The sequence below is a fragment of the Massilia sp. Bi118 genome (assembly GCF_918697865.1).
Taxonomy (GTDB): domain Bacteria; phylum Pseudomonadota; class Gammaproteobacteria; order Burkholderiales; family Burkholderiaceae_D; genus Telluria.
In genome coordinates, this window is sequence record NZ_CAKKMV010000001.1 from 169,375 (window position 1) to 227,045 (window position 57,671).

Here is a 57,671-nt window from a genome sequence, read left to right on the forward strand (position 1 = left end):
CGTCTACGAGCACGCTCCTGACGCCGAAACCCTGCTGCTGTCCGACAATGTCGCCACCGTCACCAGCGACGACGAAGCCGAAGCCGCCGCGGAAGCCGCGCTGTCGACCGTCGACTCCGACTTCGGCCGCACCACCGACCCGGTCCGCATGTACATGCGCGAAATGGGCTCGGTCGAGCTGCTGACCCGCGAAGGCGAGATCGAGATCGCGAAACGCATCGAAGACGGCCTGCGCGACATGATCCAGGCGATCTCCGCCTGCCCGGTGACGATCGCCGAGATCATCGACGCCTCGCGCCGCATCGAGAACGACGAGATCAAGATCGACGAGATCGTCGACGGCATGGTCGACCCGGACGAAGACGAGAACAACTCGCCGGCGGCGGTTGCTCCAAGCTCGACCGATGACGAGGACGAGGACGAGGAAGAAGAGGACGAAGAAGAGGAAGAGGAAGAAGAAGCCAACGCCGGCGGCGGCGCGGCTGGCTATTCGGCCGAGCAGCTCGAGCAGCTGAAGAATTCGGCCCTCGAGAAGTTCTCCTTCATCGACCAGCAGTTCGACAAGATGCGCAAGGCCTACGAGAAGCAGGGCTACAACTCGAAGGACTACGTCAAGGCCCAGGAAGCGATCTCCAATGAACTGCTGGGCATCCGCTTTACCGCCAAGGTGGTCGAGAAGCTGTGCGACACCCTGCGCGGCCAGGTCGACGAAGTGCGCCACATCGAGAAGCAGATCCTGGACGTGGCCGTGAACCGCTGCGGCATGCCGCGCGCCCACTTCATCAAGGTCTTCCCGGGCAACGAGACGAACCTGGAATGGGTCGACGGCGAAGTGAACGCCGGCCACGCCTACAGCGCCATCCTGGGCCGTAACATCCCGACGATCAAGGAACTGCAGCAACGCCTGATCGACCTGCAAGCGCGCGTCGTGCTGCCGCTGCCGGACCTGCGCAACATCAACCGCCAGATGGCGGCCGGTGAAATGAAGGCTCGCAAGGCCAAGCGCGAAATGACCGAGGCCAACCTGCGCCTGGTGATCTCGATCGCGAAGAAATACACCAACCGCGGCCTGCAATTCCTCGACCTGATCCAGGAGGGCAACATCGGCCTGATGAAGGCGGTGGACAAGTTCGAATACCGCCGCGGCTACAAGTTCTCGACCTACGCGACGTGGTGGATCCGCCAGGCCATCACCCGTTCGATCGCGGACCAGGCGCGCACGATCCGTATTCCGGTGCACATGATCGAAACGATCAACAAGATGAACCGGATCTCGCGCCAGATCCTGCAGGAGACCGGCGCCGAGCCCGATCCGGCAACCCTCGCGATCAAGATGGAAATGCCGGAAGACAAAATCCGGAAGATCATGAAGATCGCGAAAGAGCCGATTTCGATGGAGACGCCGATCGGCGACGACGACGATTCGCACCTGGGCGACTTCATCGAGGACAACAACACGCTGGCGCCTTCGGATGCGGCCTTGCATGCCTCGATGCGCGGGGTGGTCAAGGATGTGCTGGATTCGCTGACGCCGCGCGAGGCCAAGGTGCTGCGGATGCGCTTTGGTATCGAGATGTCGACCGACCATACCCTGGAAGAGGTGGGCAAGCAGTTCGACGTCACGCGCGAGCGTATCCGCCAGATCGAAGCCAAGGCGCTGCGCAAGCTGCGGCATCCTTCGCGGTCGGATAAGTTGAAGAGCTTCCTTGAGGGTAGTAGCTGATCTTGCTCTTTGAGCCTTGACGGGTTCTCTTTAAAACAATATCCTCTCGCCACTTTGCATGCACGGTAGCTGATGTGCATGTGACAGTGGCGAGTTTCTAGCGCCCTTGCGTAGTACAGGTTTCGGGCCTCTAGCTCATGCTTGGTTAGAGCAGCGGACTCATAATCCGTTGGTGCCCAGTTCGACTCTGGGGAGGCCTACCAAAATTGGATTGCAAAAGGGGTTACGACATCGCCGTAACCCCTTTTCGTTTTCACTGCCGCACCGGCTTCACCACCTCCTTCGCCTGCGCGTCAGCCTCCGCCTTCGCCTCCACCGCCTCCTGCGCCGCCGTCAAGCCCGACCCCACAATCGGCCCCGCCTGCTCATCGATATCATCCGTCGGCGCCGCCTCCAGGCTAGGCCGGATCGGATCCAGCCGCACCGCATACTGCACTCCACCCCGAACCCCATCCGCCGCGATCTGCCCTTTGTCATTGATCGCCCGCCCAAACTGGATGTTCCATCCCAGCCGCGGATCGATCAGCGCATTCAGGCTCTGCATCCGCTTGCCGCGATAGATGAATCCGCCCAGATGATCGCTGCTGCCGACCACGTGGCCGAGGTTGTTGATGCCTTCGCCCGTGCTGAAAGGGCTCACGCTGGCGGGGCGCCCGTCGATGTCGATCACGCGGCCGTGGCTGAAGATGACGGCCTTCTGGGCGTGGAACGCGGTCGGGCCCGGCTCGACCCCGGCGTAGCCGGTCACCTGGCCGCGGTCGTTGATGTCCAGTCCATAGTTCGGCCGGAAACCCAGGTCGCCCAGGTCGCGCATGACGCCCTTGGTCCAGAGGAAGGCGCGCAGCGGCGGTTCCGGCGAGATGAAATCCCCCGACTCGCCCGTGATCTGGTTGCGGTTGTTCAGGGCCTCGGCCTGGGTGACTGGGTTCCCGCCTGGCAGCGTGCCGATGTTCCTGAAGTGTCCGCTCGGGTCGCGCAGGAAGCTGCGTACGCCCGTCAATTCCGGCGGCACCGGTATCGAACCGACCGCGACGGTGTAGCCGGCATTGTTGATGTCGACGTAGTAGGCGCCGCCGGGAGGCGCGTTGAGGTCGCGGCGCGTGCCGTGGTAGTAGATGAAGCCGCGCCGCTGGCCGCTGCTGCTGGTCCGGTTGCCGAGCACCTGGCCCTTGTCGTTGATGGCCACGACCTGGGCGGAGGCAGCGCCGAGCGTACCCAGGTTCACCACGCCGCTGCCGCGGTTGATGAAGCTGCCGAAATTCAGCCCGCCGGTGCCGATCGGATAGGTGCCGATCACGGTGCCGCCGGCATTGATGTCGACAGAACGGCTGTTGGCGGGGCCGACGATCGTGACCCTGTACTCGGCATACGCGCCGGCCGAGGCTACCTGGGCCACGGCCAGGGCGAGCGGCAGCAGGGACAGCGAAATGAAATGACGTCTTTGCATGGGAGTCTCCTCAGTGAAAAAAATGATTACTGCCGCACCGGCTGCACCTTTTCCTGCGCCTGTGCCTCGGCTTCGGCAGCCGCTTCTTCCGCCGATGGCGCTGGGACGGCCAGAGCCGCCTCCTCATCGGCGTCCATTGGCGGCGGCGCCTCGAGGCTGGGCCGGATCAGATCGAGCCGCACCGCGTACTGCACGCCGCCGCGGATCGCGGTTGCCGCGATCTGTCCCGCATCGTTGATGGCTTGCGGATTCACGATATTCCAGCCCGGCCTCGGATCGATCAGCGCGTTCAGGCTTTCCATCCGCCGGCCGCGATAAATGAAGCCGGACAGGTGGTCGCTGGTGCCGACGACATGGCCCAGGTTGTTGATGCCGTTGCCATGGCTGAAGCGTTCCACGGTGGCGGGGCGCCTGTCGATGTCGATCAGGCGGCCACGGCTGTACAGGAAGGCCACGCGGTCGCGGAAGCCCTCCGGCACCGAGGCGTAGCCGGTGATCTGGCCGCGGTCGTTGATCGCCGTGCCGCCGTTGGGCTCGGTGCCCAGGTCGCCCAGGTCGCGGATCGTGCCCTTGGTCCAGATGTAGGCGCGCAGCGGCTGGTCCGGGAAGGTGAGCGGCCCGGACTCGCCGGTGATCTGGTTCTTGTTGTTGAGCGCCAGCGCGGTCGTGATCGTGAGCGGATTGTCGGTCGGCAGGTGGCCGATGTCCCTGTAGCTGCCGTTCGGCGCGCGCAGGAAGCCGTGCGGTCCCTCGAAGGAATCGACGATGGCGCCGTAGGCCGTGATGTAGCCGGCGTTGTTGATGTCTGTGAAGATGCTGAATCGGCCGGGGATGATGCCGATGTCGCGCTGTCTGCCGTGGTAGTAGATGAAGCCGCGCGCTTGTCCCGCCCGGCTGGCCCAGTTGCCGAGCACCTCGCCCTTGTCGTTGATGGCGACCGCCCTGCTGGATGTGCCCCCCAGCGTCCCCAGGTCGACCAGCCCCTTGCCCCGGTTGAGGAAACCGTGGGTGGCGGTGGCGCTGACCGGGTAGGTGCCGACCACCACGCCGGCCTTGTTGATGTCGGCGGCTGTGCTGTTCGGCGGCCCCACGATCGTGACCCTGTATTCGGGATAGGTCGCCGCTGCCTGGGCCGCGGCGAAGGTGAGCGGCAGCAGAGACAGGGAAATGAAATGACGCCTTTGCATGGGAATCTCCTTGATCGGCAAGGGCTCGCCGAACGGCCGGCCCGTCAATCAAGTTACGCTGTCAATGCGAAGCAGCCTTAGCCCTGCACAATGCAAATCGGGTAAAGCCCGCACTGCATATCGAATCGCTCAGCATGTCTTGCGATGCCGGCCCTGCACGCCCTCTCGCCATTTCCCGCCCACCATTGCAATCTCCCTCCCACGAACGATACTGAAAGTCCGATCATCCGACATTCATGGAGGAGATCATGGATGCAAACATCAGCCTGCTAAAACAGGCATATGACGCCTACGACAAGGGCGACATCCAACGCCTGCTCGGCCTGCTTGCGCAGGACATCGAGTGGGATCTACCGGAAGTGGAAGGCATTCCCTTCACCGGCAAGCGCCGTGGCCTGGGCCAGGTATCCGACTTCTTCCGCGTGCTGGCCGAGTGCCAGGAGCCGCGTGAATTCAAGCCGGACCAGTACATCGGCCAGGGCGACCGGGTGGTCGTGCTGGGGCACGCCACCTTCACCGTCAAGGCGACCGGCGCCGAGTTCAGCGGTGACTGGTGCCATGTCTTCCGTATCGCCGGCGGCAAGATTGCCAGCTTCAAGGAATACGACGATACCTACAAGGCCGCACAGGCCTACCAGCTGCCCGGCGCCATCGCTGGCGCTGCTGCGGGCAAGGGCGCAACGCGTCCTGCCGTCCACTAATCTTCATCCATCGACACATGCGGCTGCGCCCTCCGGGGCGTGGCTGCCCATGTCTACGCGCTACGGTCCCGGATGGGTATTGTCCGGCAGCGAAGGGATCGCGCGCAGGTATTCGTACATCGCCGCCAGGTCGACGTCGCTCTTCTTGCCGAAGGTGGGCCAGGGCATGACCTGCAGGATTTCGCCCGGAGGGTCTTTCGGATTGTGTCCTGTGCGCAGGGTCTGGATGAACTGCCGGCGCGTGAGGCCGGCGGGCCTGCCGGCGTAGTCGGGCGTGATGTTGGGCGCGGTGAGCGTGGGGCCGAACTGGCGCCCACCCGACAGGTATTCCGGCGCGTTGATCACTTCGGGTTGTCCCAGGAAAGGATCGCCCCCCGGGGAATACGAGGGATGGCTATGGCAGTCGATGCAGCCGCTGGTATTGACGACGTAGCTGCCCAAGCCGACCAGGGCGCGGTTCTTGCCCTGCAGGTTCAGTTTGACGCCGGGCGGTACCAGTTCGTAGCCCCGCTTGACCAGCTGCTCGCCATAGTTGTCGTGCCTGCCGTAGTCATTGCTGTGCGCCGACACGGAGACAAGCGTAACCGTGGCGCCGGCGAGGCCGAGTACGGTTGCGGTTTTGAGGGTCTTGTTCATCTTTTTGCTCCCTACGCTGGAAACGGTCCTGCATGCGGATGTCGTTCAAGTCTAGGCAGGGAAAAGCGGGATGCATGGCTCTTCGGCGTGCGACATGAGACCTCTCAAGCGCATTCGCGATCATGGGAACTTCGGGGTCACTGCCGCACCGGCAGCACCACCTCATGCGAGACCGCCTCGGCTTCAGCCCTGGCATCCGCCGCCTCCTGTTCCGGCGACAGCGACCGGACAACCGGCCCGGTCTCGTCATCGGTGTCCAGTGCCGGCGCGGTTTCGAGGTGCGGACGGACCAGGTCCAGGCGCACCGCGTACTGCACGCCATTGCGGACAGCATTGGCCGCGATCTGGCCCGCATCGTTGATCGCCTGCGGCGTGGTGATATTCCAGCCCAGCTTCGGATCGATCAGTGCATTCAGGCTCTGCATGCGCTTGCCGCGATAAATGAAGCCGGACAGGTGATTGCTGGTGCCGACGATATGGCCGAGCTTGTTGATCCCGGTGCCGGCACTGAAGCGTTCTTCGGTAGTGGGGCGCCCATCGATGTCGATCAGACGGCCATTGCTGTACAGGAAAGCCGTCTGGTTCCGGAATCCGTTCGGCACGTACGCATAACCGGTAATCTGGCCGCGGTCGTTGATGGCGAGGCCGCCGTTGGGATCGCCGCCGAGGGTGCCCAGGTCCCGGATCACGCCCTTGCTCCAGACAAAGGCGTGCAGCGGTTGGTCGGGGAAGGTGAGCGGTCCGGAGGCGCCGGTGATCTGGTTCCGGTTGTTGAGCCGCTGGGCGTAGGTGAGGGGATTGTCGGCCGGCAGGTTGCCGATGTCCCTGAAGCTGCCGTCCGGCGCGCGCAGAAAGCTGCGCGATCCCAGGGAGGAATTCGGGATCGTGCCGATTGCGGTGATGTAGCCGGCATTGTTGATGTCGGTGAAGCCGGTGCCCCTGCCGGGGATGGGCCTGAGGTCGCGCATCTTGCCGTGGTAGTAAATGAAGCCGCGCGACTGCCCCGCGCCGGTCACCCAGTTGCCGAGCACTTCGCCCTTGTCGTTGATGGCAGCGGCCTTGCTGCTGGCGCCGCCCAGCGTGCCCAGATCCACCATGCCTGTGCCACGGTTGAGGAAGGCATGGTAGACGTTGAAGGCGACCGGGTATGCGCCGACCACCACGCCGGCATTGTTGATGTCGTAGGCATAGCTGTTGGCGGGGCCGACGATCGTCACCCGGTACTCCGGGTAGGCCAGGGCGGCATTGGCGGCGGCCAGCGTGAACGACAGCAGGAAGAGGGAAATACGCTTACGCAAGTGCATGGCAATCTCCTGATTGGGATGGGTTCGCCAGATGGCCGGCCCGTCGATCAAGATACGTCGTCCATGCAAGGAGGGTTTAGCGCCGCGCAATGCGGATGGGGTATGGCTGGCTTAGCGATGCTCTGTCACGCCCACCTGCTGGCACATATCAAGCACCGGGCAGGTCGAACAATGCGGCCGGGTGCCGGTGCAGATGTGTTTGCCGAAGGGCACCAGCAGGCGGTTGATAGCGATCCAGTACTGTTCCGGCAGCTTTTTTTCCAGGGCCACCAAGGTCTTCTCCGGTGTGGACGCGGCAATGTAGCCCCAGCGCCCGGTTACCCGGTGCACGTGGATGTCCACGCTGATGACCGGCGTACCGCAGGCCACGCCCAGCACCAGGTTCGCACACTTGGGGCCGACGCCGGCAAAGGACAGCAGCAGGTCGCGGTCGCCGGGCAAAATGCCGCCAGATTTCTCCTCCACCTCACGCGCGATCGCCAGGATCTGGTTCGCCTTGCGTTCATGAAAAGTGCTGGGGCTGATCAGGGCGTCGAGCTCTTCCCACGACAGCCGCGCCACCTCCGCCGGCGTGCGCGCCCGCGCGAACAGCTTGCGCGAGACCGGCAGCGTCACCTCGTCGTAGGTGCGGATCGAGATCATGCAGGCCAGCAGTTGTTCGAAGACCGAGGTATGGCCTTCCTCGGCCAGCTGGAACAGGGCGGCCTTGGGCCAGGGCTGGACGGCCTGCTCGATGCGTTCGAGCGCGATGTCGATGTCGAATGGGCGCTTTTCCATGGCGGGCTCCAGGTAAGGGACAGGCTGAGCATAAACGACACTGCAAACCAATGTGCACAGGCCAAAACACATGGATATTCCCTGTATTGAAATCAGCAGCTTTTATCAATAATTGGAAATAGTTGCCGTTAATGTTGGCAGGAAATGCGGTATCAATTAGTTCCTGGTTGCTAATCTAAATTGGGTAAAGTTGTTTGTTCTATTTGCAAGCAAAACGGCGTGAACAGCGGCGATATAGTCTGAACGTTATTCAAAAAGGTATCGGTCTGCTAATTTCATTCGCATGAATGTCGCCATTACGCTGAAAAACTTCCCGGCCTATCCCCAAGCTATCCGATTTCATTTATAGTGCTGCCTTAGAGCAACGCCATAACAGTGGTTCTTACTGTTTCGTAATTACTAGTCAAGCATTACCTCACTTAGGCCTTAACACATGGACACCCTCGAACAATTCGTTGAAAAATTCAGCAACGCAGTCGACTTCCAGACCGACGTAGTCCTGACCGGCGACACCAACTTGAAGGCCCTGCCGGAGTGGGATTCGCTGGCGGCGCTCGGCGTGATCATCATGTTCGACATGGAATACAACAAGGCGATCACCGGCAAGGACCTCGTGGTCTGCCAGACCGTCGCCGACGTCTACAAACTCGTCGCTTAAGTATCATGGCCCAGGCAACCATCCGTAACGTGCGCTACGCGGGCATGGCGACTTGCGTGCCCAAGCGCGTGGTGTCGAACATCGACGACTGTCCGCCGCAGATCCGCCCCGCGCGCGAGCGGCTGGTACGCAATATCGGCATCGAGACGCGCCGCGTCTGCTCCGAATGGCAGTACTTCTCGGACCTGGCCTACGATGCCACCGAGCGCCTGCTGGATGAGCTGAAGTGGGAACGCGACGAGATCGATGCGCTGATCGTGGTGACGCAATCGCCCGACTATCCGATCCCGTCCACTGCGATCATCATGCAGGACCGCCTTGGGCTGAAGCAGACCACCATCGCCTTCGACATCAACCTGGGCTGCTCGGCCTATGCCTTCGGCCTGCACGTGCTGGGCTCGATGATCTCTGCGGGCGGCATCAAGAAAGGCCTGCTGCTGGTTGGCGACAAGTCGGGTTCCGTGCTCGATCCGCTGTTCTCGGACGCCGGCACCGCCACTGCGCTGGAATACGATCCGGACGCGCCGCCAATGTACTTCGACCTGAACAGCGACGGCAGCGGCTACCAGGCGATCATGCTGCCGGTCGGCGGCCATCGCGAGCCCTACGGCATCCAGCATCTGGTGCCGGTCAAAGACGAAGACGGCATCTATCGCAGCCCGTCCAACCTGGTCCTGGACGGCCCGGCCGTGTTGAGCTTCTCGACCCAGCGGATTCCGCCGGCCGTGCGCGACCTGCTCGAGTATGCGGGTTGCTCGACCGAGCAGGTCGACTACTTCATCTTCCACCAGGCCAACCGGATGATCAACGAGACCATCCGCAAGAAACTGGGCCTGCCGCCGGAAAAAGTGCCGAGCACGCTGCATGACTTCGGCAACACCAGCGGCGCTTCGCTGCCGGTGACCATGACCGCGCGTATCCGCGACTCCCTGCTGGAAGGGAAGAAGAAGGTGCTGCTGTCGGGCTTCGGCATTGGCCTGTCGTGGGGCAGCTGCATCATCGATATCGAGAGTGCCGTATTCCCGGAGATGATCATCTCGTGACCGAAGCAGCATTCAATCCTTTCAGCCTTGAAGGGCGCCAGATCCTCGTGACCGGCGCCTCGTCCGGCATCGGGGAGGCCACCGCGCGCCTGTGTGCGAACATGGGCGCGCGCGTGTTCGCGTGCGGCCGCAACGAAGAACGCCTGAACAAGGTCGTGTCCGAACTTGCGGGCGCAGGCCACCAGGCCATCGTCGGCGATCTGACCGATCCAGCTGCGCGCCAGCTCGTGGTCGATGCCGTGCCCTCGCTCGACGGCTGCGTGTTCAGCGCCGGCACCGCCGCGCTCGCGCCGATGCGCCTGCTGTCGCAGAAACACCTGGACGCCATGTTCGCCGTGAACTATAACGCGCCCGTCCTGCTGACCCAGGCCCTGCTGGCCAAGCGCAGGATCGCGCATGGCGCATCGATGGTGTATGTGACGTCGATTGCGCAACACGTGACGCCCAACGCGACCGCGGCCTATGCGGGCGCCAAGGCGGCCTTGACGGCGAGCGTACGCATCATGGCGCTCGAAGGGGCAAAGCATGGCATCCGTGCCAATTGCGTTTCGCCCGGTTATGTCGCCACTCCCATGCTGGATGGGCTGGAGGACGTGATGAACCCCGAACAGCTGGCCGCCACGGCGCCCCTCGGCATGATCGAACCCGATGAAATCGCGGCCGGCATCGCCTGGCTGCTGGCGCCGGCAAGCCGCTGGGTGTCGCGTACGACCTTGCTGATCGACTCCGGCCAGACCCTGCACGTACGATAAGCGAAGCACACATGTTCCAACATCCTTTTCAATTGCGAGGCAAGACGATCCTGGTCACGGGTGCATCCAGCGGCATCGGGCGTGCGATTGCTGTCGAGTGCGCGCGCGTGGGGGCGCGCGTTGTAATCAGCGGCCGCAGTCCGGAACGTCTGCAGCAGACGATGGCCCTGATGGATGCCGCCAGCAGCGGCGGCCACGTCGCTTGCGAGGGCGATCTCACCGATATGGCCCAGCTCGACATGCTGGTCGCCGCGGCCGGGGAAGTCGATGGCGTGGTGCACGCCGCCGGCATCAGCAGCCTCTCTCCGATGCGAATGCTGCGCGAATCGTTCATGCAGAACACGCTGAACAACAACTTCATGGCGCCGCTCATGCTGACCCAGAAGTTCCTGTTCAAGAAGTCCCTGCGCAACAACGCCTCGATCGTGTTCCTGTCCTCGATTGCCGCCCACACCGGCACCGTCGGCCTCTCGCCCTACGCCGCATCGAAGGCCGCGCTCGAAGGCATGATGCGCTGCCTGGCGCTGGAAATTGCGCCGCGCGGCATGCGTGCGAACGCGCTGGTTCCCGGCACGGTCGACACGCCGATGGTGCGGGCCGCGCCCGACCTGCTCGAAGCCCAGGCCAGGATGTATCCGCTAGGCGTGGGCAAACCCGAAGACGTGGCCTACGCCGCGATCTATTTGCTGTGCGACGCCAGCCGCAAGGTGACCGGTACCCAGTTGCACCTGGACGGCGGCATTCCATGGACCTGAACCACATATGTTCGACGTACTGATCGTCAGCGCGGGCGGCTTCGGCCGCTCGATGCTCAACACCATCAAGACCGATCCCGCGAATAACGTCGAGTGGCGGGTCACCGGTTTCCTCGACAGCCGCACCGAGCTGGCCGACAAATGCCCGCTGCCCATCCTCGGCGATCCGCTGACCTACCGCTACGATCCGGACCGCACGCCGCGCCAGGAATTCCTGTGCGCGCTGGGCGAGCCTGCGCAGCGCCGTAAATTCGCGGCGCCGCTGCTGGGGCAGGGTGCGCGCTTCATGAACCTGTGCCATGGCCTGCGCGACGCATCCGGCATTATCATGGGCCAGGGCTGCATGTTCGAGTCCGAAGTGCGCATGGGCGTCGACACGCAGATGGGCGACTTCGTCATCATCCAGTCGACCAGCGTGATCGGCTACGAGGTGAAGATCGGTTCCTACACGACCATCGGCAGTTTCGTGTTCATTGGCGGACGCGCCGAGATCGGCAATGACGTTATCATCCATCCGCATGCCACTATCCTGCCCGGCAAGAAGGTCGGCGATGGCGCGGTGATCGGCGCCGGCGCCGTCGTGATGAGCGACGTGCCGCCGGGCGTAACCATGATCGGCAATCCGGCCAAAGTTTTCAGGTTTAAATAATGCAATCAAAAATGCCGCCGCAGGCCTATATCGACCAGGCCTGGTTCGATCGGGAGCGCGACCTGCTGTTCAAGCCGCTCTGGCAGTTCATCGGCTTGAAGGTCATGCTCGACAAGCATAATTCCTTCATTGCGCGCACCCTGTTCGGCATCCCGATCGTGGTGCAGAACTTCCGCGGCGAACTGCGCGCCTTCGAGAACGTCTGCCCGCACCGGCAGAACCCGATCCAGGTCGAGCCGCAAGGCGTGCGTCCGCTGTTCTGCGGCTACCATGGCTGGAGCTTCGACAGCGAAGGCGCCACCAAGATCCCCCACGAAGACACGCTGTACCGCTATCCGCAGGAAGAGCGGGCCTGCATCCACCTGCGCCGCTTTGCGCTGGAAGTGGTGGGCAACCTGGTGTTCGTGAACCTGTCGGACAATCCGCTGCCGATCAAGCAGCAGTTCGGCGCGGCCATGCTGGCGTCGATGAAGGCATCGTCGGAAGCCTACGACACCGAGGTCATCACGACCACCTACGACGCGAAGTTCAACTGGAAGCTGATCTACGAGAATCTCCGCGACAGCCATCATCCGCGCTACCTGCATGCACGCACGCTGTACCAGGACGTGAAGTTCGACGCCAAGATCGATGAATTCGGTCTCGAGGCGACCCAGCGCCTGCGGCAGGAAGATCTGACGGACCGCGGCCGGGCGCTGGCCCTGATGCGTTCGTTCAGCTTTGGCGGCCGCGACGCGCCGATGGAATCCCCGCCCAACGAATTCTGGCATCCCCTGGTCGAGCGTTATCGCGACCAGGATTGGTATTACAACTGGCTCGCTTACCCGAACCTGCACATCGCCTCGTCGAACGGCGGGCATTCCTTCACCATCGAGCACCATATCCCGGTCGGTCCGGGCCGCACCGAGTTCGTGGTCTATTTCGTGACGGCGAAGAAGAAGCGGCCATATGCGACCTCGGCGGCCGTATTGCATGCGCATACCCTGGGCGCGGACAAGATCCTGCGCGAAGACATCGAGGTGATGGAACAGATCCAGCGCACGCTGTACGAAGGCGCACGGCCGGCCCATCTGGGCGACTACGAGTTCATCAACGCCGGGATCGAGCATTGGTACATGAGCCTGATGGAGGGGAAATTTGCGCTCTAAATACGTGATCGGCCGCGGCCGCGAACTGCAGCGGGCTTTGGCCGCCTGGCGCGAACTGGCGCCGGAAACCGAACTGCGTCCCGTCGACATGGCTGCAGAAGGCGCCCAGGCCGCGCTGGATGCCATCGATCCGCTGGAAGCGACGGCCTTCGTCGCCGCGGATGCCTATTTCCTGAATTTTCACCGGCTCGAGCTGATGAGCGCGGTACGCGGGCGCGGCATCGCCATGCCGCCGCTGATCGAACGCGGCGCCATCGTCGGTGCGGATGTAAAGATCCCCGATAATTGCTGGATTGGCGCCGGCGCCGTCATCCAGCCCGGCTGCCGCATCGGATTCAATGTCGTGATCGGGCCCGGCGCCATTGTCGGCGGCGGCGCCGAGATCGGCCAGTCGGCCTTCATCGATGCCGGCGTGACGGTGGGCCATGGCGCCAGGATCGGCACCAAGGCCACTCTAGGATTGGGCGTCGCGATCGGCCATGGCGTGGAGATCGGGACCTTGTGCGTCATCGACAAGCCTGGCAGGTACGAGGCAAACATCGCCGCCAAGACCTTCATCCAGCCTTCGCACGCGCATCCGGTGGTGATCTTCGGCGAATAAGTTTTACCAAACGGCAAAATAAAAAGGGGCGCTCAATGCGCCCCTTTTTATTGCCTGCCCGGCCGGCTTTCAACCCGCTGTCAGTTGCCGAACAGCGCAGGCGTGAGGACTGCCGCGAGCAGGTTCTCCACCGTCGTATCCGGCTGGCGCAGCAGCACGCGGTACTGGCGATCGCCGAAGGCATTCCTGATGGCGATGGTGTCCATGATCGAGCGCGGCATGAAGCAGATTGCAGACTGCAGCGGCTTGCGTGCACCGGCCGCCACGAGCGTCTCCGCCGATCCGGCCAGCTGGATCGCCTGGCCGGCGCTTGCCTCGCTGCCGTCGACAGGCACGAGGCAATCGGCCAGGCTGCGGCGGTAGAACTCGGCCCGCCCGCCCAGATCCGCGAACGCCGCGTCGCTCACGCTGACGGTAAAGCTTGCCGCTGGCGCGTGCAGCCGCAGTTTCAGGATCGCGTCGAGGAACACGCGCGGCGTGTCGAGCACGTGCAGGTGCTTCACCAAACCACGCGCATTCAGATCGAGCAATACATTAAAGAGCACATGGCCCGGCGTATCGTCGCGATCGAATTCGACCATCCGGTTCCATTCGGCGTTGCGGAAGATGGTATCGAGCTTACTTGCCACTTCATACGATTCGGCATCGACGAAATGCTGGTCGAAGAGGCTGGGCGGCGGCGCCGACTTCAGCTTCCTGATGTCGCTCGCCGCGATCCCGGCGAAAGGCAGGCGCAGCGCGTCTTGCTGGTCTTCGGTGATCAGGCGGTCGAGGAAGTCCGCGACGCTGAGGAGTTTGGCGCCTTTCCCCTCGAAGAATGCTTTCAGCTCGACCTTCAGTTCGGGCGTGGACGAGATATCGAGAACGGTATCGTCCGGCGCGACAAGGTTCTGTGCCACGTCGAAGCCCAGCACGGGAATGCCTTCGATATCTTCAGGAATCTTTTTCGGATAAACGATACCGTCTATCGATACTTTATTCTTGTTAAGACGGAGAAAATGCTTGAAGTAGTTATGATCTGGCCTCTGGAGCGACCATCCGGCAGTAAAGATTTTCATTGTCATTTCTTCTCAAACTCGAAAAACAGGGTATCGCCGGCGTCGAGCTCGAGCGGACGGTTGCTATCGATCTGATACGGATAGAACACCCGGGCGACGCCATCCTTCAAAATCTGACAAGTGGTGGAATACGCGGCGATCTCACTCAGGCCATATTTTTCGGCGAGGGCCCTGACCTCTTCCGGGCGGAAGTGTTTGTAATGCCAGATATAACCCGTGTAGGGCATGGTGACTTCGTTAGGCGCCGAAATGAAGAGCCGGCCGCCTTTTTTCAGCGCTTTCGCCAGGGTCCAGAAGAAGGTTTCGAAATCCTTGACGTGCTCCATCGACTCGAGGCTTGCGATGAAGTCAAAGGCCGCTTCCGGCAATTCGAACGGGAACAGCTTGGCCGCAAAGATCACGTTAGGCGCATTCAGCTTCTTGTTTGCAATGTCGATTGCCTCAGCCGAGCCATCGATGGCAAGAATGGTCGAGTCCAGCTGCTGCGACATCAGCATGGCGCCGTAGCCTGCACCGCAGAAAATGTCGGCACCGAACAAAGGCCGTTTCTGTTCAGCCATGCGGGTTGCGACGTATTGATATCGCCATAGGTGATCGCCACCGATGAGATTCAAATCGAGCGACGAGTATCGTTCGCCGCTTTTCAATGAATAATCTTTCATTTTCTTCGAGTTTCCTTAATTTGAATTGACTGTGAATCCTACTCGCCCCCGGCTTGCCGCGCAAATTACGCGGACCTGACGATGGCGGCGATGCGTTCGACGTCCCGCTCATCCAGTGCCGGATAAATCGGCAGGCACAGCACCTGTTGCGCCACGGTGGAGGCGACCGGCAGGTTGCCGGGCGCGGCCGACGGCAGCGCGCTGTACATTGCCAGTTCGCTGATCAGGGGGAAGAAGTAGCGGCGTGCGTGGATGCCCGCATCGCGCAGCTTCTGGTACAGGCCATCGCGGCTCAGGGGATAGGCGTCCTGCACCAGGATCGGGAAATACGAGAAATTCGCCTCATGCCCCAGTGCCGGAATCCAGGCGATGCCGGGCACGTCGGCCAGCAGCCGGCGGTAGCGTGCCGCCACCTCGCCGCGCCTGGCGATCGCCGCCTCGACACCCTTCAGCTGCAGCAGGCCATAGGCGGCGCTGACTTCGTTCATCTTGCCGTTGATGCCCGCCGCGACCACCGTGACCTCATCGACGATGCCGAAGTTCTTCAGGCGGTCGATATGCTGCTTCATCGCGGCGTCGCGGCAGACGATGGCGCCGCCCTCGAGGGTATTGAATACCTTGGTGGCGTGGAAGCTCAGCACCGACAGGTCGCCGTAGCGCAGGATGCTCTTGCCGTCCTGGCGCACCCCGAAGGCGTGTGCGGCGTCGTAGATGACTTTCAATCCGTGCTTGCGTGCGATCGCCTCGATGCGTTCGACATCGCATGGGTTGCCATAACAATGCACCGGCATGATGGCCTGGGTGCGCGGCGTGATCGCGGCCTCGATCCGGTCCGGGTCGAGATTGAGGGTCACTGGATCGACGTCGGCGAACACCGGCTGCAGGCCGTTCCAGGTCAAGGCGTGCGTGGTGGCGACGAAGGAGTAGGGCGTGGTGATGACTTCACCGCTGATGCCCAGCGCCTGCAGCGCCGTCATCAGGGCCAGCGTGCCGTTCGCGAACAGCGAGATGTGCTCGACGCCCAGGTGCTTGCACAAGGCTTCCTCGAGCTGCTGGTGGAAAGGGCCGCCGTTGGTCAGGTACTTGCTGTCCCAGATCTGCTCGAGCGAGGCGACGAAGTCCGCCAGCGGCGGCATCTCCGGCTGCGTCACGTAGATCGGCGCCTGCGCCGGCGCCGGCAGCACGGGCTCGGCGGCCGGCAGCGTGACCTCGAAGGGAGCCGCGGGCAAGCCTTCGCACCAGCGCTGCCACATCGTCCGCATGGCCAGTTCCACGTGGTCCGCGACCCAGCTCATGACCTCGTCCGAGGGCAGCGCGAATTTGGCGCGCAGCGTCGCCCGTATCTGGGCAAGGGCGTCCAGGTCGGCGCAGACGGCCAGGCCCTTGCGCTCGAAATCATCGGCATCGTGGCAGATGAATTGCGGCAGGCCCAGATGCTCGAGCATCGAGGTGGTCTGGCGTCCGGCCGCTGTGTCGCCGGCCATGCTCAAGGTCGGCACCCCCATCCACAAGGCGTGCGCGGTCGTGGTGCCGCCCGAGTAGGGGAAGGAATCGAGCAGCACATCGACCTGGTTGTGCAGGGCGAGGTATTCCTTCAGCGGGCATCGCGGATGGGTGCTCACGCGCGAGGCGTCCACGCCTTCTTCGTGCAGCCAGGCCAGCATCTGGTCGGCGATGCCGCCTGGCGGCACGCCGCCCAGCAGCAGCTTCGAATCCGGCAGGGCGCGCAGCAGCTTGCCCCAGGTGGCCACCACGTTGCGGCCAATCTTGCTGATGCGGTTGAAGCTGCCGAAGGTGATGTGGCCGTTGCTCAGGGCGGGCAGCGGATTGACCGGCGCCGAATCCAGCTCCGGCTGGAACGGCGCCGACACCGGCAGGTAGACCAGCTTCTCGGTGAACTGGTGGTCGTACTGCCCCGGCGTCAGGATCTGGCGGTCGCTCAGGTAGTAATCCATGGATTGGAGGCCGGTGGTGCCTGGATAGCCGATCCAGCTCAACTGGATCGGCGCCGGCTTGCGCGCAAACACCGGCAGCCGGTTGTGCGCCGTATGGCCGGCCAGGTCGACCAGGATGTCGATGCCGTCGTCGCGGATGCGCTGGGCGAGCGTCTCGTCGTCCAGGCCCACCACATCGGTCCACTGGGTCATATAGGTTTTGAGGCGCTCGCTGACCTGGTCGGTGAGAACGTGGTTGTGATAGGCGAACAGGGCCACGCCGGGACGGCCGGCAAGGCGTTCGAAGATCGGTTCCACGAAGGAGGCCACCGCGTGGTGGCGCAGGTCGCCCGAGACGAAGCCGATGCGCAGCTGGCGCTGCGGATCGCGCGCGTTGGCGTGCGGGCGCCACTTCTTGCGCAGCGGCGCTTCGACGCGCTCGGCGTAGCGCAGGTGCTCGGCGAACAGCGCCTTGGCGTCGATGTCCTCCATCTGGCTCATCCCGAACAGCATGTTGCTGTGCACGCCCGCGTTATCGGGCTCCAGCTTCAGCACGTGGCGATAGGCGTCGACGGCGCCGGCCATGCGGCTCTGGCCCATCAGCGCCACGCCGATGGTGTTCCAGGCCAGCGCATTCTTCGGGTTGATGGCGACCGCGGCGCGCGCGCTGGCTTCGGCTTCGGCCAGGCGGTTCATGTCGAGCAGGGTGACCGCCAGGTTGTTGTGCGCGTCGGCGCGCCGCGGGTCCAGTTCCAGTGCGCGCTTCAGGACCACGATCGCGTCTTCGTGGCGGCGCGATTCCTTCAGCAGCAGGCCCAGGTTGCTGTAGGTTTCGGCGTTGTCGGGATCGCATTCCGAGGCCCTGGCCATGGCCTGGACGGCCGGCGCGACCTGGCCGCGCATGTGGTGCACCACGCCCAGCGACTTCCAGCCGAAGGCATAGCGCGGGCAATCGATGGTCATCAGGCGGGCCGCGTGCTCGGCCTCGTCGAGGCGGCGCTCGCGCATCAGGGCGGACAGCAGGTCGGTGTCCTTGCGCGGGGGCGTGCCGCGCTCGGCCCGCGCCAGGCGCTCGGCCAGGCCGTCCAGCGCCGCGCCGCGCAGTCCATGGCGGCGTCCCAGGTCGATGGTCTCGCGCACGGCGGCCAGCTCGGCGCCGTCCAGCAGGACTTCGATATAGGCCAGCCAGTAGGCGGCTTCACCCGGATCCGCCTGGATCGCGCCGGACAGGTGCGCGGCGGCTTCCTGCAAGCGCCCGGCCTGCCATTCAAGCCGGCCGAGCTGGTACTGCGCCTGGGCATGGCCGGGATGCATGTCGAGAATGGCGCGGCACAGCGTGGCGGCCTGGTCGAACTGGCCGGCGTCGAGGTGCTGGAGCGCCAGCTGCATCGCCTGTTCGGCGACGCGCTGGATCTCTTCACTGAGCGGTACGAGGGTGGTATCTGGCATGGGTAAGCTGGCCTTGGGCGCGACTGTTTTCAGAGTGTCATGCCCGGGGTTTTGTTTCCCTGCGACATCTCGCTACCATAGTGGAAGCCCCGCCCAGGGTCAAGGAATTGCGCCCCTTCTGGCGGCCAACTGTTGCACGCGAATCCGAAACGGCGACACACTTGCCGCTACGCCTAGCGTATTTGGCATCACCTGGAAAACAGCCAGGCCGAGAAGCGGTGCGACACCCTGATCGCGCCGCGATCGACGCGCGCTTCGAACAGGCTTGCGGCCAGGAAGCACACACCCAGGTAGAGCACGAAGTTCGGCAGCAGCCACAGGCGCTGCTGCGGGAAGTGCAGGTAGAACCAGCACCCCAACGAACACAGGACGATGAAGTGCAGCAGGTAGAGCGAGAACGAAATCCGCGCCAGGAATTGCACGATGCGATGTTCGAAGAAGGCGCGACCGAAGCCATGCACGACTGCCAGAGTCAGGCAGAGCGCGCCAAGGGCATTATAAAAATTCTTCTTTTCCCAGACCAGGGCGCCGTGGACCTGCAGCGCGGGCAGGAAGTCGTAGGCGCGCGACTCGAACTGGAAGCAGGCGAAGTAGAGGCCGGCCGCGAGCAGGGCCAGCTTGGCGCGTGCGCCGGGCTGGGCCCGATGCAGGGTCGCGCCGATGAAGATCACGAAGTAATAGATCGACTCTTCCTTGTGCACCGCATACAGCAGCAGGAAGGCGGCCAGCATGGGCGCCAGGGTCCTTGCGTGCGGCTTGACCAGGAAAAAGGCGAGCACGTAGAGCGAGCCGATGAATTCGATCTTCAGTGTCCACAACGGCGGCACCAGCGTGCCGCTGCCGTAGACGAGGGCGCCGTACAAGGCATCCTGCAGCGCGGCCCAGCCGGTGATGCCGTCCGGATAAAAGGTCTTGAGCCAGTTCACGGAGCCGGACACCGTCGCCGCCTGCACGTTGGCGTACAGGCCGAGCCGGTAGACGGCGAAGGACAGCAGGACGGCCGCCGCGATCGGGATGTTCAGCCGCAGGTAGCGGCCCCACATGCGCTGCTGCAGCGTAGGCTGGCCGTGGCCGGCGCTGTAATAGGGCAGGGTCAGAACGTAGCCGGACAGGGCAAAGAAGATCAGGACCGAGATATGGCCATTGTAGAAAATCGTCGCCAGCGGCGAGGTCAGGACTTCGAAGAGCGTGCCGGGCGCGGCGTTGACGGGAAAGGTCGACGGATAGTTTTTGTGCAGCATGGACGGCAGGAAGGCTGCAACAAAATGGGTGATCGCCACGTTCAGGGCGGCGACGCCCCGTAGTCCATCCGCGTTCTTGTTCTTCATCTGCCGTGCTTTCAAAAAAGCAAATTCTACTGGCAAATGTCAGCGCCATGTTCATTGCTTAGAGTACATGGCGTTGTTACAAGCGTTTGCATTTGATACGGAATCGCTCTTTCCGGAACAGGTTATGGCCGTTACTCTGTGTCCATGTCTGTCAAAACAACACCTAAGGGGAACACCATGAAAACGATCTCGAACATCGGCGCCCGCCTCGCCCTCGTGGCCGCTTTTGCCGCCGCCGGCGCCGCGCCGCTGGCCGCCCAGGCCGCACCGGACCATCACCAGAAAGCCTCGAACGCGCATTGCCAGAACTGTGGCACCGTGGTTTCGACCCGCACCTATGAACGCGCGGCAGAGCGCGCCAGCGGCCTGGGCGCCGGCGGCGGCGCCGTGGTCGGCGGCCTGCTGGGCAACCAGGTGGGCAGCGGCAACGGCCGCACCCTGGCCACCATCGCCGGCGCGGTCGGCGGCGCCTACGCCGGCAACCGCGTCGAGCGCAACATGCACTCGACCACCTACACCGACGTCCGCGTCCGCATGGCCAGGGGCGGCTACCGCACCTTCACTGAACAGGGCCGTCCGCGCTACCGCAACGGCGACCGCGTGCGTGTCCAGCAGGGCCACCTCATCCGCGATTAAGGGAGCAGCGCCACCTTCTCGATCACCATGCCGCTGGCCGGCAGCGTCGGAATCCGGCGCAGGCTGATCGAGAGGTCTTGCGGCGGCACGGCGTAGGCGATCCCGGTCGCGAACAGCCGCACCGCCGATTTCACGAGGTCCACCGTCAAGGACTCGCCGGGGCAGCGGTGCCCCGCATAATGGTCGCCGCCGCCCTGCGGGATCAGATCGAAGCCGCTGTTCTCGCGGCGCTCGAAACGCTCGGGCCGGAACACGCCGGGGTCGCCCCAGATCGCCGGATGCATGTCGGTGCCGTACAGGTCCAGCAGGACCCAGGTGCCCTTCGCGATGCGCATCCCGTGCCAGTCGAAATCGTGCAGCGCCCGTCCGCCGATCGCCGGCAGGAAGGGGTAGTAGCGCCGCACCTCCTCCACGAACATCGTCAAATACGCCTCGTCGCCGGCGGCAATCCGTTCGCGGCAGGCGGGGTGCTCGTGCATCGCCAGAACCGCGAAGGTGATGAAGCGCGCCACCGCCACGGTCGGGCGCAGGAAGTTGATCAGTTCCACCGCCGCGTGCTTGCGGTCCATCGGGCGGCCGTCGGCGTCGCGATGGCGCGCGACCACGTTCAGCGCGCTGTCGAAGGGCGGCTGCGCCTGCCCGGCACGCACGGCGTCGATCAGGGCGCGCGCCCAGTGCTCGGTGCGCCGGCGCAGCATCAGCGCCTTCCAGGTGCGTGGCCCGACCGAGGCGGCGCCGTCTATCATCGCCGAGAACTCCGCCGTGCGCCGGCGCGCTTCGTCGGCGTTGATCGGGATGCCGGCCCACTGGCACACGGCGCGGCACAGCACCAGCTCCGTTTCCCGGTGCACGATCACGGACGGCAGATTCGGCCAGCGCGCAATATGGGCGCGCCACTGGGCCAGCGCCAGCCCCGCCATGCGCTGGCGCTCGAGGGGGCCGAGCAGCGACATGAACATCGCCTTGCGCTTCTTGTGCGCCTCGCCGTCCAGCGCCATCACGCTGCCGTAGTCCTGCAGCAGCGCCAGCGTGGTCGGCGGCAGCGCATGGCGGCGCGTGAAGCGGCCCGGCTGGTAGAACATGCGCGCCGCATCCTCGCCGCGCACGCACAGCGCCTTGCGCAGCATGAGGCGGGTGGTGAACATGTCGGTCCCGAAGCGCTCGAAGCGGTCCGGCAGGAAGCGGTAGCCCTCGGCCAGCAGCGCCAGCGTGCGGTCGAAACCTCCCTCGGCGGGCACGTTCAGCGGGGTCACGGTGCCTCCTTCAATGCGGGGTCGGGATGTAGAGCGGATCGGGCCTGTCCTGCAGCGCGCGCGGCAGGAACACGCACACCGTGGTGCCTTCGCCCGGCGTGCTCGCCAGGCGGATATGGCCGCCGCTCTGCTTCACGAAGCCATGCGCCATCGACAGTCCCAGGCCGGTGCCCTTGCCCTCCGGTTTGGTGGTGAAGAAGGGCTCGAAGGCGCGTTCGGCGACTTCCGGCGGCATGCCGCTGCCGGTGTCGGTGACGGCGATCCGCACGTAGTCGCCCGGCCGTATGTTGGTGATCGCCAGCGCGTCGCCTTCCTCGACGTGGACGTTGTCGAGGGCGATCGTGATGCGGCCCTCGTTGTTCATGGCGTCGCGCGCATTGATCACCAGGTTGAGCAGCACGTTCTCGAGCTGGTTCGGGTCGACCAGCGTGTGCCACAGCTGGTCGGCGATGGCAAAGCGGATCTCGATGGCGTCGCCGGCGGCGCGGTGCAGCAGGCTGTCCATGCGTTCGATCAGCTGCGCCAGGTCGACCACGCTGGGGTGCAGCGGCTGGCGGCGCGCAAAGGCCAGCAGCTGCGCGGCCAGCTTCTTTCCGCGTTCCACCGCGTCCATGATGCTGAGCAGGCGCTTGCGGCTGGTCTCCTCGTTGCGCATCATGAGCTGCACGTTGACGCTGATGATGTGCAGGATGTTGTTGAAGTCGTGCGCGACGCCGCCGGTCAGCTTGCCGACCGCCTCCAGCTTCTGCGAGCGCAGCAGCGCGGTGCGCGCTTCGTCGAGCCGCGCCTGGCGCTGGCGCTCGCGCTCTTCCTGCACCTTGCGCGGCCGGATGTCGCGCACGAAGGCGACAGCAGCGAAGCCGCCATTCGAGGGCAGGGCGGTGACCGCGATCTCGACCGGCAGCGCGCGGCCGTCGCGGTCGGCCAGCATGATCTCGGTGGGGGCGGCCAGCAGCTCGCATTCGCCGCGCGCGTGGAAGGCCACGAAATGGGCGCGCCAGCGTTCGCGCCATTCGGGCGCGGTGATCAGCTCGACGGCTTCGCGGCCCAGCGCCTCCTCTTCGCTCCAGCCGAACAGCTTGGTGGCCTGCTCGTTCCAGTCGGTGACGCGGCTGTCCGGACCGATCGCGAGGAAGGCGTCGTAGGCGTTCTGCAGGATCAGGCGGATGCGCTGGCGCTCGGCGTCGATGCGGTCGCGCGATTCGCGCAGCTCGAGCGTCATGCCCCCCGCCAGCTGCAGGGCGCGGCGGCGCTCGGTGGCCAGCAGCCACACCACGAGGCTGAGTAGCAGGCCCAGGCCGATCCCGGTCGCGGCGATCGCGGCGGTGGGGCGCTTGTCGAGCGTGGCTTCGAGCTGCGGCGCGGAGCGGATCGCCAGGGTCCAGGTGCGGGCGGCGGTGTCCATCGTCTCGGTGCGCGAAAACATCGCTCGCCTGGCCGGCGGACTGGCGCCGGGCGAGCGGTAGAGCAGGGTGTCCTCGCTTGCCAGCTTGCCGTCGTAGACCTCGACCTCGAGATCGCTGGCGTGCTCGCCGCCCAGGCCGCGCATCAGGTCGTTCATACGGAAGGGCGCGTAGACCCAGCCGGCGATCGCGGCGCGGCGCTCCGCCAGGGTAGCGCGCGGCATGCCGCGGCGGTAGACCGGCACGTACATCAGGAAGCCGGACTGCACGTTGCGTGCGCCTTCCTGCACCAGCGTGACGCGGCCGGTGGCGACGGCGGCGCCGGTGTCGCGCGCCGCCTCCATTGCCGCGCGCCGCACCGGTTCGCTGAACATGTCGTAGCCGAAGGCGCGCAGGTTGCGGCCGCCGAAGGGCTGGATATGGGTGACCGAGGTATAGAAGTCGCGCGGGCCGGGCGGCTTGATCTCGTAGCCGGAAAACCCTGCGGCGCGCATCGCGGCGACGTGGGCGGCCAGCTGTGCGGGCGGAACGATGGTGGCGATGCCGATCGCCTCGATGCCGGGATAGCGCTCGTTCAGCCTGAGGATGGCGTAGTAATCGGCGAAGTCGTCCTGGCTGACGTCGACCGCGCCGCGCAGGAAGCCGCGCGTACCTTGCAGAACCTGCTCGTACACCGCCATGCGGCGCGCCAGGATGGCGGCGAGATCGCGGACGCGGTAGTCGAAGGTGGCCTGGAGCTCGTTCTCGGCAGTGCGTTCGACCTTGTCCGCCACCACATAGGTCACGATCAGCGACACCAGGAACACCAGCGCGGCCAGCAGCAGCGGGACGGAGGCCGGGTAGCGCTGCGGAGCGGGCGTGGCGGGATGATCGGAAAGCGGCATGGTGGCAAAATCATACCCGGCCATGGCCTTGCAAGGCGCACAACAGTGGCTGACCTTGGCGCACGAAGTTGCCCCGGCTACAATGTCGGCACCCATCCGCGATGACTATGCCCGCTCCCGATTCTGTTCAAACTCTGCCGCACGGCAGCCTGCTGCGCCGCCTGCAATGGACGCTGGCAGCCATCCTGTGCGCCGCGCTGCTGTGGGCCGCGCTGGCGCCGCTGCACTATCCGACGCGCGAGCGCCTGTTCGAGTTCTCGCGCGGCGCGGCGGTCCTGGGCGGCCAGCCCGGGCCTGCGTCAGTGCCGGCCGAAGTCCGCCTGACGCTGGGCGTGCGCGACGTGCTGCTGCTGCGTAACCGCGACCTGGCGCCGCACGTGTTCGGCCAGGTGCTGGTGCTGCCGGGGCGCGAAGTGCGCCTGCCTTTCGAGCAGGCCGGCGACTATCCCTTCGCCTGCGACCTTGCGCCGGCATCGACGGTGACGGTGCGGGTGGGGGAGCAACCCGACCCCGGCTGGCCCCGGCTGCGCTGGCGTTTGTCCACCTTGTTGGATGCAGTGCGGACCCTTCCTTTGCAGGGTCCCGAAGACTGAGTTCGCCACGCAATCGTGCTCCGTCCCGCAAAGCGAATCTGTCATGATGCGCGCATGGCCACGATCTCCTTACCGCTGTTCCCGCTCAGCACGGTCCTGTTTCCGGATGGCGTGCTGCCGCTGCAGATCTTCGAGGTGCGCTACCTCGACATGATCAGCCATTGCCTGACGGAGGACAGCCCTTTCGGCGTGGTGCTGCTGACGCATGGGCAGGAGGTGCGCACCCCGCAGGGACTGGAGCGCTTCGTGGCATCGGGAACGCTGGCCTCGGTGCAGGACACCACGGCCTCGACGCCGGGCCTGCTGCAGGTGGTCTGCCGCGGCAACTCGCGCTTCCAGGTGCTGGCTAGCGAGCGCCGCAGCAACGGCCTGTGGATGGCCGAGGCCGAACTGCTGGAGGACGACCACGCGGTGCGTATCCCCTCCGACCTGAAGGGCGCTGCCGACGCCCTCGACCGCGTGCTCTCCTCGCTGCACGACGTGCCGCAAAGCCGCTGGCCGGTGCAGCCGCCATTCCGCCTCGACGACTGCGGCTGGGTCGCCAACCGCTGGTGCGAACTGCTGCCGCTGCCGAACCAGCAGAAGCAGCACATGCTCATGCTGGATAACCCGATGATCCGGCTGGAGCTGCTGCATGATGTGCTGGATGAACACGGGCTGATCACGTCCTGAGCGCCGTCATTCCCGCGAAAGCGGGAATGACGCTTAGGCTTCTACGCTGACACTGCTGGTGGCGCCAGCATCGCCCGTCGACGCCGTCGAGCTATCGCGACCGCCGCTGTTCTCGGCATACGCCTTCAACAGATGCAGCGCATGCGCCAGTTCGCGCATCGGGTCTTTCGGGCGCTCGGCTTTCCCGGCGCCGCCCGCGGCTTTGTCACCGCTGCTACCGCCTTCATCCGCCTGGCCGCTCGCCACCTTCTTGTCATAGGCCGCCTGTTCGGCGTCGCTGACCGTGCCGTCGCCGTCGGTGTCGGCGGCCGCGACGTAATCGGTGCTGGTGCTGCTTGTGCCGTCGGTCGAGTCGGTGGCGCTGTCCGATTCCTCGCTGCCGCCGACGCGGCCGCCGCCTCCGCCAGGCGGCGGGCCGCCCGCACCGCGCGGACCGCCCTGGCCCACGCGCGAGGCATCGAACTGGGCGTTGAGCTGGTCACCCAGCTTGGTCATCGCGTCGGTGAGCTCGCTCTTGGTCACCTTGCCGTCGCTGTCGCCGTCGAGCGCGCCGAAGGTGCTGTCGATGTCGACCGCCTGGCCGCTGTCGCCGCCCTGGTCGCCGACCTTCGAGAGGGCGTCCTGCAGGTCGGTCTTCTCGATATAGCCCTGGTTTTTGGTGTCGAGCTTGGAGAAGACGGAGTCCGCCCAGTTCGACACGGTATTGCTGCTGATGCTAGCGACCATCCTGGAGTCCTTATATTTAATGCACTGCATCAATTATCGGACGCCGGCGGGACGAGGAGGAGGGCGGAAACTGTAAAGTCGGGTAAAGGAATGTTAAGAGAAACTGCGTAAAAACATGGCAATTCGCGGTCGAAAGTACAGGAATTCATATACAGAGGGGTGGATTTGAGGTAAATTGAGCGCGGTTTAGTATCTCTACGTCCGCCCAAGCCGCCACCGCAGCTCACGCCGCGCCGGCGCGTCCCGTACCTCCGGAGTTTCCCGCGTTGGCCATGCCAGGGCCGCTTTGGCCGTAGAGCGCAACTCTTATTACGCCCGAAAGAAAAAATGTCTGAAACGACGACCACCAATGATGCTGGCGGCGCACCCACCGTGCGTTTTGCCGATTTCGGTCTGGCGCCTGAGATCCAGCGCGCGCTGTCGGACCAGGGCTATGTCCACCCGACCCCGATCCAGGCCCAGGCGATTCCTGTCGTCCTGCAGGGCCGCGATGTCATGGGCGCAGCCCAGACCGGCACCGGCAAGACCGCGAGCTTTTCGCTGCCGATCATCCAGAACCTGCTGCCGCATGCGAACACCAGCATGTCGCCGGCCCGTCACGCGGTGCGTGCGCTGGTCCTGACCCCGACCCGCGAACTGGCGATCCAGGTCGCCGAGAACGTCAAGGCCTACGCCCAGCACACCCCGCTGCGCTCCACCGTCGTGTTCGGCGGCATGGACATGAAGCCGCAGACCGAGATCCTGCGCAAAGGCGTCGAGATCGTGATCGCGACCCCGGGCCGCCTGCTCGACCACGTCGAACAGAAGAACATCAGCCTGGCCCAGGTGCAGATGCTGGTGATGGACGAAGCCGACCGCATGCTCGACATGGGCTTCCTGCCGGACCTGCAGCGCATCATCAACCTGCTGCCGAAGAAGCGCCAGAACCTGATGTTCTCGGCCACCTTCTCGCCGGAGATCAAGAAGCTGGCCGCCAGCTTCCTGACCGATCCGCTGACCATCGAAGTGGCGCGCAGCAATGCCACGAATACCTCGATCACCCAGGTGCTGTACAAGGTCGAGGAAGGGCAGAAGCCTGAGGTGGTGCTGCACCTGATCCGCTCGCGCGACCTGAAGCAGGTGCTGGTGTTCTCGAACACCAAGATCGGCGCCTCGCGCCTGTCGCGCACCCTGGAGCAGGCCGGCATCAAGGCCTCCGCCATCCACGGCGACAAGACCCAGCAGGAACGCATCGCCGCGCTCGACGCCTTCAAGAACGGCGAGATCGACGTGCTGGTCGCGACCGACGTCGCCGCGCGCGGCCTCGACATCACCGACCTGCCTTGCGTGATCAACTACGACCTGCCGTACAACGCCGAAGACTACGTGCACCGCATCGGCCGTACCGGCCGCGCCGGCGCCACCGGCGATGCGCTGTCGGTCTACTCGGACAAGGACGAGCGCCTGCTGGTCGACATCGAGAAGCTGATCAAGCAGACCATTACCCGCGGCGAGCTGACCGGCTTCGCGCCGGGCCGCTCGGGCGGCAGCGAGCGCTTCGACGGCCGCAGCAGCAGCGGACGCCGCCAGAGCGACGCTTCGCGCAGCTTCGAACGCGGCGATCGTGGCGAGCGCAGCGAACGTGGCCCGCGCGGCCCGGGCGCCCCGCGCCGCGAGAAGGTCGATCCGTGGTTCCTCAAGCCCTACGAGCCGGCCGTGGCGCCGCGCAAGGACCCGGCGGAAGCCGTGCCTGTCACGCAGGCGAAGCCGAAGCAGCAGCTGGCGGCCTTGTTGGGTGGGTTGCCGAAGCAGTAATTTACACCCGTAGCACGCGCACTACCTCGTCGTCCCCGCGCAGGCGGGGATCCAAGTTTGTCAGCTTTTCGTTAACGCACGCAGAACTTGGATCCCCGCCTTCGCGGGGACGACGTTTGGAACGCGGGAATGACGTTTGCGGGCCAACGATGCGGGTAACACTCACGCCGCTCTTTTCTCCAGCTCCTTCCTCACCCGCTCCAGCAAATCCTCCTGCCGGTACGGCTTCGCCAGGATATTCAAGCCGCCGCCGCGACCGCCTTGCGGCAGTTCGTCCATGTAGCCGGTCGTGACCAGCACCGGCAGTCCCGGCCGCAGCGCGCGGGCCCGTTCGACCAGCTCCAGCCCGTCCATCCCGCCCGGCATGATCACGTCCGTGAACAGCAGGTCGGCCTGGGCGCCCTGTTCCAGGATGCTCAATGCCTGTTCGCCGCTGGCCGCCGACTGCACCGCGTAGCCTTCCATTTCCAGTACCTGTTCCGCCAGTTCGCGCACGTCGTCGTTGTCCTCGACCACCAGCACGCGCGGTTTGTCGTCCCTGGCCTTCGCGTCGTCTGCGGAGGACGGCTGGCCCGCATCCGCGGTGGCATCGCCATGGCCGATGGCATTGTCGGCAATCGGGAAGATCATCGTGACCTTGGTGCCTTTGCCGGGATGGCTGTCGAGCTCGAGGCGGCCGTGCGACTGCTGGACGAAGCCGTGCACCATGGCCAGGCCCAGCCCGGTGCCCGGACCCTTGGTGGTGAAGAAGGGCTCGGTCGCGCGGCGCAGCACCTCCGGCGCCATCCCGGTGCCCTTGTCGATCACGCACAAGGAAACATAGGTGCCCTGCGGCAGGCCATGGACCTTGAGGCGGTCTTCGCCGCGCACGATCGCGGTCGCGACCGTCACCTCGCCGCCATCCGGCATGGCGTCGCGCGCGTTGATCAGGACGTTGAGCAGGGCCATCTCGAGGTGGGTCGGGTCCAGCATGCAGACCGGCAGGCCGGGGCGCAGGTCGAGGCGCAGCTCGACTTTGGCGCCCAGGGTGCGCACCAGCATTTCGGAAAAATCGAAGACCAGGTTGTTGATGTTCATGCGCCGCGGTTCGAGGCGCTGCTTGCGCGCGAAGGTCAGCAGCTGCTGGGTGAGCCTGCCGGCACGCATGGCGGCGCGCTGGGCGCGCTCGAGCTGCTGGCGCGCGCTGTCCGGCCGGTCCAGGCTGATCAGGGCGACTTCGAGGTTGCCGTTGATGACCTGCAGCAGGTTGTTGAAGTCGTGCGCCATGCCCGCCGTCAACTGGCCGATCGCTTCCATCTTCTGTGCCTGCAGGTAGGATTCCTGGGTGGCGCGGCGCTCGGTGATGTCCATCTGCGAGGCAAAAAAGTACAGCAGCTCGCCGTCCTGGTCGAAGATCGGACCGATGTACAGGGCGTTCCAGAAGGGCTTGCCGTCCTTCTTGTAGTTCAGGAGGTCGACCGCGACCGCGCGCTGCTCCTGGAGTGCCTTGCGCACTTCATCGAGCGTGGCGCGGTCCGTCTGCGGGCCTTGCAGGAAGCGGCAATTGCGGCCGACCGTCTCCTCGTTGCTGTAGCCGGTCAGGTCGAAGAAGGCGCCGTTGGCGAACACGATGGGATTGTCGGGCTGGCGCGGATCGGTGACGACCATCGGCATGCGGGTCATCTCGACGGCGGCGAAGAAGATATTGCCGCGGTCCTGCAGGCCGTCCTTGGTAATGAAGCTGGCCTGCCAATGCTTGACGCCGGGGCCGCCCAGCGGGCTCTCGGCATTGCCTTCGACTTCGCCCGAAGCCGGCACACCGGCACTCTGGCCGCCGCCTTGCCGGTCAAGCGTTTTTTCGAGCTGCTCCTCCCTGTTGCTTCCGGTCGTCATCCCACATCCCCATCGTCGACATGTCGCCGACAATTCTAGGGCGCGCCTCCGTGCATCCACTGTTCGCGGACGCACGGAGGCGGGGGCTCAGTGGGCGGGCGTCGAAATCTCGATTTCCGCCAGCGCAATGCCCAGCAGGCGCGGGTCGCGCGGATCGCCGTAGCTCATCGGCGACACCGGGTGCGGCACCTCGATCGTCAGGCTGCGCTGCTGGCCGTCGGTGTCCAGGCGCAGGCCGACTTCCTGCGGCGTGCCGCTCAGGCGGAACTGGGCGCTGCTGCCGCCGATGCGCAGCGTGAACGGGAACTCGGTGTTGTCGCCATAGGCCCAGGCCTTGAGCACGATGAAGGCGTGCTGCGGCAGCGGCGCGTTGAAGTGCAGCACGACCTGCTTGGCGTTCGACCAGCGTCCGAAGCCCTCGATATCGGCCACGCCCTCGGCGCCGGACAGCAGGCCACTTGCAGCGAAGGGCTCGTTGAAGCGCGCGTTGCCGATGATGCGGCGCTCGACGCTGGTGTGTACCAGCGCATAGTGCTCATTGCCCGCCACCGGCGTCAGGCCCGGCGGCAGGGCATGCTTGCCGAACACCAGCAGCCAGTTGTTGCGCACCGGGAGCTGGTAGGGCTCGATCGGCACGCCCTGCGGCAGGACCAGCATGGCCGAGTCCTTGTCGTCGATGTGGAACTGGGCGCGCATGACCTGGCCGATTTCCGAGCCGGCCACCGTGATCTTGCCGCGCTCCGCCGGCGGCACCAGGCGGTAGGCCGCCTTGCCGGCCAGGTCGGCGGCCTGGTCGTCCACGTACAGACCGAGCTGGTAATTGTTGTCGACGATGCCGCTGGCGATGTACAGCGGCGTGACCACGAACAGGAACACGCGCCGGGCCGAGGCGCGGCCGGCGGCCCACAGGAACAGGGCGGCCACCTGCAGCGCCAGGATCACCAGGCTGAGGGGCTTGTCCAGGCGCAGGGCGAAGGCTTCGGGGCCGTCGACGGCATTGAAGGAATAGGTCGGGAACTTGACGATGGCGATGGCCAGCACGGCCGTCAGCAGCAGCGCGAGGGTCCAGCGCAGGGCGGCCGGCTGGCGCTCGTCGCGGCCTTGCGTGGCGGCGGCGACCACCCACAGCAGCGGGAACACGAAGCTGTAGTAGCGCACGTGCATGCGCAGGCCCTCGTTGGTGCCGGGGTAGGCCAGGGTGGCGGTGTAGAGGATGGTCATGCCGGCCGCGGCGCCCAGTACCAGCAGCGTATAGATGCCCACCAGCTCGGCCTGGCCGGCCTGGGCCCGCTTGCTTGGGCGTAGCACGCTCTGCAGCAGGATGGCCAGCGGCACGCCGAAGGCCAGCGCCAGCAGCATCAGGTGGGCGCGGCCGATGACGAAGGCCGGCTTCAGCAGATGCAGCTTGTCGCCGGCGCTGGCGGCATTCGCGCCGCCGGCGTAGAAGGGGCCGAACAGGCTCAGGCCGGCCTCGCCGGCCAGCAGATAACCGAGGCCGAACTTGACCGCGAACATGCCGGCGCCGCCGATCGCCATGGCCAGCACGGCGCTGCCGGCCCAGCCCGGGCCCGCCAGCCAGCGCGAATAGGCCAGGAACAGCAGCAGGGCCGGCACCAGGAACACGGCGTGCACCTTCATCAGGCTCATCAGGCCGAGCAGGACGCCGCAAGCCAGCGCATGCAGGGCCCAGTGCCAATGGCGGCGCGTCAGCGCAACCCAGCTCAGCACGCAAAAGCCGAAGTAATACATCGTTTCCGGCATGAAATAGGCCGTGAACAAGTTCAACGGCGCCAGCGTGGCCAGCAGCGCGATGGCGGCGGCGGTGCCGCGGCCGGTGACGCTGCGCGCGGTCAGGTAGACGAAGGGCGCGGCGGCCACGAACAGCAGGGCGTTGCCTCCGCGCGCGCATTCGAGGAAACCGTTGCCGCAGGCTTTGGTGGCGCCGAACAGCCACAGGTAGAGGTAGGAGGGCACGATGGCCTCGGCCAGCGGCTGCAGGCGCGCCATCTTGTCGTAGTACCACTCGTCGGCGAACACCGTCGGATTGAGGCCATGGCTGCGTACCACCAGCCAGGCGAAAATGGCGGCGAGCACCACGAACGAGGCCAATGGGAACAGATGCTTGCGGAGGCCGGGGGACGTCGTCATGACGATGGTTTCTCGTTTCATTCTTTGTCTTCAGGAACGGTTGGCGCGCCAGGCTTCCAGTGCCTGGACCATGCGGTCCCAGCTGAAGAAGCGGCGCTTTTCGTAATACAGGGGGCCCGGGTGCGGGCGCTGGCCCAGGCGGCCCGGGTCGACCGGCTGCAGGGCCTGCGTGCCGCGCAGCAGGTAGTGCAGCAGGACGAAGGGAAACAGGCCGATCCAGGTGCCGCGTTGCGAGGGATAGGACAGGCAATGGCGCAGATAGGTTCGGCGCATCTGCCAGGGGATAGTCCAGGTACGGGCCGGCCCATTCTGCGGCAGCGGCGCCAGCACCCGGAACAGCGGTCCGGGCAGGCCGGCGGCCTGGTACAGCGAATATTGCCAGGTGCGCGCCAGCAGGCCGCGCCGGTCCGCCACCGTCACCGCCAGCGCGTGCAGGGCATCGTGGTCGTGGTGCCCGCCCTCCCAGGCGGTCACATGCAGCGAGTCGATCTGCCCGTAGCCATCCAGCCAGTGTTCCAGCCAGCGCGCGGCGCGTTGCAGGTGCTGCGGCAGCTGCGCATCGGCGATGCCCAGTTGCTGGCCGGCGAAGTGGACCTCGTCGCGCTCCACGCCCAGCTTCTGCAGCACCGCCAGCGATTCCAGGTTGCGCTGGGCCGCCGTGGCGCTGGCCGTGGCGCCGTCGGTGAAATAGGCGCAGGCCACCCGCAGGCCCTGGGCGCGGCAGTCGGCAATGCGCTGGAACACGCCGAATTCGTCGTCCTGGTGGGCGAACAGGAACAGGGCGGCCGGCCGCTCGCGCGCGTCACTCATTTCAATACGCGTCGAAGTCGAGGAAGGAGAAGGCGATGCGCGACGGATCCAGCGCGCGCACGCGAGGCGCGAACGAGCGGTAGATCAGGTTCAGCGGCGAGGGGCGCAGACGCATCGGGATGCTGGCGTAGTTCCAGTAGCTGCTGGAGGCGTCCGGCGCCAGGCCGATGAACAGGCGCAGCGGCGACAGCATCGGCGCGCGTTCGGACGCCGGCAGCGCGACGCCGCCCGCCTCCAGTTCGGCATAGGCCGGCAGCTTGTGTCCGCTGGCCGCGGCATGGAAGCGCAGCTTGCCGGCGCCGTTCTTCATGAAGACCGGGTTGTGCGGATTCGCGCAGCGCCAGCGCAGGGCATCCATGCTCCAGCTGCGCTCGAACGACAGCGCATCGGGCGCCGCCTTGGCGCCATGCCGCAGGCTGCCGACACCGACCCGCGCCTCCAGCGGGCGCACCAGCTGGAAGCCGAGCTTGCGCACGAAGCCGGGTGTGCTGTTGGCATTGGCGACGCCGTAGACACCGTCGAAGCCCTGGGCGGCGCCGGCCTCGAAAGTCATGCTTGCGAGTTTCGTGAACAGGCCCTTGCCCTGGTAGTCCGGGTGGGTGGCGGTGTTCAGCGACAGCAGCACCGGCACCTCGCGGCCCTCGACCCAGGCGCGCGCCGGAATGCAGACGTAATGGGCCGCCAGGCGCTCGCCGTCCCAGGCGTCGTAGCCGACCGCCTTGCCGTCCGGATTGTCGACGTAGAGCCAGGCCAGGTAGCGCGGCGTGAACTTGTCGGTCATCGGGAAGCAGGCCTTGAACAGCGCGCCGTACTGGGCCAGCGCAGCGGCGTCGGTACGGATCGGGGCAAAGCTCAGTTCAGTGCTCATGGTGCGCCTTCCTGAAAATCCAGAATTTGCTCAGCAGGTAACCGCTGACCGCGACCAGCGGCAGCGACACGATCTTGCCCGCCAGCGGCATGCCGGCCAGCGCCACCGCCAGCGACACGCAGCCCATGGTCAGCAGGTAGTTCAGGCCGACCACGCACAGGTAGCGCGCGAAGCTGGAGGCGCTGGCGCCGGCCTCGAAGGTCACGCGGCTGTGGAAGGCGTAGTTGACCAGCAGGCCCGCCAGGAAGCCGGCCGTGGTGGCGCCGGTGAAATGCGCGCCGGCGCGCAGCAGCAATTGCATGACGCCGATGTCGACCACGGCGCACAGCAGGCCGCCGGCGATGAAGGTGCCGAACTGGCGCGAATGGTTCATGAGCTTACGCATGCGGCTTGCGGAACAAGATCTTCTTGTGCAGCGGCCGGCGCGGCACCGAGGCGATGTCGTAGGCCAGGAAGGCCAGGATCAATTGCACGCCCATGATGACGGGCAGGGCGGCAACCATCACGGTGCCGGCCGGCGTCGCCAGGCCATGGCGGCTGGCGTCGATCCAGTGGGAGATGCCGAAAATCGAGCCGAACAGCAGCAGGATGACGCCCAGCGGCAGTTCGATCGAGGCCAGCGACATATTTCGCAGGTAATAGTTATAGAACAGGCGCTTGAAGAAGTTGCGCACGTGCTTGGCCGCGAACTCGGTGACGATGCGCGAAATCTTCAGATTGCTGACCTCGTCGCCATACACCGCATCCATCGGCACGTCCGCCACCACCGCGCCCAGCGTGTTCAGGCGGAACAGCATGTCGGTCTCGAAGAAGTAGCGGCGGCTGATCTTGTCGAAGGGCAGGTAGCGGGCGGCGTCGGCGTGGATCGCCGTGTAGCCGTTGGTCGGGTCGAACAGGTCCCAGTAGCCGGACGACAGCTTGGTGAGAAAGGACAGGATCGCGTTGCCGACCAGGCGCGTCAAAGGCATCGAGCCGATCCGTTCCAGGTTGAAGAAGCGGTTGCCCTTGGTGTAGTCGGCCTCGCCCGCCAGGATGGGCGCGACGAAATGCGGGATCAGGCTGCCGTCCATCTGGCCGTCGCCGTCGACCTTCACGATCACGGCTGCGCCTTCGTGGATGGCGGCGCGGTAGCCGGTCATGACGGCCCCGCCCACGCCCTGGTTCTGCTCGTGCTCGATGACGAGCACGCGCGGATCTTCGCAGTTGGCGCGCACGAAGGCGCCCGAGCCGTCGGGACATTTGTCGTCGACAACGTAGATGCGCGCGACTTCCGGACCAATGCCGGCAATCACGCCGAGGATGTGGCGCGTGACCTTGTAGCTGGGGATCACGACGGCAACGGAATCGGGAGGCAGCATGCTCTTGTACAGCTTGTTAACCTGGACGCAATTCTCTATGGTAACCGAATTTGACATAGTTGTCCAATTGCAAATATTTCTTTGTGGATATTCTGTTGTCCGGCGGCGGGACGGCAGCGCACCGGCCCGTCGATATAGCGCCAGCCGTGGGTCGACTCCACGACATGGTTGTCGGGTCCGGGCACCGCGCCTTCGCCGCATAGCAGCGCATCGCTCCTGGCGTCGGCCGGGCAAAACAGGATCTTCTGGACCTGGCCCGGCTCCTTGTAGGTATAGACCTTGTCGGGCCAGATGTAATCGTCGTTATTGCCCGCGCGCTCGGCAAAAATCTCGGGTTCAGGGTGGTACTGGTAGGGTGCCCAGGCCAGCGCCATTTTCGCCAGCGGGCTGAAACGCGTATAAGCGTAGGTCGAGGCATGCCACATTGCGCCCGCTTGCGCCAGCACCAGGCCCGCCACCAGCGCCGCCGGCCAGCGCGCCTGCGCCTTTAGTCGCAGCAGCAGGGCCAGCAGGATCGGCATCGAAGCCCAGAAGGCGTAGCGCATCACGCCGGCGGCGCCCGAGTTCCAGTTCGGTACGGCCAGCGAGGGCAGCATCAGGGCCAGCGTGAACAGCAGGCACAGCGCCAGCGTCGCGCCGTTGCGGCGCAGGCTGGGGCCGCTGCGCCAGCCCCACAGGGCCAGCGCCGCCGCGACGCCCGGGATACCCAGGATCATGCCCTGGTTGAGGTCGAAGAAGAAGGACAGCAGGCGCGTCGCGTTGACCAGTTCGGGCAGGGTGAAATACTTGGCGATGACGTTCGGCACGCCGAAGGTGGCCAGGCTGAACAGCGTCGGCAGCGCATACAGCGCCGCTCCCAGCAGCAGTCCGGCCACGGCGCGGCGCGGCAACCGGGCGCGCAGGTTGGCGGCCAGGCCAAGCCCGGCGCGGTAGTCGAGCTGCAGCTTGAGCAGCGGTGCAAACACGAAGAAGAACACCAGGGTCGGATTCTGCAGGCCGGCGACGCCGCCCAGCAGGCCGGCGGCGATGGGGGCATCGCACAGGAACAGCAGCAGGCCGGCCAGCAGGCAGGCCGCGCTCAGGCATTCGGGGCTGGTCCAGTCCAGGTACAGAATACCGGCGCAGCCGAGGAAAAGGGCAACCCCGAACATCGCCTTCGGGCCGGAACGAAAGAAGCGCCACAGCGCCAGGCCAAGGATGAAGACGGCTGCATAGTTGACAACCTGGAAGGCCTTGAAGGGCGGCAAGCCGAGGCCTTCCAGCAGCTTGAACGGCGGCACCGACAGCGCCGGATAGCCGAGTGCATGAATCGAATAGACCTTGCGGTCGCGGCCGCGCATGAAGGCTGCGTACAGCTTCTCGTCGCCGGCCGCCATGCCCTGGCGCAGTAGGCCGAGCGGCCCGCCGAGGTAGGGCGCCAGCTGCAGCGTGCGGTCGACGTCCGCCAGCCGGATGTCCGGGCTGGCATGCGTGGCCAGCGCAACCGTCTCGGCCGTGTACTCGGCCACGTCGCCGCCGTAGTAGGGCGGTGTCAGGGCGAACAGGACGGCGAGAACCAGCAGCAGGCAGGCCGGAAAGGCCCAGCCCATGCGCTGCGTTGGCGAAGCCGTGTGGGTCATCGCCATGGCCTCACCAGCTGGCCGCGACGGCGAGCGCGGCGCACAGGGCGATCACCAGCAGGCTGACCTTGTCGCGGCTGACATACAGCACCGGGTCTTCATTGACCTCGCCGCGGAAGGAAAGTGTCCACAGCCTGCCCAGCCAGTACACCAGCAGCGGGATGATGCCGAGCAGCCAGGCCGGCTGCGCGTACAGGATCAGCACATTCTCTGACTGGAAATACAGGATGAAGATCAGCAGCGAGACGAAAGCGGCGTTGACGCCCATGATGCCGACCGGCAGGCGGTCGGCCGTGGTGTAGCCGCGGCCATGGGTCTTGTCCTTGCCGTCGCGCTGCAGCCGCCCCAGTTCGCTGTGCCGTTTGAGCAGCGCCAGGCTGAGGAAAATGAAGAAGGAAAACGCCAGCAGCCAGAACGAGGGCGCGATGCCGGTGGCGGCGGCGCCGCCCAGCACGCGCATGGTGTACAGGATCGCCAGGGCGACGATGTCGACCATCAGCAGGCGCTTCAGGTGCACCGAATACGCCACCGTGGAGGCGAGATAGATGCCGGCCGCGGCCAGCAGCAAGGGGTTGAACATGGCGCACAGGGTCAGCGCCAGCCCGGCCAGCAGCGGGCTGGCTGCCAGGCCCAGCCACAGGGGCAGGGCGCCGCTGGCGATCGGCCTGCGCCGTTTGACCGGATGCCGGCGGTCGTCCTGGGCGTCCAGCGCGTCGTTCAGCAGGTAGGCGCTGGAAGCGCACAGCGAGAACACGGCAAAGGCCAGCAGCGAAGTCTGCAAAGTCGGCAGGTCCAGCGTATGGCTGGCCAGCATGGGCGTGAACACCAGCAGGTTCTTCAGCCACTGGCGCGGCCGCAGGGCCTTCAGCAGGGGGCCGAACAGGCCGCCGCGCACGGCGCCCAGCTGGCGGGTCTGGCGCCCGTCGGCCAGGCGGAAGGGCCGCACGGTGACCGAATAGGGCTGGCGGCAGGCCAGCCACACCGGCAGGTCGGCGCGCGAATTGCCGACGTAGTCGTACGCGCCGGCGCCATACAGCTCGGTCAGCCGGCGCGCCTTGGCATGCGAGGTCAGGTTGACGCCGCCGCCGGTCGGGAGCACGCGGTCGAACAGGCCCAGGTGATCGGCGACCCCCTCCGCCAGCTGCGCGTGGGCGCCGGTGGCCAGCACGATCTCGCGGCCTTCCTCCCGCTGGCGGGCGATGTGCTCGAGCAGGACCTCGTCGTAGGGCAGGGCGGCCGCATCGAGCCCGGCGTGCGCGGCCAGGTTTTCCTTGAGGGCGGCCTTGCCGCGCAGGAGCCAGAACGGCAGGCGCCAGGCCTGCAGCGGGTGGCGCTTGAGGAACAGCACCAGCGATTCCCACAGCAGGTCGGTATGGATCAGGGTGCCGTCGAGGTCGACCACGAGCGGCGCGGCGGCCGTCTCCATCGCCGGGCTGTGCGCGCCCTGCACCTCAGCTACCCGCGCCGGGCACGCTGCGGTGCCAGCTGCCGCCGATGACGACATCGACCACCTGGTGCGTGCTTTGCTCCCAGGTCAGCCACGGCATGCCGGTCGAGGCCGGGGCCTTGTCCTCCTTCCACAGCGCCAGCCAGGCTGTGACGGCCTGCGCCAGATCGGCCGGCTCCTTGCCTTCGAAATAGTAGGCGTGCTCGCCGGCGACTTCGCGGAACACCGGCAGGCTGCGCGCGATGATCGGGATGTCGTGCTGGGCCGCCTCGATCAGCGGCAGGCCGAAGCCTTCGCCTTCCGAGGGCGCCAGCAGGGCCGAGGAGCCGGCGTACAGCTTGAGCAGCATCTCGTCCGAGACACCGGCCAGCCAGAACAGGCGCTTGCCGTTTTCCGGATGCGCGTTCAGGCGCGCGGCCAGTTCGTCGACCATCCAGCCATGCTTGCCGACGATGACCAGGTTGGTGTCCACGCCCGCGGCCCACAGTTGCTCGAAGGCGGCCAGCGCCTGGGCCTGGCCCTTGCGCGGCTCGACCGTGCCGACCATCAGGAAGCTCGGACGGGCTTTCAGCGCGTCCAGCACGATGTGGGCGTCCGGCGGCAGGCCGTTGCTCGGCACGCTGGCGTCGATGTCGGCGCCGAGGTGGAAGAAGCCGACCTGCAGCGGCGCCTTGCGCACCGGCTCCTGCTGCTGCGCCCAGTCGGCAAATTCGTCGGCCACTGCGCGCGAGATGCACAGCACGCCGTCGGCCACCGTGCGCACGGTGTGCAGGAAGGCGGTGAAGTGCTGCTCGGCGCCGAAGGGGAACACGTCGGGGCGCAGGATGGGCAGCAGATCGTAGACCACGAAGGTGATCTCGACGCCGCGCGCGCGCATGTCGATCAGGTTCTGCTGGTTCTGGGCGGTGCCGTTGGTGAACAGGTCGAGGCCGAGGAAGACGTCGCCCGGGCGCAGGTCGACCGGGGCGTCTTCCAGCGCCAGCTTGATCGGATCGCCGCCGTTGGCGATCATTTTCAGGGTCCAGTTGCGGGCGTAGCGGTAGCCGTTGTTGCCGCCCACCGTGAACACCGGCTCGATGCGGAAACCGGCCGGCGGCTCGGTCAGCAGGTGCAGCAGGATGCTGCGCACCACGCGCTGGATGCCGGTCTTGAGGTCCGATTCGACCATCGCCGAGACGTCGACGAACAGCTGGCGCGGCGCCGTCGGCGCGCGGTTGAAGGCGACCGTGGCGGCCAGTTCCGGCAACTGCTGCTGCGGGCAGCGCGGCGCGGCTTCCCGCACCAGCGCGCGGTAGGCGGCCTGCGGACCGTGCTGGGCGAAGTGTTCGAGCGCGTCGCGGTACAGGCGCGCGGCATGGTCCGGCGCGTGGCGCTGCATGTGGGCCTGGCCGTTGGCGGACAGGCGGGCGCGCAGCTTGATGTCGCCATGCACCTGTTCCAGCGCGCGCGACAGCTGTTCGACGGCGAATTCGTCGGGCAGCTTGATCACGCAATCGTCCGGCAGCAGCGCGGTCGAACCGTGCGCGTTGATGATGGTGGGCAGGCCGTACAGCAGGCAGTCGAGCGAGGCGCCCGAGCTCTCGCCGCGGGTCGAGGCGCGCAGCTGGACGGCGGAATCGCCGGCCGCCAGGTAGTCGGCGTACAGGTCGGCGTCGGCATAGCCGGCGATGCGGATCTTAGCCTTCACGCCGCTCTCCTTGATCTTCTTGACCAGGTTGGCGCCGTACAGGCCGGGGTCGTTCTCGCCGACGAAGGCGAGGTGGCAATGCGGGTCCTGCGCCAGCGAGGAGGCGAGGAAGGCGTCCAGCAGCTCTTCATTGAGCTTGGTCCGGCCCAGCATGCCGAAGCTGCAGATCAGGAAGTCCTGGTCCGTCAGTTGCAGCCGCGCGCGGGCGCGCTCGCGCATGCCGGGGCGGGTGCTGCGTTCGGGCTTGCCCTTCAGCAGGGGAATGGTGCGCCAGTCGTTTGCGGCGCCGGCGCCATACCAGGTCTCGGCCAGCTGCTTCGAGAATTCGGAGTGGACGATGATGCCGGTGGCGTTGTCGAGCACCCCGCGGTTGACCGGGTACTTCCAGATCGCCGGCGGGCGGCCGATTTTCCGGTGGTCGAGCAGGCCGGCAAAGCCATGCGATTCATACACCGCTTTCAGGAAGCCCTGCGGCAGGTATTCCTCGCGTTCCAGGTTGTCGAGTATCCCGGAAAAGAAGAAGTCGTGCAGCGCCACCACGCCCGGCACCTCGCGGATCAGTTCGAACATGTGCTGGTGGGCGTGCGAATTGCCGAAATGGTAGAGCACGCGGTCGAATTCATGGGCATGCGCGCGGAACCATTCGACGTCGTGGCGCGGCAGGCCGTCCAGGCGCGCATCGTCGACCTGGTCCTGGCCGACCACCAGCTCGACCTCGTAATACGGCGCCAGTTCCGGCACCAGTTCGGAGGCGTAGTCGGCGATGCCGGACTTGGCCGGCAGCAGCGGCGAGATGTAGGCCAGGCGCGGCTTGCGCGGCGCAGCCTCGGCTGCCGGCGCGGCGGCCTTTTCGGCGGCGGTGGCGCGCAGCGCGGTGATCAGCGTGTCGGCGTCGCCCTGCGCCAGCTCCCAGGCCAGTACCGGGAAGGGGGCATCGTCCAGCGCTTCGGGGGTAAACACCAGCACCACGCCGGGACGCAGCTCGGCCAGCGCATGGCGGCGCAGCGGCAGCGACAGCGGACCCTTGACGGTATCGCAGGCGCGCACGCGGCCGCGCGGCACGCTGCCATCCAGCGCGACCCGCAGGTCTTCGAGCAGGGCGGGGCTGCGCAGCGGCGCCGCGATCCACAGTTCGTCGGCGCCGATGCGGGCGGCCAGCTGGCGCACCATGGCAAGTTCTGCCGGGCTGGGGCCGGCCGGTTTGTTCTGGAAGTCGATGACGATACGCATAATTCTTACTCGTTCGGTTCGCGTTGCAGGCCGCGCGCGCGTTGCAGGTCGCCCAGCACGCTGCGGACGGAGGCCGGCAGGCCGCGCAATTCGGCCGGCACCTCGACGCCGGGTCCGATTTCCAGCGGCGCGGCGTGGCGCGCCGCCTGCAGCATGGCGCTGACGCGGCGGCCCAGCGGCGGGTAGCGCAGCAGGATCGGAATCAGGACCCGGCGCAGCTTTTCGCTGCGGGTGGTGCGCAGCAGGGCGCGCCGTGCCAGGCCCGGACGGCGCAGGCGCTTGATCAGGCTGCCCGCCATGCGCAGCGGCCTGGTCACCTTCCACGAGGTGCTGTTGTGGGTGGCCACCAGGCGCTGCTCCAGATCGTTCGCCCACTGCGTGACCTGTTGGCCGTTGGCGTGCGCCGCCGCCAGGTCCTGGCGCAGCTGCTCGGCCTGGTCCTGCATGTCCTGCTTTTCCAGTTCCAGCTGTTCGGCGTACTGGATCATGTCGTGCAGCTCGGCGCGCACGGCGTCGGCGTGTTCCTCCTGTTCCTTCAGCGAGCGCATCGCGGCGCGGTTGGCGCTCCAGGCCTTGTCCAGGTGGTGCGAGATGAATTCGTCGAACACGTTCGGCTGGACGCTGAAATGCCGCAGCAGGTCGGCGTGTTCGCCGGCCACGTAATAGCGGTTCAGGCCGTCGAACCAGGCGTAGATGTAGCGCTGATCGAGCACCAGGTGTTCCCAGGTCTCGTGGTTGGTTTCGCGGCTGCCCGGCACGGTCGCCTCGACCACCAGCACCCATGGGCGCCAGCGCGCGAAGTCCATGCCGCGCAGGACCTCGCCCTCGAAGCCTTCGACGTCGACCTTCAGGAAGTGGATCTCGCCCTCCACGTGCTCGGAGCAGATCGAGGCCAGGGTGCGCACCGGCACCGTCAGCTCGCGCACATCGTGGCCGGCGGCGCGGTGGCCTTCCGCCACCTCGCGTTCCGGCGAGGCCCAGCCGTTGACATCGGCGACGTCGTACAGGGTCAGGCTGCCGTCGCTGCTGCCGGCGGCCTCCGCCAGGTTGATGTCGCGCGGGCGCTGCTGCTTGAACGCTTCGTGGAACGCCGGCAGCGGCTCGATGTTGATGCCGCGCCAGCCGGCGTCATAGAAGGCCTTGGTGACGGAATGCTCGACCGGGTCGTTGGCGCCGACGTCGATGTAGAAGCCGTTCTGCACGTGGCCGAGGGCGCGCCACAGCAGCACGTCCTCGTTGTTCTGGGAGTAGGAAAGGAAAGTCATGGTCGCTTGTTCATGTGCGTTCGATGTCGATGGCCGGATCGAGCCAGGCCGACCCTTCGAAGTGCGGGCGCTGCATGTTCATCACGGTGAACACCAGCGCCAGGTCGCGCCATTCGTAATTGTTCACGAGGTGGGTGTCGGTGCTGACAATGGCGGTGGCCACCGAATACGTGCCGGGCCCGAGGTTCATCGGAAAGGCGAAGCGGTACACCACCTCGTCGCCGGCCGCCACGTCGTCGAGCGGCAGTTCCTTGAGGTGGGTATTGGTGCCGTACATGGTCTGGCCCAGGCGGTCCTTGATCATATAGCCCAGCACCATGCGCGGAATTGCGGCCCTGGCCCGCACCCGCACCTGCAGCGTGACCGGCGCGCCGACGTCGACCACCTCGACCCGCTCGCCTTGTTCGTCCAGCAGGGCGATGTCGGCGACGGTGGCCTCGCCGGTGCCGGACACGGTCTGCACCTTGCCCTCCGGGGTCGCGTTCAGGCGCACGGTTTCGTTCTCGCGCTCGGCGATCATGGCGTTGTAAAAATCCATGATCTCTTCCGGCGGGCCCTCTTTGGCCAGGCGGCCGCCGTCGAGCAGCAGGGCGCGGTCGCACAGCGACTGGATCGCCTGTTTGTCGTGCGAGACCAGCAGCAGCGTGGTGCCGTGCCGGCGGAAGCCGCGGATGCGGTCGAAGCTCTTGTGCTGGAAGTAGGCGTCGCCCACCGACAGGGCTTCGTCGACGATCAGGATGTCCGGGCGGCGCGCGGTGGCGATGCTGAAGGCGACCCGCATCTGCATGCCGCTCGAGTACACCCGCACCGGCTGGTCCATGTAGTCGCCGATCTCGGCGAAGGCTTCGATCTCCGGCATCAGCTGCTGGATCTCCTCGACCGTCATGCCGAGCAGCTGGCCCGCCATGAACACGTTCTGGCGGCCCGTGAAGTCGGGGTGGAAGCCCATGCCCAGCTCCAGCAGGGCGGCCACGCGGCCTTCCATGTGGACGCCGCCGGTGGTCGGCTGGGTGGTGCCGGTGATCAGCTTGAGCAGGGTGCTCTTGCCGGCGCCGTTGATGCCGATCAGGCCCACGGCTTCGCCCGGCTCCACGGTGAAGCCGATGTCGCGCAATACCCACTTGAGCTTGTGGCGAGGCTTTTCGCCGGGCAGCATCCATTCCGCCAGGCGCGACCAGCGCGTCGGGTATTGGCGGTAGGCCTTGCCCAGGCCTTGCACGACGATGCGGCCCATCAGAGTTCGTCCACCATCTCGCCGGCGCGGCGGCGGAACAGGCGCAGCCCCAGTACGCACAGCAGCAGCGCCAGCCCCAGTACCGGCAGCAGCGACATCCAGTCCGGCGCCATGCCCTTCACCAGAATTTCCTGGTAGGCCATGACCACGCGCGCCATCGGGTTCCAGCCGATCGCGGCGCGCACCTCGGGCGGCAGGATCGTGACCGGATAGACCACCGGCGTGAACCAGAACCAGAACTGCATCGCGATCGTCACGAACTGGCCGACGTCGCGGAAGAACACGTTCAGGACGCCGGCGATCATGCCGAGGCCGAGCGCCAGCAGCAACTGGATCAGCAGCACGGGGACGAGGGCCAGGAACACCGGCCCCGGGAAGCTGCCGGAGGCGACCAGGAACAGCGTGAACAGGCCGAAGATGATGCCGAAGTTGACCAGCGCGTTCAGGACCACGATCAACGGCAGGCAGATGCGCGGGAAGCTGATTTTCTTGATCAGGTTGGCCTGCTCGATGAACATGGTCTGGGCGCGCGCGACGATCTCGGCGAACAGGCCCCAGGTCAGCACGCCGGCGCACAGATAGATGGAATAGGCGAAGCGCGCGCCGGCGTCGGCGCCCGGCAGCTTGTTGTGCATGACTTCGGAAAAGATCACGGTATACACCACGATCATGGCGAGCGGCGACAGCAGCGACCACAGGGCGCCAAGCATCGCGTTCATGTACTTCGCCTGGAATTCGCGCTTGACGCTGCCCAGCACGAAACCGCGATAGGCCCACAGGCCGCGCAGCATCTGCGGCGCCATCATGGCGCGGTGGGCACGAAAAGGTGCGTGAGGTGTTTCTTCATAAGGTGGCAAGGCCGTTCGAGCGCAAAATTATACTCTACGGTAATGCCACACAATTGGTACAGATGTAAGCAAATTGGACAAGAATGTCTTACCAGCAGCTTGTAAAGATCGCTTCGCCGGTAGGGTGGGGTCATTCAGGCTGGGGGCCTGAATGACGTGCCCACGCGTTCAATTTCCTTGAACCAGCTTCTGCAGCGCCAGCGGATCCAGGATCACCAAGCGGTTCGCCTCCTTCTGCACGATCCCCTGCTGCACCAGCGTCAATAGCGCGCGGGTGACGGTCTCGCGGCTGGTATTGATCATGTTGGCGATGTCCTGGTGGGTCGGCAGGTTTTCCACGACCGCGTGGCTGCCGCCGTCTTCCGGCTTTTTCTGCAGCAGCGACAGATAGGTATAGATACGGCGCGCCGTATTGTTGATGCTGAGCAGAGCGCGGAATTCGGAATCGCGCTGGATTTTCTGCGCCAGGTGCTTCAGCATCTGCTTCGCCACGCTGGGCGAGTGCGAGAACAGATGCAGGGCGGTGGCCGCCGGCAGAAAGGCCACCAGCACGTCGCTGGTCGCCACCACCGAAGCCGAGCGGGTCGAATTGTTGATCAGGGCGATTTCGCCGAAGAAGTCGCCCGGCGCCAGCATGCGCAGGCCGATCGCGCGGCCGTCTTCGGTGATGTCGACCACCTGCAACTGGCCGGACAGCAGGAACAGCAGGCCGTCGCCGCTGCCGCCCTTGTGCAGCACGACTTCACGCTTGTTGTAGTGGCGAAAGCGCAATTCCGGCTTGATGTGCGCGATTTCGTCGGGGGCCAGGTCGGCCAGCAAGGGAATCTTGCGCAGGTGGACCTGGATCTGCACTTCCTGCGGTGCGGATTCGGATTGGAGCATCTATTTCGATCAGGGTTGCCAACGCCAGCTCAACTGGAACTGGCGGTTATTGTACTGAAAGATGTCGATGTTTTCCCGGTTTCGTACCGCCCGCGCCTCGAACAGCAGGCTCTGGTTCTTGTTGATCGGATAAGTCAGGGTGGCGCGCAGCACCTGGGTGGCCTGGTCGCGCGTCTGCGGCACAAACAGTTCGGGCGCGTAGGGGCGGGCACTGAGCCAGGTCTGGCGGGTATAGCCGAGCTCCCCCGTCGCCCCGGCCGCCAGCGAGCTGCGCAGCAGCAGGTTCAGCAGCTGGCCATGGCGCTTGCCGCCCGGCCGCAGGCTGTTGCCGTGGTCGCTCAGGAAGCCGAGGCTGGCGCTGGCGTACAGGCTGCCGCGGCGGTGCGACAGTTCGGGCCGAAGCTCCATGGTCCGCGCATCGAAGTTCGTCAGGCGCCGGTAATCGGTCCAGGTGTAGCCGCCCATCAGGTTGAACACGGTGTTGTTCGGCAGCGACAAGGGTGGCGTCACCCGCAGCTGGGTCTGGGCCTGGCGCTGGTAGACATGCCCGCCCAGGGTGACCATGCCTCCCACGAAGGCCGAACGCAGGGCCCAGCGGCCAAAGCGCCATGGCGACTCGAAACCGCCGAAGGCGGCGCTCGAATCGTACTGGCGCAGGGAATCGTTGCGCCGCGACTGCAGCTGGGCAAAGCCGATGGTGCCGTTCGGCGTCAGGTCGCGCAGGTATTCGAGGCTGGTCGTGGTGTAGCCATCCTTCTTCGGCAGGAACTCGTCCAGCAGCACCTCGAAGGAGCCGTCGCCCAGCTTCAGCGTGGAGGTGCTGGCGCCCTGGTTGACGTTGTGGTCGATGCCGCGCCCGACGGTGAGCGACAGCAAGCTGTTGGGCGTCCACGGCCGGCAGCCGTCCTCGCGCGTCTGCGAAATCAGCTCCAGGATCTCGCGCGAGGGATCGAAGCGCGTCTCGACGGTGGCGAACAGACGCTCGGCCTCGTCGGCGTTGCCGAGGCCGCACTGGATCAGCGCCAGGTCGAGCCAGGCGCCGGCATGGCGCGGCTCCAATTCGATCAGGCGCCGTAGCGCACGCGAGGCGTCGGTGCGGCGGCCTTCGGCAAGCGCCAGCAGGGCTTCCTGGTACAGGGCCTGCTGCGCGGCTTCCTGCGCAGCCTCGGGCGCCTCCGCCTGGGCGCGCGCCGGCGCGGACGCCGCGAGCGCGGCCAGCAGCGCCAGCGCGGCCGGAAGCAGGCGGCTCTTCATCGGGCGGACTCGCGGAGGCTGGCGCCGGCCTGGCGCCGATCGGGATGCGTACTGCCTTCCTGCTTCATGCTGGATTCGAAAGTGTAAAGAATGGTCGGGTTTTCCTTGCCGCGCAGCCGGCGCTCGCCGAGCAGGATGAACTGGTGGCGCCGCGCGCGTTCGACCGCCCCGGCGCCGATGATGACGTCGTGGGGAAAATCGCGCGCCACCTGTTCCAGGCGCGAGGCGGTGTTCACGCTGTCGCCGACCGCAGTATATATGCTGCGGAAGGAAGTGCCGAAATCGCCTGCCATCGCCGGGCCGCTCTCGATGCCGATCCGGACCCGCAGCGGGGCGTGGCCGGCGGCCTGGTGGCGCCGGCTCAGCACCTCGACGCGGTGCAGGATCTCGCGGGCGGCGTCGAGCGCCAGGTCGGCATGGCCGGCGATCGGCAGCGGCGCGCCCCAGAACGCGACCAGGCCGTCGCCGGTGTATTTGTCCAGTGTGCCCATGGTCTCGATCACGGGGCCGGTCAGGCAATCCAGGAAGTCGCGCGTCAGCCGGGCGCCTTCCGCCATCGGCAGCGCCTCGACCTGGCTGGTATAGCCTTCCATGTCGGCGATCAGGGTGGTGACGTCCAGCTGGCGCGGCTTGAGCGGGTCCTCCGCTTCGCTGCGCAGCAGTTCCTCGACCACCGCCGGCGCCACGTACTGGCGCAGGGTCGACAGCAGGTGGCGCGAGCGGCGCTGGGCCAGTTGCCACTGGAAGGGAATTGCCGCCGCCAGCAGGAACAGGTTGGTGGCCAGCGGCCCGGCCGGCGAGAAGTCCGGATCGTGGCGGTTGGCGAAGAAGGCGAGGACCAGCCACGCCAGCGAACTGGCGGCCAGCAAGGCCACGCTGGCGAGGGCGGACAGGCGCGGAAAAGCGAGCGTGGCGCCGAAGGCGGTGACGAGCGCGAAGATGCAGGCGATCAGGCGTCCCGGCCATGGCGCAGGCGCCAGTCCGGCCTGGCGGTCGAGCAGGGTGGTCAGCATGTTTGCCTGGACCCCGAGGCCGGGGCGGTCGGCGCCGAACGGCGTGGTCACGCGGTCGGCCATGCCCAGCGAGGACGAGCCGACCACCACCAGGCGCCCGGCGGCGCTGGGCGGATCGATGGCGCCATCGAGGATGTCGGCGGCGCTGACCACCGTGTAGGCAGGCCAGTCGCGGTCGAAGCCGACGCGGATCGTGCTGCTCTCGAGCCTGGGCGCCGGGCTCTGGGCCTGGCCCGAGCAGCAGCCGATCAGGGCCAGCGCCAGCGCCGGATATTGCCTGCCTTCGAATTCCGTCAGCAGCGGCACGCGGCGCAGGACGCCGTCCGCGTCCGTAATATAGGCGGCCGCGCCGACATGCGGGGCCGCCGCCAGTGCAGGGTAGTTGCCGATGTAGCCGGTGGCCCGTACGCCGCGCGTCGCCGCCGTCACGGCGCCGCCCAGCGTACCGACGCGCACCTGCAGTTCGCGGGTCCGGTTGAAGTCGAAGGCCTGGAGCGGCACCACCGGCCCGTAACGCGCGAGCAGGGCCAGGCGGGTATCGCCGGCGCTGTCCGCGCTGTCGGGCAGCATGATGTCGAGCGCCACGCCGCGCGCTTCATATCGGGTCAGCAGGATCTCGACCAGGTCGGCGATCCGCGCGCGCGGCCAGGGCCAGGGCCCGAGCCGGGCCAGGCTGGCTTCGTCGATGTCGACCACCAGCACGCGCGGCTCTTCTTTCGTGCTGACCTGCATGCGCAGGAAAGCGTCGCGCAGCCATTCGCCGGGCAGGAAGGCGTGCACGGGCGGCGCTCCCCATTCCGCCCAGACGGCGAGCGCCAGTGCGGCCAGCGCGATCAGCCAGCGCAGCAAGGCCTGCCAGGAACGCAGATGGGCCGGTGCGGAGGAAAGGGAAGAAAAAATAGCCACGCCTGCTCTGGATTTACATTGTTGTCATTCTTTTAGGACGTGCAGAGTATAAGCATTTTGTTGCTTACACGCATTATATTTTTAACATGTTCGTGATTTTTAGTTTTTCCTGTTCATTCACGCTTGCGCTTACAATGTGATGCTTATCACAGAGCTAGTTTCGCTAAGCAAGGTAGATTCGGCGAAAAGGGGAAATGTATGTGGCGTTCACTTGTCTTTATTGCACTCGCGTGCGCGGTCCAGGCAGTCCAGGCGGCTGAAGCTGGCAAGATCATCTTTGTTGCGGGCAAGGTCGACGTGGCCGGCCAGCCGGCGGTCAATGGCGCGCCGGTGCAGGAAGGGCAGATGTTGACCACGGGTGCCGACGGTTTCCTTTATATCAGGACGGTCGACCATGGCCTGTTCATCCTGCGCCCGAACACCGAGGCGCGGATCGCCACCTACCACGTCGATGAAAAGAACCCGGCCAACACCCAGGTCAAGTTCGAGCTGCTGAGCGGCGTCGCGCGCAGCCAGTCCGGCACCGCGGTCAAGCAGGCGCGCCAGAACTTCCGCTTCAATACACCGGTGGCGGCGATCGGCGTGCGCGGCACCGACTTCACGGTGTTCGCCGACCACGATACTGCGCGCGTGGCGGTCATCTCCGGCGCCATCGTGATGAGCGGCTTCACCGGCGCCTGCAGTCCGGGCGGCGCGGGTCCCTGCGAAGGCGGCGCGAGCCGCGAGCTGAGCGCCGCCCAGCGCGGCCTGCTGCTGCAGGTGCAGCGCGGCCAGGCGATGCCTCAGCTGCTGCAGGGCAGCCCCTTGTCGCCCGACCAGGTCTCGCCGCCGCGCGCGGACGAGCCGCTGGCGCATGGCGCCGGCACCGGCGGTGGCGCCAGCTCGGCGGGACAGCCGAACCTGGATGCGCAGAAGACCGTCAACCTGGTCAAGGTGGTCGACAAGGAAGCGCCGGTGCAGCCCGCGCCGCCGCCGCCGGTCGTGGTGCCGCCGCCGGTGCCGCCGGCCGAGGTCAGCCTGGCCTTGCCGGAGCGCGACATCGTCTGGGGACGCTGGCAGCCTGTCGCCGGCCTGCCGCCCAAGCTCATTCTCTCGATTGCCAAGGAACAGAACGAGCTGCTCCGCTTGAACGGCAATTATGCGCTGCTGCGCGGTCCGGGCAGCGACAACTATGTGGCGCCGGTCAATGGCAGTCTCGGCTTCCAGCTGCGCGACAGCGAAGCCTTCGTGTATACCAACTTCACGCCGACTTACCGCATCGAAACGCCGGCAACGCTTAGTAATGGAACGCTGAATGTCGATTTCGGCAGCAAGACCTTCGCCACCGGATTCGATTTGAGCACCAGTGCCGAAACCTTCAGGCTGCAAGGGACCGGCGCGGTCGGGGCCGACGGGCAGCTGCACGGCGACGCCTCCAATGGCCGTCCCGGCGCCATCGATCTCCAGGGCTTGCTGAGCAAGCAGAACGGCGGTTCGGCCGCCTATATTTTCGATGGCCGGCTGGACGAGAAGCGTACGGTGAACGGCGCTACCTATTGGGAGCGAAAGCCCTGACGCGCTGATCCAGCGTTTTTGAAAACCCGGCCTGGCCGGGTTTTTTATTTGACGCTTTATTGCAACAAAATTTTTTGTATAAAGTTTGTTTCAAAAAGTAATTGAAAAATTACAGGTCGATTAATGAACTTATAAGAATTTCGACGGAATTGTGAGTATTGGATAGTATTGAATGATAAATTGAATACAAATCTGAATGTTATTGTTCTGCTTCTTGCCTAGAAGCTAGGTCTCTTCGATAATGTGCCCCGATTGTTTGTTTGAAATTTACACCAAGGACACAATCGCCCCGTTTTTTGTGATGGCCATCACATCGGCAACGATGCGCTGTCTGTCATGATTCGGAACGTCGACGGCAGAACACGATTTAAAACACTGCTGTTTGATTTATCTCTTCGATCGATCGATCTATTTTGGAGCAATAATGGCAACGACTTACTACAACGACATCGCTAAACTGTACGTGGCTTACTTCAACCGTCCGGCAGACCCGGCTGGTCTGGCTTTCTGGGAAGGCCGTGTCGAAGCCGCTAACGGCAGCACCGCTGCTGTGTCGGCTGAATTCGCATCGTCGGCTGAGTACAAGACCACCTACGCTGGCATGACCAACGAGCAAATCGTTGACAAGATCTACCAGAACCTGTTCGGCCGCGCTGCTGAAGCAGAAGGCAAGAAGTACTGGGCCGACCTGATGACCGCTGGCACGATCACCATCGACGCTGCCGTGCGCGACATCTCGAAAGCTGCCCTGGGTTCGGACCTGACCGCGTTCAACAACAAGGTCTCGGCTTCGCTGGCCTTCACCGCCGCTCTGGACACCGACGCTGAAAAAGCTGGCTACAACGCCGACTCCGTCGCTACCGCCAAGACCTGGCTGGGCACCATCACCACCGACGCAACCCTGGCCGCTTCGACCACCCCGGCTGCACTGAACGCGACCGTCGCTGGCGTCGTCGCCAAAGGCACCCCGTTCACCGTCACCGGCGCCCTGAGCTCGCTGGCTGCTGCACAAGCTGCTGAAGACAAGTTCCTGGTCACCGCCGACGGCGACAACAAGGCATCGACCAGCGCTACCGAAGCTTCGCTGAACACCGCCGTCACCACCAAGGCTGCCGCTGTCGTGACCGACCTGGGCGCCAACGGTGCTGCATTCACCGCCGGTTCGGACGCCGTCAAGGCCGCCCTGATCGCCGACCAGGTGAGCGCCAACGCCACCACCCTGGCTACCGCACAAGCTACCCTGCTGACCAAGACCGCTGACGTCGCCAAGGTCGCTGGCCTGCAAGCTGCTGTCGACGCTCTGGCTGCCGCCAAGACCGCTTCGACCGCTGCCGGCAAAGCCGACACCGCTGCCAAGGCCGACCTGGTGTCGAAAGAAGCTGCCTTCGAAGTCAACAACGGCGTGACCGTGACCTTCAACGCCGACGGCACCGCGACCTACGTCAAGGGCACCGCTGCTGCAGCTGCCCTGATCGTCAAGGATGCCGACACCGGCGCCCTGAAGCTGGCCAGCAGCACCGCCGTGACCGAAGCCAAGATGCCGGGCGTGACCGCTCTGCTGGCTTCGAGCGTCGCTCTGGAAGCTGCTGATGCCAACGTCACCAAGACCGGCCTGGCTGTTGACGCTGCTACCCTGCAAGTGCACCACCTGGACGTCGATGCGAACAACGGCGAAGCCGCAGCCCTGAAAGCTGTTGCCAACGCGTTCACCACCATCGACCTGAAAGGTGCAATGCCGACCGAAGCGCAGATCTCGAGCGAAATCGCGACCCTGACCGCCAAGTCGAACGCTGGTGACGCTGCCGCGACCACCGCGCTGAACACCCTGACCCCGCTGGTCACCGACTACCACACCAAGGCCGCTTCGGACCCGACCGTGCTGGCTCAGTCGGACGCTGCGACCGCAGTGGACAACGCAACCACCGCGATCAAGACCTTCACCACTGACGTGGCCGCTTACAACGCAGCCAAGGCAACCCTGGCTCAGTACGAAGGCTTCCACGCAACCGTGACCGCAGCTGAGCAAGTGTTCGTCAACAACGGCTACGTTGTGACCGACCTGGACAGCAACCAAGTTGGCACCGCTTCGTCGGACCTGTACATGGCCGGCGATACCGACCAGTCGATCGTTCTGTTCGGCCTGCAAGGTAAAGACGCTCTGTTCATCGGCACCGACTACACCCTGAACACCTCGAAAGACATGACCGGCAACGACGCTGTCAAGGAAGTGTTCATCGTGGGTTCGAACGGTGGCAACGACACCCAGATCGTTCTGGAAAAGTCGGCCTTCGGTTCGAGCGCTGCTACCCCGGAAGTCATCACCATCACCCTGACCGGCGTTGCTGCTGCTGACGTTCACCTGAACAACGGCATCATCACCGTCGGCTAATAAGTCGCCCGACCCGCTCGCGGGTCGCAGACTTAAGCAGGCAGAACCCCGTCTCCGCAAGGAGGCGGGGTTTTTCTTTTTGGCGACTTTTGACGCTGGGACGCTACGAAAAATGTGATGGACATCACATTTTTCAACTGTTTTGATAGATAATGTGCCCGCTGGCAGTTTCCCTACTATAAGAGCACATGAATAAATTTCTGAATCCGAAAACCGAGATTGGGCGGGTCCTGCTCAGTTTCAAAGGAACGTTCTACACCGTGGGAACGTTCAGCGCGATCGTCAACCTGCTGGCCCTGGCCCCGTCGCTGTATATGCTGCAGGTCTATGACCGCGTGCTGGGAAGCCGCAACGAGATCACGCTGCTGATGCTGTCGCTGATGATCGTCGGCGCCTATCTTTTCATGGGTGCGCTGGAGCTGATCCGCTCCTTCGTGCTGGTGCGCGTGGGCGCCCAGTTCGACATGCAGCTCAACCGGCGCCTGTATACGGCTGCCTTCGAGCACAACCTGAAGGCCTCCGGCGCCAACGCCGGCCAGGCCCTGACCGACCTGACCACGCTGCGCCAGTTCCTGACTGGTAACGCGCTGTTCGCCTTTTTCGATGCGCCCTGGTTCCCGATCTACCTGATCGTGATCTTCTTCTTCGAGCCCTGGCTCGGCCTGTTCGCCCTGTGCGGCGTGCTGATCCTGATCGTGCTGGCCATCGTCAACGAGCGCGTCACCTACGCGCCGCTGAAGGAAGCCAACAGCATGGCGATCGCTTCCAGCACGGCGGCCACCAACAACCTGCGCAATGCCGAGGTGATCGAATCGATGGGCATGCTGCCCAACCTGATGTCGCGCTGGTTCAAGCTGCATGGCAGGTTCCTGAGCCTGCAGGCCCAGGCCAGCCAGAAGGCCGGCACCATCAGCGCCGCCACCAAGTTCTTCCAGATGTCGCTGTCCTCGCTGGTGCTGGGCCTGGGCGCGCTGCTGGTGCTCGACAACAAGATCACCTCCGGCATGATGATCGCCGCGTCCATCCTGCTCGGCCGTACCCTGGCCCCGGTGCAGCAGCTGATCGCCGTGTGGAAGAGCTGGAGCAGCACCCGCAGCGCCTTCGACCGTATCAACGTCCTGTTGGAAGCCAACCCGGCGCGCCCCGCCGGCATGCCGCTGCCGAAGCCGCAAGGCCAGCTGACCGTCGAAGCCGTTACTGCCGCGCCGCCGGGCGTGCGCATTCCCGTGCTCAAGGGCGTGTCCTTCGGCATCGTGCCCGGCGACGTGCTGGGCGTGATCGGCCCCAGCGGCTCGGGCAAGTCGACGCTGGCGCGCCTGCTGGTCGGCGTGTGGCCGGCGATGGCGGGCAAGGTGCGCCTCGACGGCGCCGACATGTACGCCTGGAACAAGGCCGAACTGGGCCCGCACATCGGCTACCTGCCGCAGGACATCGAACTTTTCTCGGGCACTGTGTCCGAGAACATTGCCCGTTTTGGCGAAATCGATGCCGATAAAGTCGTGCTGGCGGCCAAGCGCGCCGGCGTGCACGACATGATCCTGCACCTGCCGGAAGGCTACGACACCCAGCTGGGCGACGGCGGCGCCGGCCTGTCCGGCGGGCAGAAGCAGCGCCTGGGCCTGGCCCGCGCCATGTATGGCGACCCGGCCCTGATCGTGCTGGACGAGCCGAATTCGAACCTCGATGAAACGGGCGAGCAGGCGCTCGTGCACGCCGTGATGGACCTGCGCCAGCATGGCAAGACCATTGTCCTGATCACGCACCGTACCAGCGCGATCGGCGCCACCACCAAGCTGCTGCTGATGCGAGACGGTACCGTCCAGGCCTTCGGCCCGACCAAGGACGTGCTGGCGGCGCTCAACGATGCCAACCAGAAGGCCCTGGCCCAGCAGCAGGCGGCCCAGCAAGCGGCGCAACGCGCCCAGGCCTCGGCGACCACCGAAGAAGGTAAATAATCTAGATGAAACTGCTCAAGAAAGATGTAGCGGAAGTCATTTCACACGATGTGACGCCGCTCGAAGTGAATACCGATGCGCGTTCCTTCAGCCGCATCGGCTGGCTGATCGTGCTGCTGGGCTTTGGCGGCTTCGTGCTGTGGGGCATGTTTGCGCCGCTCGACAAGGGCGTGCCGCTGCAGGGCATCGTGGCCAAGGAATCGAACCGCAAGGCGATCCAGCACCAGACCGGCGGCGTCGTGCAGCAGATCCTGGTCAAGGATGGCGACGTGGTGAAGGCGGGCCAGGTCCTGGTGCGCATGAACGGCGTGCTGGCCAAGTCCTCGTACGAGACCAGCGAAGCGCAATACCTGACCGCGCGCGCCAACGAGGCGCGCCTGACCGCCGAGCGCGACGGCCTGAAGGTCATCAAGTTCCCGGCCGAGCTGGAGCAGCGCAAGAACGAGCCCCGCGTGATGGAGCTGATGACGCTGCAGAACCAGCTGTTCGCCTCGCGCCAGATGTCCCTGCAAAACGAACTCGGCAGCTACGACGAGAACGTCGCCGGCCTGAAGGAGCAGATCAAGAGCCTGGAAGAATCGCGCGAAAGCAAGAAGCAGCAGATGGGCTTCCTCAAGGAGCAACTGGACGGCATGCGCGACCTGGCCAAGGAGGGCTATGTGGCGCGTAACCGCCTGCTCGACCTGGAGCGCACCTACGCCCAACTGAGCGGGGCCATTTCCGAAGACATCGGCAACATCGGCCGCTTCCGCCGCCAGGTGCTGGAAATCGGCCTGCGCAAGTCCCAGCGCATGCAGGACTACCAGAAGGAGGTCCGCACCCAGCTGGGCGACGTCGAGAAGGAGGCCGAGGCCCTTTCCGCGCGCATGGAAGGCCAGAAGTACGAAGTCGACAACATCGAGGTCAAGGCGCCGGTCGACGGCACCGTCACCAGCCTGGCGGTGTTCACCCAGGGTGGCGTGGTCCAGCCCGGTTTCAAGATGATGGAAATCGTGCCGACCGACGATCCGATGATCGTCGAGGGCCAGCTGGCCGTGAACCTGGTCGACCGCGTGCACACCGGCCTGAAGACCGAGCTGATCTTCTCGGCCTTCAACGTCAACAAGACGCCGCACATCGAGGGGCAGGTCGAGCAGATCGCCGCCGACCGCAGCATCGACGAGCGTACCGGCGCGCCGTACTACAAGGTGCGCGTGCGGGTGACGCCGAAGGGCCAGAAAATGATCGCCGAGCACAAGTTGGACGTGCGTCCGGGCATGCCGGTCGAGCTGTTCGTGAAGACCGGCGAGCGCACCATGATGAACTACCTGCTGAAGCCGGTGTTCGACCGCGCCAGGTCGTCGATGTCGGAGGAATGAGGGTGAAGCGTCAATTCCGTCTCGCATTGGCCGCCGTGTTCGGCGCCGCTGTCGCCGGCCAGGCCGGCGCGGTCACCCTGCAGCAGGCCTACGAGGCCGCGCTGAAGAACGACCCGCAATACCGCATGAGCTTCTACGACAAGGAGTCGGCCAAGGAAAACCGCATCATCGGCCGCTCCTACCTGCTGCCCAGCGTGTCGGCCAGCTATTCGGCGAGCCGCAACGTGGTCGACCTGACCACGCTTACGCAGGAAGACTTCGGGCCGCTGGGCGTCCTGCCGGTACAGCGCATCACGCATCCGCGCTACATCGGCCGCTCGTCCGCGGTGCAGTTGCGCCAGCCCATCCTGAACCTGGACGGCATTGCGCGCTACCGTCAGGGCAAGGTGATCGCGGCGCAGGGCGAGGCCGCGTTTGCGTCCAGCACCGACGACGTCACCCTGCGCGTGGCCAGCGCCTACATGGATGTGCTGTTCGCCGACGACCAGGTCGCGCTCTCGAAGGTCTCGCGCGACATGTACGTCGAGATGATGCACGTGAATAATCGCCTGTTCGAAAAAGGCGAGGGCACCAAGACCGACATGCTGGAAACCCAGGCCAGGCTCGACATCGCCGAGGCCCAGCTGACCGAAGCCCAGGACAATGCCGTCGCCGCGCGCGAAACCCTGGCTGGCGTGATCGGCATGGACCCGGGCCAGCTGGACAAGCTCGGCGAGGGCTTCCGCCCCGCCACGCTGACGCCCGGCAGCTTCGAGGAATGGGCAAAGATCGCACGCGAGCACAATCACGAGCTGGCGGCCGCCCGCCTGGCTGTCGAAAATGCGCGGCTCGAAATCAGCAAGAACCGCGCGGGCCATTATCCGCGCGTCGACCTGATTGCCGCTTACAGCAAGGGCGACAACGAATCGATCAACACCTACAACCAGACGTCGGTGAACCGCACCATCGGCGTCCAGGTGAACGTGCCGATCTACCAGGGCGGCGCCATCAGCGCGACCACGCGCCAGGCCGCGGCCGGCTACGAGCGCGCCCAGTCCGATCTCGATGCGCGCACGAATAAAATCCTCGTTGAGTTGCGAAAAGCACACAGTATCGTGTTGTCCAGTGTGCACAAGATCGAGGCCCTGGAGAAGGCGGTCGCGTCCGGAAAACTGCTGATGAAGGCCACCGAGCAAAGCATCAAGGGTGGCGTACGCATCAACCTGGACCTGCTCAATGCCCAGCAGCAGCTGTACACCAGCCAGCGCGACCTGGCCCAGGCACGCTACAGCTACCTCATCGGCATCTTGCGCCTGCGAGGCGCGGCCGGCACCCTGGATGCGGGCGGTGTACGCGAGATTGCAGCGTATTTCCGCTGATCCAGGCCTTCCGAAAAGCCCCGTGGGATGTTCTGGCACGGGGCTTTTTTCATGCGTTTTTTACCCCATGCGTCAGCGTGCGCACAGACCGGATATTCGGCTCGGCGGGATTCGGCTTTCCTAAAAAAATCTTTTTCTTTCAATCACTTACACAATTTAAAGTTCAGTTGAGTGCGCCTGAAAATTTGCGATTAGGGTAGGATTTTTACTCACACTTTCGCAGAGGAGGCCGTCATGGCAACGAACTACAACACCGAAGTTCAGAAACTATACGTGGCATATTTCAGCCGTCCTGCCGATGCCGGCGGGCTGGCCTACTGGTCGAACCTGTTGGCCACCAACCCGTCCGGTTACCAGGTGATCTCGGCCAGCTTCGCCTCTTCGCAGGAATACCACGACGCCTATGCCGGCATGGATAACGCCGCCACGGTCAATGCCGTGTATGAACACTTGTTCAACCGTCCTGCGGAGGCCGTTGGCCTGAGCTATTGGACCAACCTGCTGAACGAGCACAAGATCACGATCGATAACGTCGTGACGCAGATCGCCGCGGGCGCCCAGGGCAGCGACAAGTTCGCCTATGACGCCAAGGTGGCAGTGGCCGGCGCCTTTACCACGCGCATGGATCTGCCTGCGGAGCAGAGCAGCTATGCCGGCGCCAACGCGCTGAAGGTGGCGGTCGATTACATCTCGTCGGTGAAAGACCTGCAGACCGCTGCCGCCGGCATGGACCCGGGTAATATCGACGCCGCGATTGCCAAGTTCGCCGGCGCCTCGGGCATGGATGGTTTTGCCGGCCTGGTTGGTGTGGGCAGCAATGTCCACGACCCTATCTTCCACGCC

At 65.3% G+C, this 57,671-nt stretch carries 46 protein-coding genes, 1 tRNA gene and 1 pseudogene (2 of these 48 only partly in view); 20 read left to right on the forward strand and 28 right to left on the reverse strand.

Going from position 1 to position 57,671, the window contains the following annotated elements; translation table 11 throughout:
- Both rpoD and LQV39_RS00800 read left to right on the forward strand, forming a co-directional pair.
- Positions 1-1,723, forward strand: partial view of an RNA polymerase sigma factor RpoD gene (gene rpoD, locus LQV39_RS00795; RefSeq protein WP_230020113.1) — the 3' portion only. It extends 482 nt beyond the left edge of the window; only the last 1,723 of its 2,205 coding nucleotides appear in the window; the start codon falls outside the window, past its left edge; the stop codon is at positions 1,721-1,723.
- 124 nt (positions 1,724-1,847) lie between these two features.
- A tRNA-Ile gene (locus tag LQV39_RS00800) sits at positions 1,848-1,926 on the forward strand.
- A gap of 50 nt (positions 1,927-1,976) precedes the next feature.
- Here LQV39_RS00800 and LQV39_RS26325 read toward each other — a convergent pair.
- Together LQV39_RS26325 and LQV39_RS00810 are read right to left on the reverse strand one after the other, a co-directional pair.
- Positions 1,977-3,170, reverse strand: a complete 1,194-nt coding sequence (locus LQV39_RS26325) for an HAF repeat-containing protein (RefSeq protein ID WP_290368527.1) — start codon at positions 3,168-3,170, stop codon at positions 1,977-1,979.
- A gap of 26 nt (positions 3,171-3,196) precedes the next feature.
- A complete protein-coding gene (locus LQV39_RS00810) occupies positions 3,197-4,357 on the reverse strand; it encodes an HAF repeat-containing protein (RefSeq protein WP_230019727.1) in 1,161 nt (386 codons plus the stop codon).
- A 248-nt stretch (positions 4,358-4,605) separates the two neighbouring features.
- Here LQV39_RS00810 and LQV39_RS00815 point away from each other — a divergent pair, with 248 nt between their 5' ends.
- Entirely contained in the window at positions 4,606-5,058 is a 453-nt protein-coding gene (locus tag LQV39_RS00815; protein ID WP_230019728.1) for a nuclear transport factor 2 family protein, read from the forward strand.
- A 60-nt stretch (positions 5,059-5,118) separates the two neighbouring features.
- On the opposite strand, the gene LQV39_RS00820 is transcribed toward LQV39_RS00815, so the two are convergent.
- From LQV39_RS00820 to nth, 3 genes are all read right to left on the reverse strand, one after another.
- Entirely contained in the window at positions 5,119-5,694 is a 576-nt protein-coding gene (locus tag LQV39_RS00820) for a hypothetical protein (protein ID WP_230019729.1), read from the reverse strand.
- Positions 5,695-5,831: 137 nt separating this feature from the next.
- On the reverse strand, positions 5,832-6,998 hold the full coding sequence (locus tag LQV39_RS00825) for an HAF repeat-containing protein (RefSeq protein ID WP_230019730.1): 1,167 nt from the start codon (positions 6,996-6,998) through the stop codon (positions 5,832-5,834).
- A gap of 111 nt (positions 6,999-7,109) precedes the next feature.
- On the reverse strand, positions 7,110-7,775 hold the full coding sequence (gene nth, locus LQV39_RS00830; protein WP_230019731.1) for an endonuclease III: 666 nt from the start codon (positions 7,773-7,775) through the stop codon (positions 7,110-7,112).
- Between the two features lie 433 nt (positions 7,776-8,208).
- Between nth and LQV39_RS00835 the strand changes: the two genes are divergently transcribed.
- From LQV39_RS00835 to LQV39_RS00865, 7 genes are read left to right on the forward strand one after another with little or no spacing between them, the layout of a single operon-like run.
- Complete coding sequence (locus tag LQV39_RS00835; protein WP_230019732.1) at positions 8,209-8,433, forward strand: acyl carrier protein; 225 nt, start codon at positions 8,209-8,211, stop codon at positions 8,431-8,433.
- 5 nt (positions 8,434-8,438) lie between these two features.
- Positions 8,439-9,476 carry a ketoacyl-ACP synthase III gene (locus tag LQV39_RS00840; RefSeq protein ID WP_230019733.1) on the forward strand — a complete coding sequence of 346 codons (1,038 nt, stop codon included), beginning with the start codon at positions 8,439-8,441 and terminating at the stop codon, positions 9,474-9,476.
- Entirely contained in the window at positions 9,473-10,228 is a 756-nt protein-coding gene (locus LQV39_RS00845) for an SDR family NAD(P)-dependent oxidoreductase (RefSeq protein ID WP_230019734.1), read from the forward strand. Before LQV39_RS00840 ends, LQV39_RS00845 begins: the two co-directional genes overlap by 4 nt.
- A gap of 11 nt (positions 10,229-10,239) precedes the next feature.
- Positions 10,240-10,983 carry an SDR family NAD(P)-dependent oxidoreductase gene (locus LQV39_RS00850; RefSeq protein WP_230019735.1) on the forward strand — a complete coding sequence of 248 codons (744 nt, stop codon included), beginning with the start codon at positions 10,240-10,242 and terminating at the stop codon, positions 10,981-10,983.
- Positions 10,984-10,990: 7 nt separating this feature from the next.
- A complete protein-coding gene (locus tag LQV39_RS00855) occupies positions 10,991-11,632 on the forward strand; it encodes an acetyltransferase (protein WP_230019736.1) in 642 nt (213 codons plus the stop codon).
- The gene (locus LQV39_RS00860; RefSeq protein WP_230019737.1) at positions 11,632-12,780 is read left to right on the forward strand and encodes an SRPBCC family protein; all 1,149 of its coding nucleotides are present in this window, start codon (positions 11,632-11,634) and stop codon (positions 12,778-12,780) included. The genes LQV39_RS00855 and LQV39_RS00860 overlap by 1 nt, the downstream gene beginning before the upstream one ends.
- Positions 12,770-13,381, forward strand: coding sequence for a hypothetical protein (locus LQV39_RS00865; RefSeq protein ID WP_230019738.1), 612 nt, complete (start codon positions 12,770-12,772; stop codon positions 13,379-13,381). Before LQV39_RS00860 ends, LQV39_RS00865 begins: the two co-directional genes overlap by 11 nt.
- Before the next feature lie 80 nt (positions 13,382-13,461).
- Here LQV39_RS00865 and LQV39_RS00870 read toward each other — a convergent pair whose 3' ends face one another.
- From LQV39_RS00870 to LQV39_RS00890, 5 genes and pseudogenes are all read right to left on the reverse strand, one after another.
- Positions 13,462-14,439: a hypothetical protein gene (locus tag LQV39_RS00870; RefSeq protein WP_230019739.1), complete on the reverse strand. Its 978-nt coding sequence runs from the start codon at positions 14,437-14,439 to the stop codon at positions 13,462-13,464.
- 2 nt (positions 14,440-14,441) lie between these two features.
- The gene (locus LQV39_RS00875; RefSeq protein WP_230019740.1) at positions 14,442-15,101 is read right to left on the reverse strand and encodes a bifunctional 2-polyprenyl-6-hydroxyphenol methylase/3-demethylubiquinol 3-O-methyltransferase UbiG; all 660 of its coding nucleotides are present in this window, start codon (positions 15,099-15,101) and stop codon (positions 14,442-14,444) included.
- A gap of 65 nt (positions 15,102-15,166) precedes the next feature.
- Positions 15,167-16,237 carry a DegT/DnrJ/EryC1/StrS aminotransferase family protein gene (locus LQV39_RS00880; RefSeq protein ID WP_230020114.1) on the reverse strand — a complete coding sequence of 357 codons (1,071 nt, stop codon included), beginning with the start codon at positions 16,235-16,237 and terminating at the stop codon, positions 15,167-15,169.
- Between the two features lie 201 nt (positions 16,238-16,438).
- A pseudogene (locus LQV39_RS00885) lies at positions 16,439-18,484 on the reverse strand (tetratricopeptide repeat protein); the annotation flags it as partial.
- 188 nt (positions 18,485-18,672) lie between these two features.
- Positions 18,673-19,812: an acyltransferase gene (locus LQV39_RS00890; protein ID WP_230019741.1), complete on the reverse strand. Its 1,140-nt coding sequence runs from the start codon at positions 19,810-19,812 to the stop codon at positions 18,673-18,675.
- Between the two features lie 177 nt (positions 19,813-19,989).
- Here LQV39_RS00890 and LQV39_RS00895 point away from each other — a divergent pair, with 177 nt between their 5' ends.
- Positions 19,990-20,448: a glycine zipper 2TM domain-containing protein gene (locus tag LQV39_RS00895; protein WP_230019742.1), complete on the forward strand. Its 459-nt coding sequence runs from the start codon at positions 19,990-19,992 to the stop codon at positions 20,446-20,448.
- Here LQV39_RS00895 and LQV39_RS00900 read toward each other — a convergent pair.
- Both LQV39_RS00900 and LQV39_RS00905 read right to left on the reverse strand, forming a co-directional pair.
- A complete protein-coding gene (locus LQV39_RS00900; RefSeq protein WP_230019743.1) occupies positions 20,445-21,701 on the reverse strand; it encodes a cytochrome P450 in 1,257 nt (418 codons plus the stop codon). The genes LQV39_RS00895 and LQV39_RS00900 overlap by 4 nt on opposite strands.
- Positions 21,702-21,711: 10 nt before the next feature.
- Positions 21,712-23,988 (reverse strand): CHASE domain-containing protein, encoded by a 2,277-nt coding sequence (locus LQV39_RS00905; protein ID WP_230019744.1) that lies wholly within the window; start codon positions 23,986-23,988, stop codon positions 21,712-21,714.
- 107 nt (positions 23,989-24,095) lie between these two features.
- Between LQV39_RS00905 and LQV39_RS00910 the strand changes: the two genes are divergently transcribed.
- A complete protein-coding gene (locus LQV39_RS00910) occupies positions 24,096-24,581 on the forward strand; it encodes a hypothetical protein (RefSeq protein ID WP_230019745.1) in 486 nt (161 codons plus the stop codon).
- A 54-nt stretch (positions 24,582-24,635) separates the two neighbouring features.
- Entirely contained in the window at positions 24,636-25,253 is a 618-nt protein-coding gene (locus tag LQV39_RS00915) for an LON peptidase substrate-binding domain-containing protein (RefSeq protein WP_230019746.1), read from the forward strand.
- Positions 25,254-25,286: 33 nt separating this feature from the next.
- On the opposite strand, the gene LQV39_RS00920 is transcribed toward LQV39_RS00915, so the two are convergent.
- Positions 25,287-25,979 (reverse strand): EF-hand domain-containing protein, encoded by a 693-nt coding sequence (locus LQV39_RS00920; RefSeq protein WP_230019747.1) that lies wholly within the window; start codon positions 25,977-25,979, stop codon positions 25,287-25,289.
- A gap of 327 nt (positions 25,980-26,306) precedes the next feature.
- On the opposite strand from LQV39_RS00920, the gene LQV39_RS00925 reads away from it, so the two are divergent.
- Positions 26,307-27,773: a DEAD/DEAH box helicase gene (locus LQV39_RS00925; RefSeq protein ID WP_230019748.1), complete on the forward strand. Its 1,467-nt coding sequence runs from the start codon at positions 26,307-26,309 to the stop codon at positions 27,771-27,773.
- 162 nt (positions 27,774-27,935) lie between these two features.
- Here the strand turns inward: LQV39_RS00925 and LQV39_RS00930 are convergent, their stop codons facing one another.
- From LQV39_RS00930 to LQV39_RS01000, 15 genes are all read right to left on the reverse strand, one after another.
- On the reverse strand, positions 27,936-29,645 hold the full coding sequence (locus LQV39_RS00930) for a histidine kinase famiy protein (RefSeq protein WP_230019749.1): 1,710 nt from the start codon (positions 29,643-29,645) through the stop codon (positions 27,936-27,938).
- 87 nt (positions 29,646-29,732) lie between these two features.
- Positions 29,733-31,814 (reverse strand): glycosyltransferase family 39 protein, encoded by a 2,082-nt coding sequence (locus LQV39_RS00935; protein WP_230019750.1) that lies wholly within the window; start codon positions 31,812-31,814, stop codon positions 29,733-29,735.
- A gap of 9 nt (positions 31,815-31,823) precedes the next feature.
- Positions 31,824-32,603: a PIG-L deacetylase family protein gene (locus LQV39_RS00940; RefSeq protein ID WP_230019751.1), complete on the reverse strand. Its 780-nt coding sequence runs from the start codon at positions 32,601-32,603 to the stop codon at positions 31,824-31,826.
- A 1-nt stretch (position 32,604) separates the two neighbouring features.
- Positions 32,605-33,471, reverse strand: coding sequence for a GNAT family N-acetyltransferase (locus LQV39_RS00945; RefSeq protein ID WP_230019752.1), 867 nt, complete (start codon positions 33,469-33,471; stop codon positions 32,605-32,607).
- A complete protein-coding gene (locus tag LQV39_RS00950) occupies positions 33,461-33,856 on the reverse strand; it encodes a GtrA family protein (protein WP_230019753.1) in 396 nt (131 codons plus the stop codon). The genes LQV39_RS00945 and LQV39_RS00950 overlap by 11 nt, the downstream gene beginning before the upstream one ends.
- The gene (locus LQV39_RS00955; protein ID WP_230019754.1) at positions 33,849-34,829 is read right to left on the reverse strand and encodes a glycosyltransferase family 2 protein; all 981 of its coding nucleotides are present in this window, start codon (positions 34,827-34,829) and stop codon (positions 33,849-33,851) included. The genes LQV39_RS00950 and LQV39_RS00955 overlap by 8 nt, the downstream gene beginning before the upstream one ends.
- Before the next feature lie 35 nt (positions 34,830-34,864).
- Positions 34,865-36,454 (reverse strand): hypothetical protein, encoded by a 1,590-nt coding sequence (locus LQV39_RS00960; protein ID WP_230019755.1) that lies wholly within the window; start codon positions 36,452-36,454, stop codon positions 34,865-34,867.
- 4 nt (positions 36,455-36,458) lie between these two features.
- On the reverse strand, positions 36,459-37,898 hold the full coding sequence (locus tag LQV39_RS00965; protein WP_230019756.1) for a UbiA family prenyltransferase: 1,440 nt from the start codon (positions 37,896-37,898) through the stop codon (positions 36,459-36,461).
- Position 37,899: 1 nt separating this feature from the next.
- Positions 37,900-40,812, reverse strand: a complete 2,913-nt coding sequence (locus LQV39_RS00970) for a glycosyltransferase (protein ID WP_230019757.1) — start codon at positions 40,810-40,812, stop codon at positions 37,900-37,902.
- A gap of 5 nt (positions 40,813-40,817) precedes the next feature.
- Positions 40,818-42,077 carry an FkbM family methyltransferase gene (locus LQV39_RS00975; protein WP_230019758.1) on the reverse strand — a complete coding sequence of 420 codons (1,260 nt, stop codon included), beginning with the start codon at positions 42,075-42,077 and terminating at the stop codon, positions 40,818-40,820.
- 10 nt (positions 42,078-42,087) lie between these two features.
- Positions 42,088-43,311, reverse strand: coding sequence for an ABC transporter ATP-binding protein (locus LQV39_RS00980; protein ID WP_230019759.1), 1,224 nt, complete (start codon positions 43,309-43,311; stop codon positions 42,088-42,090).
- Positions 43,311-44,117, reverse strand: a complete 807-nt coding sequence (locus tag LQV39_RS00985; RefSeq protein WP_290368529.1) for an ABC transporter permease — start codon at positions 44,115-44,117, stop codon at positions 43,311-43,313. The genes LQV39_RS00980 and LQV39_RS00985 overlap by 1 nt, the downstream gene beginning before the upstream one ends.
- 210 nt (positions 44,118-44,327) lie before the next feature.
- Entirely contained in the window at positions 44,328-45,041 is a 714-nt protein-coding gene (locus LQV39_RS00990) for a Crp/Fnr family transcriptional regulator (RefSeq protein ID WP_230019760.1), read from the reverse strand.
- Between the two features lie 9 nt (positions 45,042-45,050).
- On the reverse strand, positions 45,051-46,295 hold the full coding sequence (locus LQV39_RS00995; protein ID WP_230019761.1) for a M48 family metallopeptidase: 1,245 nt from the start codon (positions 46,293-46,295) through the stop codon (positions 45,051-45,053).
- A complete protein-coding gene (locus LQV39_RS01000) occupies positions 46,292-48,214 on the reverse strand; it encodes a CHASE2 domain-containing protein (RefSeq protein WP_230019762.1) in 1,923 nt (640 codons plus the stop codon). The genes LQV39_RS00995 and LQV39_RS01000 overlap by 4 nt, the downstream gene beginning before the upstream one ends.
- Before the next feature lie 198 nt (positions 48,215-48,412).
- On the opposite strand from LQV39_RS01000, the gene LQV39_RS01005 reads away from it, so the two are divergent.
- The 6 genes from LQV39_RS01005 to LQV39_RS01030 all read left to right on the forward strand — a co-directional run.
- Entirely contained in the window at positions 48,413-49,768 is a 1,356-nt protein-coding gene (locus LQV39_RS01005) for a FecR domain-containing protein (protein WP_230019763.1), read from the forward strand.
- Between the two features lie 424 nt (positions 49,769-50,192).
- Positions 50,193-52,157 carry a DUF4214 domain-containing protein gene (locus tag LQV39_RS01010; RefSeq protein WP_230019764.1) on the forward strand — a complete coding sequence of 655 codons (1,965 nt, stop codon included), beginning with the start codon at positions 50,193-50,195 and terminating at the stop codon, positions 52,155-52,157.
- A gap of 188 nt (positions 52,158-52,345) precedes the next feature.
- The gene (locus LQV39_RS01015) at positions 52,346-54,112 is read left to right on the forward strand and encodes a type I secretion system permease/ATPase (protein WP_230019765.1); all 1,767 of its coding nucleotides are present in this window, start codon (positions 52,346-52,348) and stop codon (positions 54,110-54,112) included.
- Between the two features lie 5 nt (positions 54,113-54,117).
- Positions 54,118-55,470 carry an HlyD family type I secretion periplasmic adaptor subunit gene (locus tag LQV39_RS01020; protein ID WP_230019766.1) on the forward strand — a complete coding sequence of 451 codons (1,353 nt, stop codon included), beginning with the start codon at positions 54,118-54,120 and terminating at the stop codon, positions 55,468-55,470.
- Positions 55,467-56,828, forward strand: a complete 1,362-nt coding sequence (locus LQV39_RS01025; protein ID WP_374199387.1) for a TolC family outer membrane protein — start codon at positions 55,467-55,469, stop codon at positions 56,826-56,828. The genes LQV39_RS01020 and LQV39_RS01025 overlap by 4 nt, the downstream gene beginning before the upstream one ends.
- Before the next feature lie 234 nt (positions 56,829-57,062).
- Positions 57,063-57,671: the 5' portion of a DUF4214 domain-containing protein gene (locus LQV39_RS01030; protein ID WP_230019768.1), read on the forward strand. The gene runs 3 nt beyond the window's last position; only the first 609 of its 612 coding nucleotides appear in the window; its start codon is at positions 57,063-57,065; its stop codon lies beyond the right edge, outside the window.

Excerpts from the sequence above, each read along its gene's own strand:
- LQV39_RS26325 (WP_290368527.1), bottom strand. The coding sequence starts at position 3,170 with ATGCAAAGACGTCATTTCATTTCGCTGTCCCTGCTGCCGCTCGCCCTG.
- LQV39_RS00810 (WP_230019727.1), bottom strand. The coding sequence starts at position 4,357 with ATGCAAAGGCGTCATTTCATTTCCCTGTCTCTGCTGCCGCTCACCTTC.
- LQV39_RS00815 (WP_230019728.1), top strand. The coding sequence starts at position 4,606 with ATGGATGCAAACATCAGCCTGCTAAAACAGGCATATGACGCCTACGAC.
- LQV39_RS00820 (WP_230019729.1), bottom strand. The coding sequence starts at position 5,694 with ATGAACAAGACCCTCAAAACCGCAACCGTACTCGGCCTCGCCGGCGCC.
- LQV39_RS00825 (WP_230019730.1), bottom strand. The coding sequence starts at position 6,998 with ATGCACTTGCGTAAGCGTATTTCCCTCTTCCTGCTGTCGTTCACGCTG.
- nth (WP_230019731.1), bottom strand. The coding sequence starts at position 7,775 with ATGGAAAAGCGCCCATTCGACATCGACATCGCGCTCGAACGCATCGAG.
- LQV39_RS00835 (WP_230019732.1), top strand. The coding sequence starts at position 8,209 with ATGGACACCCTCGAACAATTCGTTGAAAAATTCAGCAACGCAGTCGAC.
- LQV39_RS00840 (WP_230019733.1), top strand. The coding sequence starts at position 8,439 with ATGGCCCAGGCAACCATCCGTAACGTGCGCTACGCGGGCATGGCGACT.
- LQV39_RS00850 (WP_230019735.1), top strand. The coding sequence starts at position 10,240 with ATGTTCCAACATCCTTTTCAATTGCGAGGCAAGACGATCCTGGTCACG.
- LQV39_RS00855 (WP_230019736.1), top strand. The coding sequence starts at position 10,991 with ATGTTCGACGTACTGATCGTCAGCGCGGGCGGCTTCGGCCGCTCGATG.
- LQV39_RS00860 (WP_230019737.1), top strand. The coding sequence starts at position 11,632 with ATGCAATCAAAAATGCCGCCGCAGGCCTATATCGACCAGGCCTGGTTC.
- LQV39_RS00870 (WP_230019739.1), bottom strand. The coding sequence starts at position 14,439 with ATGAAAATCTTTACTGCCGGATGGTCGCTCCAGAGGCCAGATCATAAC.
- LQV39_RS00875 (WP_230019740.1), bottom strand. The coding sequence starts at position 15,101 with ATGAAAGATTATTCATTGAAAAGCGGCGAACGATACTCGTCGCTCGAT.
- LQV39_RS00880 (WP_230020114.1), bottom strand. The coding sequence starts at position 16,237 with ATGCCGCCGCTGGCGGACTTCGTCGCCTCGCTCGAGCAGATCTGGGAC.
- LQV39_RS00890 (WP_230019741.1), bottom strand. The coding sequence starts at position 19,812 with ATGAAGAACAAGAACGCGGATGGACTACGGGGCGTCGCCGCCCTGAAC.
- LQV39_RS00895 (WP_230019742.1), top strand. The coding sequence starts at position 19,990 with ATGAAAACGATCTCGAACATCGGCGCCCGCCTCGCCCTCGTGGCCGCT.
- LQV39_RS00905 (WP_230019744.1), bottom strand. The coding sequence starts at position 23,988 with ATGCCGCTTTCCGATCATCCCGCCACGCCCGCTCCGCAGCGCTACCCG.
- LQV39_RS00910 (WP_230019745.1), top strand. The coding sequence starts at position 24,096 with ATGCCCGCTCCCGATTCTGTTCAAACTCTGCCGCACGGCAGCCTGCTG.
- LQV39_RS00915 (WP_230019746.1), top strand. The coding sequence starts at position 24,636 with ATGGCCACGATCTCCTTACCGCTGTTCCCGCTCAGCACGGTCCTGTTT.
- LQV39_RS00920 (WP_230019747.1), bottom strand. The coding sequence starts at position 25,979 with ATGGTCGCTAGCATCAGCAGCAATACCGTGTCGAACTGGGCGGACTCC.
- LQV39_RS00925 (WP_230019748.1), top strand. The coding sequence starts at position 26,307 with ATGTCTGAAACGACGACCACCAATGATGCTGGCGGCGCACCCACCGTG.
- LQV39_RS00930 (WP_230019749.1), bottom strand. The coding sequence starts at position 29,645 with ATGACGACCGGAAGCAACAGGGAGGAGCAGCTCGAAAAAACGCTTGAC.
- LQV39_RS00935 (WP_230019750.1), bottom strand. The coding sequence starts at position 31,814 with ATGAAACGAGAAACCATCGTCATGACGACGTCCCCCGGCCTCCGCAAG.
- LQV39_RS00940 (WP_230019751.1), bottom strand. The coding sequence starts at position 32,603 with ATGAGTGACGCGCGCGAGCGGCCGGCCGCCCTGTTCCTGTTCGCCCAC.
- LQV39_RS00945 (WP_230019752.1), bottom strand. The coding sequence starts at position 33,471 with ATGAGCACTGAACTGAGCTTTGCCCCGATCCGTACCGACGCCGCTGCG.
- LQV39_RS00950 (WP_230019753.1), bottom strand. The coding sequence starts at position 33,856 with ATGCGTAAGCTCATGAACCATTCGCGCCAGTTCGGCACCTTCATCGCC.
- LQV39_RS00955 (WP_230019754.1), bottom strand. The coding sequence starts at position 34,829 with ATGCTGCCTCCCGATTCCGTTGCCGTCGTGATCCCCAGCTACAAGGTC.
- LQV39_RS00960 (WP_230019755.1), bottom strand. The coding sequence starts at position 36,454 with ATGGCGATGACCCACACGGCTTCGCCAACGCAGCGCATGGGCTGGGCC.
- LQV39_RS00970 (WP_230019757.1), bottom strand. The coding sequence starts at position 40,812 with ATGCGTATCGTCATCGACTTCCAGAACAAACCGGCCGGCCCCAGCCCG.
- LQV39_RS00975 (WP_230019758.1), bottom strand. The coding sequence starts at position 42,077 with ATGACTTTCCTTTCCTACTCCCAGAACAACGAGGACGTGCTGCTGTGG.
- LQV39_RS00980 (WP_230019759.1), bottom strand. The coding sequence starts at position 43,311 with ATGGGCCGCATCGTCGTGCAAGGCCTGGGCAAGGCCTACCGCCAATAC.
- LQV39_RS00985 (WP_290368529.1), bottom strand. The coding sequence starts at position 44,117 with ATGATGGCGCCGCAGATGCTGCGCGGCCTGTGGGCCTATCGCGGTTTC.
- LQV39_RS00990 (WP_230019760.1), bottom strand. The coding sequence starts at position 45,041 with ATGCTCCAATCCGAATCCGCACCGCAGGAAGTGCAGATCCAGGTCCAC.
- LQV39_RS00995 (WP_230019761.1), bottom strand. The coding sequence starts at position 46,295 with ATGAAGAGCCGCCTGCTTCCGGCCGCGCTGGCGCTGCTGGCCGCGCTC.
- LQV39_RS01005 (WP_230019763.1), top strand. The coding sequence starts at position 48,413 with ATGTGGCGTTCACTTGTCTTTATTGCACTCGCGTGCGCGGTCCAGGCA.
- LQV39_RS01010 (WP_230019764.1), top strand. The coding sequence starts at position 50,193 with ATGGCAACGACTTACTACAACGACATCGCTAAACTGTACGTGGCTTAC.
- LQV39_RS01015 (WP_230019765.1), top strand. The coding sequence starts at position 52,346 with ATGAATAAATTTCTGAATCCGAAAACCGAGATTGGGCGGGTCCTGCTC.
- LQV39_RS01020 (WP_230019766.1), top strand. The coding sequence starts at position 54,118 with ATGAAACTGCTCAAGAAAGATGTAGCGGAAGTCATTTCACACGATGTG.
- LQV39_RS01025 (WP_374199387.1), top strand. The coding sequence starts at position 55,467 with ATGAGGGTGAAGCGTCAATTCCGTCTCGCATTGGCCGCCGTGTTCGGC.